Origin of the sequence: Microcoleus sp. FACHB-831, assembly GCF_014695585.1 — a bacterium.
Taxonomy (GTDB): Bacteria; Cyanobacteriota; Cyanobacteriia; order Cyanobacteriales; family FACHB-T130; genus FACHB-831.
The window spans coordinates 1-57,671 of sequence record NZ_JACJON010000040.1; the positions used below are offsets into that span (position 1 = coordinate 1).

Annotated in this window: 58 protein-coding genes (1 of these 58 running past the window's edge); 38 read left to right on the forward strand and 20 right to left on the reverse strand. The window is 46.0% G+C overall.

Going from position 1 to position 57,671, the window contains the following annotated elements:
• Positions 1–325: 325 nt before the first annotated feature.
• Positions 326–526 (forward strand): type II toxin-antitoxin system HicB family antitoxin, encoded by a 201-nt coding sequence (locus H6F77_RS10120; protein WP_190487956.1) that lies wholly within the window; start codon positions 326–328, stop codon positions 524–526.
• The gene (locus H6F77_RS10125) at positions 523–732 is read left to right on the forward strand and encodes a type II toxin-antitoxin system HicA family toxin (RefSeq protein ID WP_190487957.1); all 210 of its coding nucleotides are present in this window, start codon (positions 523–525) and stop codon (positions 730–732) included. The genes H6F77_RS10120 and H6F77_RS10125 overlap by 4 nt, the downstream gene beginning before the upstream one ends.
• A gap of 101 nt (positions 733–833) precedes the next feature.
• Here H6F77_RS10125 and H6F77_RS10130 read toward each other — a convergent pair whose 3' ends face one another.
• Positions 834–980: a hypothetical protein gene (locus tag H6F77_RS10130; RefSeq protein ID WP_190487960.1), complete on the reverse strand. Its 147-nt coding sequence runs from the start codon at positions 978–980 to the stop codon at positions 834–836.
• A 27-nt stretch (positions 981–1,007) separates the two neighbouring features.
• Here H6F77_RS10130 and H6F77_RS10135 point away from each other — a divergent pair, with 27 nt between their 5' ends.
• From H6F77_RS10135 to tsf, 15 genes are all read left to right on the forward strand, one after another.
• Positions 1,008–1,679: a hypothetical protein gene (locus H6F77_RS10135; protein WP_190487962.1), complete on the forward strand. Its 672-nt coding sequence runs from the start codon at positions 1,008–1,010 to the stop codon at positions 1,677–1,679.
• A 1,015-nt stretch (positions 1,680–2,694) separates the two neighbouring features.
• A complete protein-coding gene (locus H6F77_RS10140; protein WP_190487964.1) occupies positions 2,695–3,234 on the forward strand; it encodes a dihydrofolate reductase family protein in 540 nt (179 codons plus the stop codon).
• Between the two features lie 249 nt (positions 3,235–3,483).
• Positions 3,484–4,086: an ankyrin repeat domain-containing protein gene (locus H6F77_RS10145; protein ID WP_242022044.1), complete on the forward strand. Its 603-nt coding sequence runs from the start codon at positions 3,484–3,486 to the stop codon at positions 4,084–4,086.
• 160 nt (positions 4,087–4,246) lie between these two features.
• Complete coding sequence (locus H6F77_RS10150) at positions 4,247–5,032, forward strand: GNAT family N-acetyltransferase (protein WP_190487968.1); 786 nt, start codon at positions 4,247–4,249, stop codon at positions 5,030–5,032.
• Between the two features lie 88 nt (positions 5,033–5,120).
• Positions 5,121–5,603 (forward strand): cupin domain-containing protein, encoded by a 483-nt coding sequence (locus tag H6F77_RS10155; protein WP_190487970.1) that lies wholly within the window; start codon positions 5,121–5,123, stop codon positions 5,601–5,603.
• 34 nt (positions 5,604–5,637) lie between these two features.
• A complete protein-coding gene (locus H6F77_RS10160) occupies positions 5,638–6,342 on the forward strand; it encodes a hypothetical protein (protein ID WP_190487973.1) in 705 nt (234 codons plus the stop codon).
• Positions 6,343–6,904: 562 nt separating this feature from the next.
• Positions 6,905–7,372, forward strand: a complete 468-nt coding sequence (locus H6F77_RS10165; RefSeq protein WP_190487975.1) for a GNAT family N-acetyltransferase — start codon at positions 6,905–6,907, stop codon at positions 7,370–7,372.
• A 214-nt stretch (positions 7,373–7,586) separates the two neighbouring features.
• A complete protein-coding gene (locus H6F77_RS28335; RefSeq protein ID WP_255515717.1) occupies positions 7,587–7,712 on the forward strand; it encodes a hypothetical protein in 126 nt (41 codons plus the stop codon).
• A gap of 181 nt (positions 7,713–7,893) precedes the next feature.
• Positions 7,894–8,853 (forward strand): GNAT family N-acetyltransferase, encoded by a 960-nt coding sequence (locus tag H6F77_RS10170; protein ID WP_190487977.1) that lies wholly within the window; start codon positions 7,894–7,896, stop codon positions 8,851–8,853.
• Between the two features lie 133 nt (positions 8,854–8,986).
• Positions 8,987–9,187: a hypothetical protein gene (locus H6F77_RS10175; RefSeq protein ID WP_190487979.1), complete on the forward strand. Its 201-nt coding sequence runs from the start codon at positions 8,987–8,989 to the stop codon at positions 9,185–9,187.
• A 614-nt stretch (positions 9,188–9,801) separates the two neighbouring features.
• Entirely contained in the window at positions 9,802–10,266 is a 465-nt protein-coding gene (locus H6F77_RS10180; RefSeq protein ID WP_190487982.1) for an NUDIX domain-containing protein, read from the forward strand.
• Positions 10,267–10,425: 159 nt separating this feature from the next.
• Entirely contained in the window at positions 10,426–11,148 is a 723-nt protein-coding gene (locus H6F77_RS10185) for a hypothetical protein (protein WP_190487983.1), read from the forward strand.
• A gap of 193 nt (positions 11,149–11,341) precedes the next feature.
• Positions 11,342–11,725, forward strand: coding sequence for a 50S ribosomal protein L7/L12 (gene rplL, locus H6F77_RS10190; RefSeq protein WP_190487985.1), 384 nt, complete (start codon positions 11,342–11,344; stop codon positions 11,723–11,725).
• Between the two features lie 5 nt (positions 11,726–11,730).
• Positions 11,731–12,156, forward strand: a complete 426-nt coding sequence (locus H6F77_RS10195) for a hypothetical protein (RefSeq protein ID WP_309228827.1) — start codon at positions 11,731–11,733, stop codon at positions 12,154–12,156.
• 112 nt (positions 12,157–12,268) lie between these two features.
• Positions 12,269–12,931 (forward strand): translation elongation factor Ts, encoded by a 663-nt coding sequence (tsf, locus tag H6F77_RS10200; protein WP_190487987.1) that lies wholly within the window; start codon positions 12,269–12,271, stop codon positions 12,929–12,931.
• A 497-nt stretch (positions 12,932–13,428) separates the two neighbouring features.
• Here the strand turns inward: tsf and H6F77_RS10205 are convergent, their stop codons facing one another.
• From H6F77_RS10205 to pgl, 5 genes are all read right to left on the reverse strand, one after another.
• On the reverse strand, positions 13,429–14,577 hold the full coding sequence (locus H6F77_RS10205; RefSeq protein ID WP_190487989.1) for an alanine--glyoxylate aminotransferase family protein: 1,149 nt from the start codon (positions 14,575–14,577) through the stop codon (positions 13,429–13,431).
• 300 nt (positions 14,578–14,877) lie between these two features.
• Positions 14,878–15,663, reverse strand: a complete 786-nt coding sequence (locus H6F77_RS10210) for a PRC-barrel domain-containing protein (protein WP_190487991.1) — start codon at positions 15,661–15,663, stop codon at positions 14,878–14,880.
• A 351-nt stretch (positions 15,664–16,014) separates the two neighbouring features.
• Entirely contained in the window at positions 16,015–16,464 is a 450-nt protein-coding gene (locus tag H6F77_RS10215; protein ID WP_190487993.1) for an FHA domain-containing protein, read from the reverse strand.
• Positions 16,465–16,935: 471 nt separating this feature from the next.
• On the reverse strand, positions 16,936–17,727 hold the full coding sequence (locus tag H6F77_RS10220) for a double zinc ribbon and FHA domain-containing protein (protein WP_190487995.1): 792 nt from the start codon (positions 17,725–17,727) through the stop codon (positions 16,936–16,938).
• An 89-nt stretch (positions 17,728–17,816) separates the two neighbouring features.
• Positions 17,817–18,539, reverse strand: coding sequence for a 6-phosphogluconolactonase (gene pgl / locus H6F77_RS10225; RefSeq protein WP_190487997.1), 723 nt, complete (start codon positions 18,537–18,539; stop codon positions 17,817–17,819).
• 233 nt (positions 18,540–18,772) lie between these two features.
• Between pgl and H6F77_RS10230 the strand changes: the two genes are divergently transcribed.
• From H6F77_RS10230 to argH, 12 genes are all read left to right on the forward strand, one after another.
• Positions 18,773–19,870 carry an adenylate/guanylate cyclase domain-containing protein gene (locus tag H6F77_RS10230; RefSeq protein ID WP_190488000.1) on the forward strand — a complete coding sequence of 366 codons (1,098 nt, stop codon included), beginning with the start codon at positions 18,773–18,775 and terminating at the stop codon, positions 19,868–19,870.
• Positions 19,871–20,304: 434 nt separating this feature from the next.
• Positions 20,305–21,078 (forward strand): HpsJ family protein, encoded by a 774-nt coding sequence (locus H6F77_RS10235; protein WP_190488002.1) that lies wholly within the window; start codon positions 20,305–20,307, stop codon positions 21,076–21,078.
• A 237-nt stretch (positions 21,079–21,315) separates the two neighbouring features.
• Positions 21,316–22,206, forward strand: coding sequence for a glycosyltransferase family 2 protein (locus tag H6F77_RS10240; RefSeq protein ID WP_190488004.1), 891 nt, complete (start codon positions 21,316–21,318; stop codon positions 22,204–22,206).
• Between the two features lie 246 nt (positions 22,207–22,452).
• Positions 22,453–23,175 (forward strand): DUF502 domain-containing protein, encoded by a 723-nt coding sequence (locus H6F77_RS10245; RefSeq protein WP_190488006.1) that lies wholly within the window; start codon positions 22,453–22,455, stop codon positions 23,173–23,175.
• Between the two features lie 88 nt (positions 23,176–23,263).
• Positions 23,264–23,893, forward strand: coding sequence for a transcription antitermination factor NusB (nusB, locus tag H6F77_RS10250; RefSeq protein ID WP_190488008.1), 630 nt, complete (start codon positions 23,264–23,266; stop codon positions 23,891–23,893).
• Positions 23,894–23,952: 59 nt separating this feature from the next.
• Positions 23,953–25,797, forward strand: coding sequence for a signal recognition particle-docking protein FtsY (ftsY, locus tag H6F77_RS10255; protein ID WP_190488011.1), 1,845 nt, complete (start codon positions 23,953–23,955; stop codon positions 25,795–25,797).
• A gap of 76 nt (positions 25,798–25,873) precedes the next feature.
• Complete coding sequence (locus H6F77_RS10260) at positions 25,874–26,662, forward strand: Rpn family recombination-promoting nuclease/putative transposase (protein ID WP_190488013.1); 789 nt, start codon at positions 25,874–25,876, stop codon at positions 26,660–26,662.
• A 107-nt stretch (positions 26,663–26,769) separates the two neighbouring features.
• Positions 26,770–28,194 carry a glycoside hydrolase family 10-like protein gene (locus H6F77_RS10265; RefSeq protein WP_190488015.1) on the forward strand — a complete coding sequence of 475 codons (1,425 nt, stop codon included), beginning with the start codon at positions 26,770–26,772 and terminating at the stop codon, positions 28,192–28,194.
• A gap of 81 nt (positions 28,195–28,275) precedes the next feature.
• Positions 28,276–28,884, forward strand: coding sequence for a hypothetical protein (locus H6F77_RS10270; protein WP_190488017.1), 609 nt, complete (start codon positions 28,276–28,278; stop codon positions 28,882–28,884).
• Between the two features lie 444 nt (positions 28,885–29,328).
• A complete protein-coding gene (locus H6F77_RS10275) occupies positions 29,329–30,762 on the forward strand; it encodes a PP2C family protein-serine/threonine phosphatase (RefSeq protein WP_190488019.1) in 1,434 nt (477 codons plus the stop codon).
• Between the two features lie 33 nt (positions 30,763–30,795).
• Positions 30,796–31,038: a hypothetical protein gene (locus tag H6F77_RS10280; RefSeq protein WP_199321267.1), complete on the forward strand. Its 243-nt coding sequence runs from the start codon at positions 30,796–30,798 to the stop codon at positions 31,036–31,038.
• 111 nt (positions 31,039–31,149) lie between these two features.
• Positions 31,150–32,535: an argininosuccinate lyase gene (gene argH / locus H6F77_RS10285; RefSeq protein WP_190488021.1), complete on the forward strand. Its 1,386-nt coding sequence runs from the start codon at positions 31,150–31,152 to the stop codon at positions 32,533–32,535.
• Between the two features lie 153 nt (positions 32,536–32,688).
• Here the strand turns inward: argH and H6F77_RS10290 are convergent, their stop codons facing one another.
• Positions 32,689–32,922: an Asl3888 family RNA-binding protein gene (locus tag H6F77_RS10290; protein WP_190488367.1), complete on the reverse strand. Its 234-nt coding sequence runs from the start codon at positions 32,920–32,922 to the stop codon at positions 32,689–32,691.
• Between the two features lie 151 nt (positions 32,923–33,073).
• Positions 33,074–33,364: an RNA-binding regulator gene (gene rbp / locus H6F77_RS10295; RefSeq protein ID WP_190488023.1), complete on the reverse strand. Its 291-nt coding sequence runs from the start codon at positions 33,362–33,364 to the stop codon at positions 33,074–33,076.
• A 300-nt stretch (positions 33,365–33,664) separates the two neighbouring features.
• On the opposite strand from rbp, the gene bcp reads away from it, so the two are divergent.
• The 4 genes from bcp (at position 33,665) to H6F77_RS10315 (ending at position 35,832) form a co-directional block, all read left to right on the forward strand.
• Positions 33,665–34,150 (forward strand): thioredoxin-dependent thiol peroxidase, encoded by a 486-nt coding sequence (gene bcp, locus H6F77_RS10300; protein ID WP_190488345.1) that lies wholly within the window; start codon positions 33,665–33,667, stop codon positions 34,148–34,150.
• A 34-nt stretch (positions 34,151–34,184) separates the two neighbouring features.
• A complete protein-coding gene (locus H6F77_RS10305) occupies positions 34,185–34,640 on the forward strand; it encodes an NUDIX hydrolase (protein ID WP_190488025.1) in 456 nt (151 codons plus the stop codon).
• Between the two features lie 69 nt (positions 34,641–34,709).
• Positions 34,710–34,895 carry a hypothetical protein gene (locus H6F77_RS10310; RefSeq protein WP_190488027.1) on the forward strand — a complete coding sequence of 62 codons (186 nt, stop codon included), beginning with the start codon at positions 34,710–34,712 and terminating at the stop codon, positions 34,893–34,895.
• Positions 34,896–35,013: 118 nt separating this feature from the next.
• Positions 35,014–35,832, forward strand: a complete 819-nt coding sequence (locus H6F77_RS10315) for an alpha/beta fold hydrolase (RefSeq protein ID WP_190488029.1) — start codon at positions 35,014–35,016, stop codon at positions 35,830–35,832.
• Between the two features lie 32 nt (positions 35,833–35,864).
• On the opposite strand, the gene H6F77_RS10320 is transcribed toward H6F77_RS10315, so the two are convergent.
• The gene (locus H6F77_RS10320; RefSeq protein ID WP_190488031.1) at positions 35,865–36,590 is read right to left on the reverse strand and encodes a pantothenate kinase; all 726 of its coding nucleotides are present in this window, start codon (positions 36,588–36,590) and stop codon (positions 35,865–35,867) included.
• A gap of 229 nt (positions 36,591–36,819) precedes the next feature.
• On the opposite strand from H6F77_RS10320, the gene H6F77_RS10325 reads away from it, so the two are divergent.
• Both H6F77_RS10325 and H6F77_RS10330 read left to right on the forward strand, forming a co-directional pair.
• The gene (locus H6F77_RS10325; RefSeq protein ID WP_190488035.1) at positions 36,820–38,541 is read left to right on the forward strand and encodes a diflavin flavoprotein; all 1,722 of its coding nucleotides are present in this window, start codon (positions 36,820–36,822) and stop codon (positions 38,539–38,541) included.
• A gap of 231 nt (positions 38,542–38,772) precedes the next feature.
• Positions 38,773–40,500: a diflavin flavoprotein gene (locus H6F77_RS10330; RefSeq protein ID WP_190488036.1), complete on the forward strand. Its 1,728-nt coding sequence runs from the start codon at positions 38,773–38,775 to the stop codon at positions 40,498–40,500.
• A gap of 372 nt (positions 40,501–40,872) precedes the next feature.
• Here the strand turns inward: H6F77_RS10330 and H6F77_RS10335 are convergent, their stop codons facing one another.
• The 4 genes from H6F77_RS10335 to H6F77_RS10350 form a co-directional block, all read right to left on the reverse strand.
• Positions 40,873–41,412 (reverse strand): phycobiliprotein lyase, encoded by a 540-nt coding sequence (locus H6F77_RS10335; RefSeq protein ID WP_190488038.1) that lies wholly within the window; start codon positions 41,410–41,412, stop codon positions 40,873–40,875.
• 208 nt (positions 41,413–41,620) lie between these two features.
• Positions 41,621–42,715, reverse strand: a complete 1,095-nt coding sequence (locus H6F77_RS10340) for a glycosyltransferase family 2 protein (RefSeq protein ID WP_190488040.1) — start codon at positions 42,713–42,715, stop codon at positions 41,621–41,623.
• Between the two features lie 172 nt (positions 42,716–42,887).
• Complete coding sequence (locus H6F77_RS10345) at positions 42,888–44,381, reverse strand: carotenoid oxygenase family protein (protein WP_190488042.1); 1,494 nt, start codon at positions 44,379–44,381, stop codon at positions 42,888–42,890.
• A gap of 123 nt (positions 44,382–44,504) precedes the next feature.
• Entirely contained in the window at positions 44,505–45,977 is a 1,473-nt protein-coding gene (locus H6F77_RS10350) for a folate/biopterin family MFS transporter (protein ID WP_190488044.1), read from the reverse strand.
• A 270-nt stretch (positions 45,978–46,247) separates the two neighbouring features.
• On the opposite strand from H6F77_RS10350, the gene H6F77_RS10355 reads away from it, so the two are divergent.
• Entirely contained in the window at positions 46,248–48,212 is a 1,965-nt protein-coding gene (locus H6F77_RS10355) for a CHASE2 domain-containing protein (protein ID WP_309228828.1), read from the forward strand.
• A gap of 319 nt (positions 48,213–48,531) precedes the next feature.
• Complete coding sequence (locus H6F77_RS10360) at positions 48,532–49,377, forward strand: universal stress protein (RefSeq protein WP_190488046.1); 846 nt, start codon at positions 48,532–48,534, stop codon at positions 49,375–49,377.
• Positions 49,378–49,508: 131 nt separating this feature from the next.
• Here H6F77_RS10360 and psbM read toward each other — a convergent pair whose 3' ends face one another.
• Both psbM and H6F77_RS10370 read right to left on the reverse strand, forming a co-directional pair.
• Complete coding sequence (psbM, locus tag H6F77_RS10365; RefSeq protein WP_190488048.1) at positions 49,509–49,628, reverse strand: photosystem II reaction center protein PsbM; 120 nt, start codon at positions 49,626–49,628, stop codon at positions 49,509–49,511.
• A 153-nt stretch (positions 49,629–49,781) separates the two neighbouring features.
• Positions 49,782–50,078 (reverse strand): 2Fe-2S iron-sulfur cluster-binding protein, encoded by a 297-nt coding sequence (locus tag H6F77_RS10370; protein WP_190488050.1) that lies wholly within the window; start codon positions 50,076–50,078, stop codon positions 49,782–49,784.
• Between the two features lie 497 nt (positions 50,079–50,575).
• Here H6F77_RS10370 and H6F77_RS10375 point away from each other — a divergent pair, with 497 nt between their 5' ends.
• The gene (locus H6F77_RS10375; protein WP_199321268.1) at positions 50,576–51,925 is read left to right on the forward strand and encodes a serine hydrolase; all 1,350 of its coding nucleotides are present in this window, start codon (positions 50,576–50,578) and stop codon (positions 51,923–51,925) included.
• A 25-nt stretch (positions 51,926–51,950) separates the two neighbouring features.
• On the opposite strand, the gene rppB is transcribed toward H6F77_RS10375, so the two are convergent.
• The 5 genes from rppB to H6F77_RS10400 form a co-directional block, all read right to left on the reverse strand.
• Positions 51,951–53,315 (reverse strand): two-component system sensor histidine kinase RppB, encoded by a 1,365-nt coding sequence (gene rppB / locus H6F77_RS10380; RefSeq protein ID WP_190488053.1) that lies wholly within the window; start codon positions 53,313–53,315, stop codon positions 51,951–51,953.
• The gene (gene rppA / locus H6F77_RS10385; RefSeq protein WP_190488055.1) at positions 53,302–54,006 is read right to left on the reverse strand and encodes a two-component system response regulator RppA; all 705 of its coding nucleotides are present in this window, start codon (positions 54,004–54,006) and stop codon (positions 53,302–53,304) included. Before rppA ends, rppB begins: the two co-directional genes overlap by 14 nt.
• An 89-nt stretch (positions 54,007–54,095) precedes the next feature.
• Complete coding sequence (locus H6F77_RS10390; protein ID WP_190488057.1) at positions 54,096–54,737, reverse strand: DUF305 domain-containing protein; 642 nt, start codon at positions 54,735–54,737, stop codon at positions 54,096–54,098.
• Positions 54,738–54,753: 16 nt separating this feature from the next.
• Positions 54,754–55,260: a copper resistance CopC family protein gene (locus tag H6F77_RS10395; protein ID WP_190488059.1), complete on the reverse strand. Its 507-nt coding sequence runs from the start codon at positions 55,258–55,260 to the stop codon at positions 54,754–54,756.
• Positions 55,261–55,322: 62 nt separating this feature from the next.
• A protein-coding gene (locus H6F77_RS10400) for an efflux RND transporter permease subunit (RefSeq protein ID WP_190488061.1) crosses the window boundary here: on the reverse strand, positions 55,323–57,671 show its 3' portion. The gene runs 768 nt beyond the window's last position; only the last 2,349 of its 3,117 coding nucleotides appear in the window; its start codon lies beyond the right edge, outside the window — the gene reads right to left on this strand; its stop codon occupies positions 55,323–55,325.

The window sequence follows — 57,671 nt, forward strand, 5'->3', positions numbered from 1 at the left end:
CTTGAACATAGTTATCGATAATTTTTTGCCGTAAGTCGAGCGAATATGCCTTCATTTCTCTTTAAGGAAAATGTACAACCTATCTATTAATCGTACCTCATTAGATAGGGAAACGCTATAAGAGCGATCGCGCCTACCTTCCATCTCACGCAATGTTATCTGTCGCCGAAGAGGTTAGCTGCTAGCGTTTCAAGGGAAGCGATCGCAAGGGTTGAAAACTCTACTTATCAAGTAAGCAGGATGCGATCGCACTTAGGCCGAAATTATGGATGGGCGATCGCACAGTTACACTAAAATCTAGGCACAATGCTGTGAGAGATCGATTATGAAAATTAAGGCAGTCATCTGGCAGGAAGATGGGGTATGGTGTGGTTCTGTACCTGCTCTACCAGGTTGTCACACTTGGGGAGAAAGCTACGAACAACTGTTGGAGATGCTAGAAGACGCTATTCAGGGTTGGCTGGAAGTTGCTAGTCAGCACCAAGAGCTTGAACCTGAGAAACAATTGATTGAGCTATCTGTATGAAGTCGGTTTCCGGTAAAGCTCTTTGTAAGATTGTTGAGCGACATGGTTGGGAACTAAAACGAGTGACTGGTAGCCACCATATTTATGCAAAGGAAGATATGAGTGTCATTCTCTCCATTCCTGTTCATAGCAATCGGGATCTGCCTACTGGTACTTTGAGAAGCCTCCTGAAGGATGCTGAACTTACTGAAGAAGACCTAGACTAACAGTGCGATCGCCCATACTCCTCGGACTGAAGCTAGGAAACCCCTACATCTAGTTTTGTTCAGAATCTAGCGTTGTGGAGCGATCGCGCCTACCTTCCATCTCACGTAAGACCGTTGAGCTTTGTTTCGAGGTTAGCTGTTAGCGTTCCAAGTATGAGATCTGCTGAAAGCAGTAGCGCTAATGCGATCGCACTTAGGTCGAAATTGTGCATGGGCGATCGCACAGCTACACTAAAATCTAGGCACAATGCTGTGAGAGACCGATTAATAAACGAATGAATTTAGTACCAGTTGTAGAATTTCGTCCCACCGAATATCAAACAAAGCATCATGAAATGCCGGAGAATTCAAAAGCGAATTCCCTCGAGCTGTGGGATGCTTATTGGAGAAATTCTCTTGCCGATTCGGGGATTATTACACTTGAGCCTTATGCAAATGGTTCGTGGTTAGTTGAAACTGAAATCTTACTAAACAATAAAAAAACAATAGAACTAATGCTAATAAAGCATTTAACTAACTTTAAATCTGGCTTAATAAAAAGTATCTCTGAAGAGGTTGGTGCGTTGTATGGAGGTTACATTCTCGAAATTGATGAAAAATTAAAAATTTATCCTGAATGCTGCGGTAGCCTTAAAGATATTCAGGAATGGAAAGATATATCTGAGTGGGAAGATAGTCAAGAAACAACGCTATGGATTGGTCATCCTTGGTTAATGGTAAGTGCAATAGATGAAGAGTACCTTCAGTTTAGAAGAACAGCAGAATATCGTGAACCTCCAAAACCTGTAATTTTTCAAGTGAAGAAGAGTGATTTGAAATTAGCAATTCGGATTGCAGAAGATAACTTGTTTAAGTTTCAAGAGGTTATTTGGCCAATATTGAGAAATATTATCCCGAAAAATGCTGAAGAAGTTCTTAAAATACTGGTATATGGTAGCGAGCCTTAAAAGACCTAATGAATTACTGCAACCGACGGTCTAATAGTGCGATCGCCCATCCTTATAGGATACTTTTGATCGGCATGTATGCGGCTGTGCGATCGCGCCTACCTTTCATCTCATGCAACGTTATCTGTCACTAATGAGTTTAATTATTAGCGTTCCAAGAATGCGATCGCTACCTTAAGGATGAAATAAAACAGGGGATACATTCATGTCAAGGATTTGGAAAGAACCAAGGAAGCTAATAGTTCCCCGTAACAGTAGCGAGGTTTTTAGCCCCATGTCCCGAGGCGGGCCTCCTGCGGACATTTCGCCCGCTCGTACACTAATTCCAGAATGGGTTTACTGTGTTTATGTTTGTGGCTTTACATTCAAATTCTGGTCAATTCCTCAAATTCAAGCCGCTCTTGATTTCTACTCTAAAAAAATTCATCCAAGCTCACGTCTAGAAGACCCTAATGGGACTCTCTGGTGTTATCATAGCGAAGCTCAACGATGGTATGAACGTTTACCTCTTTATTTGCGGAAAGAAGGCAAACGACAGCGAGTAGTCAAAGCTTTAGAGCAAGCATTACAACAGTTCGCTAATGAAATATCGCCAATACAACCAAGCGTAAATGTAAGGGAATTACGTGTGAGTTCTAGTCGCCGATATTCAAAAAAAGATGATTTTAATTATGTAGCTTGGTGCAAAGAATGCAATAAACTACTCGGACAAGGGTTGTGCAGGCAGTGCAAGAGTAGGAAGTCGCACTCACTATATCGAGTAGCTCATTGTAATAACTGTAACGTACCACTTGGGCAAGGTTTGTGTGGAGGATGCGAAAAAACGAGAAAAACATTAATAGAAGTCTAAACTAGCCCTTTGCGTTTTCAAAATGCGCTTTGTGCTAGCTCTGAAAGAAACGCTCCGCTAAAGCTTCACTTGCTTGGCGATCGCTCCACAAGGTTAACTGTAGCGATAATACTTGTTTGTAGAGTCACGGACAACCGTTCAGTTCATTCAAGAATAAGGTTAAAGATGCGAAAACTAAAATATTATGTTGCCGTTTCTGTGGATAACTTTATTGCCCACGAAGACGGATCGTGGGATGGCTTTCTTACGGAAGGCGAAGCTGTCACCGATTATCTCGAATCTTTAAAAACATGGTTTGATGCCGTTTTGATGGGACGCAAAACATACGAGATAGCGCTAAAGGTCGGCGTAACCAATCCTTATTCATATCTAAAGCAGTATGTTTTTTCGCGCACGATGAAAGAAAGCCCGGATGAGAATGTTGAACTGGTCTCGGAAAATATAGTTGAGTTCGTTAGAAAATTGAAGAATGAAACGGGTAAAGACATCTACCTTTGTGGCGGCGCGGATTTAGCCACAATGCTTTTTTCAGAAAACTTGATTGACGAGATAATTCTGAAGTTGAATCCGGTACTACTTGGTTCGGGCATTCCACTTTTTTCCGGACTCATTAAGCAGACTGCGCTGGAACTCACCGACAGCAAGATTTACAAAAACGGTGTCGTGTTGCTTTTTTATCGTGTGAAAAAAATGGAACAAATTTAAGCTAATCGTGAGAGCGTACTTGCCAGGTGTCGGAGGAACGATCGCGCCTACCATCTCACTTCAAGCGTTGGGCTTTGTTTGGGGGTTATCAGTCACTGAGGAGTTTAGCTGTTAGCGTTCCAAGGATGCGATCGCGGTATTGCAGCGCCAAATCGCTTTCATCAGAGTAGCTGATGATATCGTTAGCTAAGTTGCAAGTGATCGCCTGTGTTGGAGAAGATAGGGGATTACCAGAGCCAACAAAGAGCCATGAATATTTTTGAGGTTATACAAGTCGGAAATATAGACAAACTTCAAGAGCTAGTTAAAGCCGGAACAGATGTAAAGGTTCCAGACAAGAGTGGTGTTACAACGTTGATGAAGGCTGCTGCATCTTGCAGTCCAGGCGGCAACATTGTGGAGACTCTCGTCGCACTTGGAGTCGATGTTAATGCCAAGGATGAGAATGGTAAAACGGCTCTGATGTATGCCGCTGAGCGAGGCAGTATTCATGTAGTGCAAGTTTTGCTTGCTGCTGGGGCGGATGTCAATGCCAAAGCGGAAAAAGTAGCAATCGGGTGGAACAGAACAGCCCTAATGTATGCAGCATGGCTGGATCACGCTGATACTGTAAGGACTTTAATTGAAGCTGGGGCAGATGTAAATGTCAAAAACAGTGACGGGGACACAGCTCTTTTAGGGGCTGTAAAGGAAGGCTATATCGAGATTGTGCGTATTTTAATTGATGCCGGAGCAGACATTAGTGCTAGAAACTGTAATGGCGACACAGCTCTCTCATTGGCAGTAAGCGAGGATTTCCCTGTAATCATTGAGATGCTTCGCAAAGAAGCGGGAATGAGTAGAGAGTGTTGAGTGCGATCGCTACATTGGAAGCAACAAGATTTGGATACAGAGGTGAAGCATGAAAGGAAGTTGTGCTTGCGGTGGCATTCAGTACGAACTCTCTGACAATCTATGCCGTTCAAAATTGAAGTTGTCCTGCACATCCACGGCACACACGGCAAATATTTCTATGACTCAATCAAGCTCCCCACTCATAAACTCCCGCATTCAATCATATCTGCGCTTTGCGGCAAGCCAGCAACGTGACACGGAGCGCATCGAACCATTCCTCTCAACATTCAACCCCTACAACGACAACCCCTTTCTTAACTACGCCATCCCCGATGACAACGCTGTGCCATCTTTAGATAACGTGAATGCACTCATTACTGCCTACGAAAAGCGGGGACGACAGCCACGATTGGAATATATTGCAAGTCTGGCACCTGCGGTTGAGGAAGTGCTGATAGCTGCTGGTTTCACTGTTGAGGGACGTTTACCGTTGATGATTTGCGCTCCCGGTTCGGAGCAATTGCTTCCTACACCTCCAGGCATAGAACTCATCGTACCGACTTCGGATGCCGAGATGCTTGCTACGGTTACGGTGCAACATGAAGCCTACGCAGCTCCTACTCCCAGTCTCGAAGACGCTGCCCGTCTACGAGATAGCATAGCGGCAGGCGGAATCGCAGTACTTGCTCATGTCGCAGCAACAGGTGAACCTGTGGGGGCTGGAGTCTGTTCAGTGCCCGGAAATCAGACGACAGAGATTGCTGGCATCGGTGTACGTGTCCCTTTCCGACAGCGGGGCATTGCAGGAGCCTTGACAACTCGGTTAGTGCGAGAGGCTTTTGATGCAGGCGTTACAATAGCTTTTCTCATGGCGGCGCATGAGGAAGAAAAGCGGATTTACACCCGCGCTGGCTTCTCCACAATTGGCGAGATTTTGCACATTTCGCTCCCACCAAAGCTCTAATCTAGATGAGCGATCGGGATTGAGAATTTATTAGCGGCGGTTGAATTTAGCCGTTAAGTATCCAGTAAACCATCAGAGGGTTACAAACATGACAGACAAGAAATCTTTTATTTTGCGGCATCAACAAATTGCGGACAGTATGCAAGCGTTCTCCCACCCCTGGAATCCGAAATCCGAAATCTCAGGGACACAAATGGGGCGCTTGCTCGGACTAAAGCGCACCGGAGTCAACTTCGTAAAAGTCCCTCCAGGAAAGGAATCGTTTGTCTATCATTCCCACTACCGCGAGGAAGAATGGATTTACATCCTATCGGGCTGCGGAATTGCGGAAATTGACGGGGAAGAATTCGAGGTTGGTGCAGGAGACTTCATGGCATTCCCGACTCCTTCGGTAGCTCATCATCTGAGGAATGCAGGCAACGAAGACTTAGTTTACCTGGCAGGAGGAGAAAACCTCGATATAGAAATTGCTGATTTTCCGCACCTTGGAAAACGTATGTTTCGCCGTGAGGATGCTATTGAAATCTTTAACCTGTCAGATGCTAAACTGTTTGGAGCATTAGACACCTAATATTGAGCAAAATTAGCAACTTGCGGAACAAGTTATGCACCACAGCTATAAAACAGAATTTGGTAGACGATATGATGCTTATGAGCAGTCAAAAGAAATGGAAGTATACCGAAACTTGAAGGCGTTGCAATCTAGTTTTCAAGTTTTCAAGATAAATTTCTGTGAATTGATGAAGTGGTTAGAGCCCCTTAAAGATTCTAGAGAGTCTTTAAGTATGTATAACCAGGATAAAATGGAGAATGTAGATGCTCTAATTGCTGAAACTAAGAGGTTGCTCCATAATTTTCTTGCTTCTGCAAAGTCCCTGGTTGACCATACAAGAGTAATTGTTAACAGACTTTACGCAGAGCATGAGTTTAGAAAGGAGTATCAAAGCAAACTTGACCAGGATTTAGCAAACAATCCTGTGCAGAAATTTGTTCAAAATCTTCGGAACTATACCCAGCACTACACTTTACCCATTCTGGCCCTACAAATTACCTTATCAGATGACTTGAACTTCAATATGAAAATGGATGTTAAGGTTCTCAAACAATGGGATGCATGGGGGAGTTCAAAATCTTATCTGGAGAGTATGGGAGATAACTTTTGTATAGTGACCCTGACTAATGAATACTTTGTGCTAATTCAGGGTTTCTATAGCTGGCTTATCGAGCGACAGCAGGAACTCCATCAAGCAGATTTTGAAAACCTTCAGAAAATGGAGGAAGAATTCATGAATCTTAGTGGCGCAGGGTAACACTGTGGTGTAGCGCACGGAAGGACTATCTGCCGCCGCTGACCTTTGCCGTTATACTACACATGCTGATAATAATGAGTTGCGTACTCGAAACAACCAGATTACAGCTTCGACCTTGCGAGATATAGGATATTCAAATCGTCCACACGTTTTGGACAAACGATGGCGTTAGGTATTTGCTATTGGAAAACCGAGTAATCTCGTTAGACGAAGCGCGATCACTAACGTTTATACAAATGAAACATCTTGAACATTGTTTCAAGGCATACAGCGTATTCAAGCTAGGCTCAAATTGCCATGAAGTAGGGATAATCAACAAGTCGTTTCTTAGTTTGAAAGTGCGGTAGCTATGACCGAATTACTTGAAAGAGCGATCGCCCGATTGATACTCTACCTGCTAGCGAACAGGATGCGTTGGCGTAGCCTGCCGGAGGCATCTCGCTGCAATAATTCTCGAAGAACTCGAAGCTGAAATTCAGCGAGATGAAGCATTTGCAGGCTTCCAATATGTCCTAGCTAAACTTGCAGCCGAAGCAATAGTTGAATAACATACGATTAATTAATGAAAGTCAGACCTGCTAATCTTAATGACGTATCGCTAATTTTCTCCTTCATTCAGAAGAACTCAGAATTTAGCCGAAAGGTTGGTGGATTCTCTGGAGTATTGCGAGTATCCGAGGAGAAAATACGCAAAACGCTATTTGGTGCTATTCCTTTTTCTTACGTTTTGTTTGCCGAGACTTCAGGGCGTGAAGTTGGGTTTGCGTTATATGCATTCAGATACTCCTCATTTGCAGGTCAACCGAGCATCTGGCTTGACGATCTGTATGTGGATGAAGACATGAGAAGTAAAGGAGCCGGAGCAGCATTAATGGATTATCTTGCTCAAATTGCGAAGGAGACTGATTGTACTCATCTTGCTTGGAATGCTGATGCTCGAAACACTCGCGGGCTTAATTTTTACGCTCGGTTGGGTGCAGAAATTACAAAGCAGGAGGGTAATCGATGTTTTTTGATCTGGACTCCATAGGCAGTGACATAATAGTGACATAATTTAGTCGTTAGCTCCCTTCTGCGATGTCACCTTCGCGATCGCTTTTTTGATACCGCTTTCATCATAAGCATATACAAAATTTATCGCAGACTATACTCTGACGTTCCATACTACATCAGAGAACTTCTCATCAGGCATTAGTGACAAGTTGCGTTGACCTTAATTTGTAACTAAATGAGATACAAGGAAGATGCTGCTGACAGGAACAGCAACCAGCCTCGAAAACTGGCGTACAGCTAATAACTGTAACGGTAGCTCTTTCCCCCGCCTTGCTAAAAATTGCCTCATCTTCCGTTATCCATCGCAAGCCGAATAGCGAGGCGCACCGTTGACATCGTGTTGTAGAAGGGGCAGTACCTTCATGGTGGATTTAGTTTAGCTTGGCTTAACGTCGGCTTGTCACCCAATCGGGTGAGGTGTTATGTCGGTTGTTGTTTGTAGTATGTCTGTAGTAAGGCGTAACTGCAATAAATGCAGCAGCTTAAGCATTAAACATTATGATTACTCTGACCACGCGCCCCTATGCGGGTGAAAAAGATTTAGAAGCGATCGCTCACCTGATTAATTCCTGCGAAGCGGTCGATAAACTTGACGAAGGCATATCTGTATCTGAACTGCGACAGGAATTTGAAGCACCTTCATTAGACAAAGCACGCGATCTTTCCCTCTGGGAAGACACGGACAATAAGCTGATTGGCTTCGGACGAATGTGGATTCCCCTTGAGGGTGAAATCATCGAAGGCTCCCTTGGGTTCCACGTCCACCCAAGCGATCGCGGCGGTTATCTGGAAAAACAGATCGTCGCCTGGGGTGAAGAACGGATGCGCGAAGTTAGCAAAGAACGCTGCATGAGCGTTAAACTGCGCTCCACCGCTCGCGAAGGCCAAGCCGAACGCATCGCTTTCTTAGAAAGTTGCGGTTTCACTGCCGATCGGTACTTTTTCACGATGACGCGATCTCTGGATGAACCAATACCACAACCGCAGTTCCCAGCAGGTTTCACCCTTCGCCAAGTAGAAGTTGAACAAGACGCAGAAGCGTGGGTGGAGATGTTTAACCAGTCGTTTATCGACCATTGGAATCATCACCCTTTAACTGTGGAGATGCTTAAGTATTATCTAAGCGACCAAGATTACAAGCCGGAATTAAACCTGATTGCGATCGCTCCTGATGGGACTTTTGCTGCGTTTTGCCACAGCCTGATCGATACCGAGGAAAATGCACGCAGCGATCGCAACGAAGGCTGGATTGCTGTACTAGGGACGCGGCGCGGCTTCCGTAAGATTGGGCTGGGACGAGCTATGTTACTAAGCGGGATGCATCTTTTGAAGGCTGCTGGCGTAGAGACAGCCAAACTTGGTGTCGATGCTCAGAATCCTTCAGGTGCGCTGCGACTCTACGAATCTGTTGGGTTTGCCAAACTTCACACCCGCATTTTCTACGTCAAGGATGTGTAGTTGGCTCTTGCTAAAAAATCTTGCTGCCGAACTCTTGACAAATTTGTAGTATTTCTGTAGTATAAATTTAGTGAAGCAAGAGAACCACAAGTTCACACATCATCTTGCTTCCAAGTTAAAGGAGGTGTCGAAAATGGTTCACATTCGATTTGAAGGACGTTCCTACGATATAGCAGAAAGTCAGTTGGGTGTAACAACTGGCATGAACGACACCACTGTTAAGGAACGCATAGCACAGCATTTAGATGTAAAGCGCGATCGCTTGCAATATTACGTTGTCGATCGCCGTCCTAGTGGCGATTTAATTGTAAGACCAGAAGCTGTTTACGGCTAACTCAATATCTCAAGTTAGATATAGGTTTGCCCGTGCGCTCACAAGTTTTTGTTGCTAAAAACGGTAACTCTGCAATAGATTTTTCGACTTGCACGCCACAGCAATAAAAGTTTTCAACCCGCGCCCTAACAGGTGAAGCATACACACAATCCGCCATTTAAGCGGGAGGTTGTGGGTTCGATTCCCACCAGTTCCACTATTAGGAGACAAAAGTAAAAAATAACTTTTTACTTTTGTCTTCATCAAGGGACTGTAGCTCAAAGGTAGAGCGCCAAAAGTGAACTCGCTTTTCTAACTTGCGCGGGGTCAATATTACGATTAGTGCGGAATTGGATACAGGTAAAGCTGGAAATGCTTCCCACACCTGCACATAATTAGACACAAAAAAAGGTTCTACTTCGCGCCCTTATCAAGAAAGCGTACATACATCTAGTGCTAGCTCGTCTGTAGGCTATCGCCCCATAAAAATGGGGTCACGGATTCGCCTATTGTGTATGCAAATGAAAACAAAGATTTCTTAACTGGCGCTGAGCCATCTAAATTCAAAGGATAACTATGCAGTAAAATCTACCACAAAAGCTAAACCATGCTTACTTGTGGAGACATACTATTCTATGGCACGCGATCCAATTCCAACCTGGTATTTTGCCTTAGTGGTAGTTCGTTTAGAACACCGTTTTCTATTAATTCATGAAAGTACACACGGTCAGAATTGGCATTTACCCGCTGGGAGAGTAGAGCCAGGAGAAACTCTTGTAGATGCTGCTAAGCGAGAAACGCTAGAAGAAAGCAGCATTCCGGTAATAATTGAAGGAATTCTGCGAATTGAGCATACAACTTATCCAGAGAATAGGGCGAGGTTAAGAGTTATTTTTGTGGCTCGTCCGCAAGACAATACTCCTCCGAAAAGTATTCCTGATGAACACTCATTAGGTGCTGCTTGGTTTTCTTTAGAAGAATTAGATAAATTGTCACTTCGAGAAGAAAAGGTTCGAGAAATGTTGAAATATATCGCTAGCGGTGGGCAGATTTACCCCCTTGAGTTGATAACTACCGAAACTGCGCTTTATAAAGTTTAGAATTTTCACTCCGCGCCATGAGTTAGAAAGCTTACATACTAACCAAATTGCGTTAGGCGCTTGATTAAAAAGCGGGATAATGCAGGTTCAAATCCTGAGTATGAGTAAATGGCTTTCTTAGCTTGCGCGGAGTATCCAAGCTCAAAAAGAGGTTGAGTAATGAGCGAACACCGTTTAAATGAAATTGTGATTGAACGTCCTCGTAGAGGAATGAGGATAAGTTCAAAAAAAGTTGGAGGCTACAAGAAAGCTCTGCAAAAATTGACTGAAGAAGCGATTGTAGATGGGTTGCTATCTCCTTATTTAATAAAACCCAGACATACCACAAAGCACTTTTCAGATCATCTAGGTCCATTGTATCGCTGGCTGCGTTCTAAAGTGGGGCAGCGTTGGGATGATGCATACAGCGAGCTATGTCGGAGCCTTGATAGTAGCACAATAACTGGGCGACACGTTTTGTCTCATGTATGGCATTTTGTGGAACTAAATGTTGTGCTTATTGACGGCGTTCCTTACCGTAAAGATAGACAAGAATACCCCCTTGATCGTTTTTGTTGGACATGGAAAAATCAACTTTACGTCAATCCGGAAACAGGAATTCTTTCGATAGCTGAGAAAGCGCCAAAGGAACTTCCTAAAAAGCGGGAAGATTTGGTTGTGATAGACAAATACCATCATTATCGAAAGGTGGATGATGTTTTGTTTCGGATCGTCCTTCAAGACTTGCCACCCATGAGCAAAGCTACAGATATTGTACTGAAGGCGACTATCAATGCTTCGATAGCATGGCAAGAATACGGTAGTGAAGTCTATGCTGTTAGCAAACAGCAATGTAGTAAGAAGGAAATTAAGTTCATCATGAAGCAATTGGCTAAAAATTAGGCCGATTGTAAATTTATTACCAGGCTAATAGATAAAGTCAGATTTAATTGACTAATAGCTGGCATCGGTAGTCTATTAAACCACAGTTTCGCTTTTAATCATAAATTCAACTATGGCAGGTTGGAAGTGAAGACGATGTGGTGGGAAGCGTTGGTTTTTAATATTAATTTTTTTATTGGTACTGGAGGTATGTATGTCGGTTAAAACAGATAATATTTTGGAAAAACTGAAATCGCTGACTGTATTAGAAACGGCTGACTTGGTTAAGCAAATTGAAGATGCCTTCGGTGTGAATGCTTCACCTCAGATGCCGATAATTGAATATTTTGATGTTTTTGTCAAGCCCGATGTACCACCTGTACAAACTGATTTTGATGTTGTCCTCGATGAAGTACCTGCTGATAAGAAAATTGCGATTCTTATGGTGGTACGGAGTTTGACGGGTTTGGGATTGAGGGAAGCAAAAGACTTTGTTGAGTCAGTACCGAAGGTAGTTAAGGAAGCGATCGCGTTCGATATCGCTTCTGATATCAAAGCACAACTGGAAGCTGCTGGAGCGAAGGTTTCTATCAAATAACAGTTGTGAAATACCAATCGGTTAGCGAGATAGAAAGTCTGATTGCAGCTTTCGAGAGTTGCACTCTTCCGCGCAGCGAGTGGAACCATTACGCACATTTGATTGTCGCGCTGTGGTACCTCACTCGCTACTCGGATGCAGAAGCGGTAAATAAAGTGCGATCGCGCATCCAGTTTTACAATTCTGCTAACGGTATCAAAACCACCATAGACAGCGGCTATCACGAAACTATAACACTGTTTTGGATTAAACTTGTTCGTCGCTATCTGTCAAGTACGGAGCGAAGTAACTCCATATTAAATATTGCTAATAAGCTTATCGATATTTATGGAGATAAGTGTCTACCAATGCAATATTACAGCCGCGATCGCCTTATGTCTTGGGAAGCTCGAATAAGTTGGCTAGAACCCGATTTACAACATCTCGAATAGACTCTTAAAAAAGGACAAACTGCACTTATCGTAGGGTGGAGATTGCCGACCATTTAAGCGTTATACAGTTTGGACAGAGCAATAAAAATTATTAGTCAAGGAGGAATAAAAGATGGTGGAAATAACTGTACAAACCGTCAAACAACTGCGTCTAAAAACAGGCGCAGGCATGATGAATTGTAAAAAGGCGCTGAATGAAACAAATGGCGATATGGCGAAAGCGATCGCATGGCTGCGCCAACAAGGTATAAATAGCACCAGATGCAAAGGTGGCAATGCAATTGCGGCAGAAGGAATTATTGACAGCTACATTCATACTGGTGGTAAAGTCGGCGTGCTAGTGGAAGTTAACTGCGAAACTGACTTTGTAAGTCGCAGCGAAGTATTTCAAAGCTTGGTACGGAACATCGCCATGCAAATTGCAGCTTGTCCGAATGTGGAATACGTGAAAGTGGCAGACATCCCGGCTGAAATTGTCGAGAAAGAAACACAAATCGAAATGGGACGGGATGACTTGGCTAACAAACCAGCAAACATCAAAGAAAAAATTGTTCAAGGACGAATTGAAAAACGCCTGAAAGAAATGTCTTTGATGGATCAGCCCTACATTCGCGATCAAAATATTGTTGTGGAAGAACTTGTTAAGCAAGCGATCGCCCAACTCCGCGAAAATATCCAAGTGCGTCGCTTCGTCCGCTTTGAGTTAAGCGAAGGTATTGAAAAACCAGAAACTAACTTTGCCCAAGAAGTTGCTGCACAAATCGGCGGCGGGTAAGAAAACTGACAGGTTATAGTGTGTGGGGTAGGTCGAAAAACCTACCCTACTTGCTAGAGAAGGGAATCAAATAGCGATCGCTTAATAATTCAAAACAAGGATGGCGATCGCGCCTATATTTTCTGATGGAAATTCTGAAGCCACAGCTACAATTACTAATTAATAATTAGAGCGGTTAAATGGTTCAATAGTAGGGTGGGCGCTACCCACCCTACTAAAAATGGTTGGGTTCGTTTATCCAACTCTCTAACTTATCGGATGCTATAAATTTCCAGGCTTATCTTCTGCTCAGATCCGCTATTACTAGCAAAACCAGATTTAGCTTATCAGTCTGAAGTACAAGTCGCAAAGAGCATAGGTTTTGAGTAGGATTTGATAGCAAACGAGGTTTTAATTGAAATGCTCAGACATTCCATCCGATTGCTACTGCACTACCTCAAATTCTGGGGCGTACCAGTCCCAGCGTGATTTATCCCTTCATTCAGCAACGCCAGATATTAAAGTGGTAAAATCTGCCGCAGTGTTTCCAATAGCCGATCCACATTTTCGGCGCGACTGTTGAATCCCATTAGACCTACGCGCCAGACTTTACCAGCGAGTTCGCCAAGTCCGCCGCCAATCTCAATGTTGTACTCATTCAACAACTGACGCGCGATCGCCTTACCATCGACACCTTCTGGAATGCAAACAGTTGTAAGCGTTGGCAATCGGAATTCTCGTTCAACATGAAGCTTAAGTCCTAAATCTTCTAATCCCTCCCACAGGTACTCGACGTTCTTTTGATGACGAGTCCAGCAATTTTCTAATCCTTCTTCTGTAATCAAACGCAGCGCTTCCCGCAAGGCATAATACAAGTTAATTGGGGCGGTGTGGTGATAAGTGCGTTCGCTACCCCAATACTTACCCAACAACGTCATATCTAAATACCAATTCGCCACTTTTGTACGACGTTGTTGCATTTTTTCAACCGCACGCGACCCCATCGTAAATGGCGAAGCACCCGGCGGACAACCTAGCCCTTTCTGACTACAACTATAAGCTAGGTCAACTTTCCATTCATCTAAGAACAAGGGAACGCCACCCATACTTGTCACCGTATCCACCAACAGCAAACAGTCGAATTCACGACAGAGATCGCCGACTCCTTCCAACGGTTGACGCGCCCCAGTAGATGTTTCGGCATTAACTAAAGCCAGAATAGCAGGGCGATGAGTTTCCAAGGCTGCGCGAATTTCTTCTAGTGCGAAGACTTGTCCCCAAGGCTTGTTAATGGTTCGCACATCTGCGCCATAACGTCCAGCCATGTCAACGAGGCGGTTGCCGAAGTAACCACTCACGCCAACTAGAACCACATCACCGGGTTCAGTTACATTGGCGAGGGTTGCTTCCATTGCTGCGGTTCCCGTACCGCTGACAGCAATGGTGAGCGGGTTTTCTGTCTGCCAAACATAGCGCAGCAATGCCTGGATTTCGTCCATCAGTGCGAGAAACGTTGGGTCGAGGTGTCCAACAGGAGGGGTATTCATCGCCTGGAGGACGGCGGGATGGATATTCGATGGGCCTGGGCCGAGTAGGAGGCGATTCGGCATTTCCAGGGGATTGAGTTGTAACCGTTGAGTGTTGTTGATGGAGAGTGTTAGCGTCATTATCTGTTTTAGGGTGTAGAGCTTTTCCAGTAGACGATAACTTAAAGTTTAAAGGCTGCGTGCAAGCAACGCTAATGATACTGATGTGCGATCGCCGCTTTGTTGAACGCAGTCATTAGGTCGTCAATACACCTACTTTCATATAACCGCAACAAAACTTGTTCAGATATCCGACTTCTCTAAGAAGTCGGATATCTTGCCAGAAACGCGAATTTTTATCGCGCCGCGCTGCTAACGCCCTCATCTCAATCAAAGTGCGATATTTAAAGCATATCCTTGGGAGAATTGCTCCCCCTTCAATCAGCCTATGTCCTTGTTCTCAGGTAACTCAGCAACGTTCGTTATAGATTCAGCTGTAGTATCAATTGTTTTTAATTCTGGGACAGGTTCAGAAGCTTTTTGTAGTTGATCTTTCACTTCAGAGACTTTTTCTTTGGCTTTCTCTGTTATTTCTTGAGTTTTGTCTTTTACTTGCTCGGCTAGATTTTGAGTTCTGTTCTTTACCGCCTCTAAGTCCCGCTTGGTTTTCTCCAAGTCATCCTTTAGCAACTCTGTCGCTTGATTAACTTTTTGATTCAGTCCCTCTGCATACTGCGTTGGTACTTGAACAATGGCATCATCGACAATTACTCGTTTGCTACCAACGCTGGCGATCGCTACTATCGGTAGCAAATAAACTCCATCCAAGACACCGCGCCAACCACTAGAGACAAATAAATAACTAACTACAGCGCCAGTCTCAGATTCAAATATATAATCCACTAGCTTGCCAACTTTATTGCCAGCGTCCGTCCAAACTTCATGACCAATTAGCGAAACCACCTGTTCTGGCTTTTCTGGTTCGGCTCCGCCTGGGCTGTTATTGACTAAAATACTATCACCGCCAACCCGAGCCACTTGATCCCACGCAAACGAATGTTTTTTGTTGCCTAAAAATCCTGACTTACAGGTAAAACCTACAACTTGATGAGCTACCGAATTTAGCCACACAGAAGAAACCCTACCTACTTCTTCCGCTGTGCTGCGCTCTAGCACCAGCCGATTTAGCAATTCACTCTGCCTAATTATCTGTTGTTCTGTACTCATAATAAAAACCCTATGGACTTTTAATAAAAGTCGCCCTAGCCACGCTTATATATTTGTAGGCTATGGGTCGGCTTTGGACTAGGAGCAAGAATATTGCTACCGCTATCAACCGAGCCAAAACAGGTAGCCCTTATCATATTCGGGCTAATTTGTCTACAGTTGTATAGAATTCGCTGCCTACATAGGTAGTAGATACTAACATCCTCCCATCAGCAGCATAGCAGTTAAGACATATGCGATTTGTGTAAAGCAAGTCAGCAGGATACTCACAGGAGCAAGTAAGCATCTTTTTTTACTGCTTTGTCAGGCTTTTCCTCTGTCATACAAAAACCAGCAACTTCAAGGCTTAGATCAATTCTTAACTTCGGGTTGTGTTATTTCCTCTATATTTGTGTTTCTGGGCGGAGTTATAAAAGTCTGGGTCTCTTTTGATGGGTCTTCACTTTTTGAAGAGCCAGGTCGCTTCCCAGCCACCGTTTTGATCTTAGTGGCCGGATCGGCAGATCCCATGCGAATTTGAATTTTCGGCCCGGAGCTGGCTAGGCGAATAATCAGCCCGTCAACTACCGCCACTTGGTTGATCCGTTTCCCATCTATATAAGTACCATTGGCACCTAGACTCACAACTTCCCAAGCAGAACCATTGCGCCTTAGCTCGACATGGTGACGTGAAACTACGGCGCTATAGAGAATTACATCATTATCAGTTGATCGACCAATACGAACAACTGATTCCGGTTCAAAAGTCCAACTCTGAACCGGGATAGACTGGATAGGATGCAGCAGGCTGAGGGTAATCACCGATCTTACATACTTGAAAGATTTCCACCTTTCGGCCTGTAACTCGCAAATTGGGAAACAGAGCGAAAACAATTTAAATAGCTTTGTCCGACAGCATAAGCGGGCTTGCTGCGATCGCTCCCACTATTTCCTTTTTCTGCGAGCCTGACTTGCTCTGAAGTAGTTTCCCAAACCAGAGTATAAGTGATACTTTGTTTAGGCCGTACCTTCATCGCTTGCCCTGGCTAATTAGTTGTGGGCTTGGGGGAGCTTTACAGGACTGAATACTCCCAAAGCTCAGTTAATAGCTTTGGATATAACAGACCTTTATGTGTTCTGGCACTTAGTACCGCTTAGTTCCAAGAGCCAGCATCACGATACGATGCTCAATTATCAACTCAAGACTATCACTTAAAACCCGTGTAGGCAATTGCAATAATCACCCAGCGTGTTTGTTGTGACGTGCCTTCTTGCCACATATTCGCCAAAGTCTTACGAAGAGAGTTGAAACAAAAACGTCATCATATCGCCTTTACCCAAGCCAATGCGATCGCCCGGTCGCAGTCGGTGTCGATTGCCGCTGGCTAGTGGATTGTGGTTAATGTAAGTGCCATTAGAACTGCCCACATCCTCAATGTAGTATGCACCTCCCTCCACTCGAATATCGGCATGAATCCGAGAAACGATCTCCGAAGAAGGAAACCCGGAAACATCAACATCAGGTGGTATCTGATCGTTCGGCTTGCCCATATGAATTACCGATAGATTTTGCGGCAATTCGATCAGAGTATTCGTTTGGATATGCAGTAGTTGAGCTGTTTGCTGCTGCAACTGAGTTTTGGCACTGCCAGCCGGAGGTCTTGCCGGGGGTGGCGCGGCGCTGACTTCAGGGGCTGGTAGTGGTGGTGGAACAACACTTGCTTCAGGTGCGCTTGGTGGTTGACTCACTACGGTAGCAGGAAGCTCAGGAGCTTCTATACCTGCACCCGTAGTTATCGGTTCAGGTATGTCGAACTCAGAGCCGAAGGGTTGGGGTTGAACGAGCGGATCTGGGCTTACTAAATCCGGCATATCCGGGAGCGAGACTGTCGCTGGTATCTGTCCTGGAGATTGCGGGGATGATGGAAGCAGGTTAGAACCACACTGACCGCAGAAGCTGGCGTCTGTCTGAACTGGTGCGCCACAGTTAGGACAAGCAGTGGTCGCGGGTAAGGGTGTTAAGCACGCCTCGCACTGGGTAGCGCCATCAGGATTTTGGTGAGTGCAATTTGGGCAAACGATCATAAAATCTCCTTGCAGGCGGTATCCATCCCTTCATGGGGGAGCGGATGGTCAGATTTTAATATATTGTGAATTGCGAGACATCTTACATTTTAAGTTTTCAGATCTCCACCCGCAGATTCGTCTAGAAGCCACCAAAGCTGGCCTCTGGGCTGGATAAGTCTAGCTGGATAGGTGAAGTCATCTGCTGTAGGAGCAAATATTTGAGCCAGAGCCGCTCGTTTGCTATCACCAACTACCATAAACATGACTTCTCTGGCGTGGTTAATTAGCGGTACTGTGAAGGTGATGCGGGGTTGGCCATCTTTGTTGCCAACTGCGATCATGCGATCGCGCACTTGCAAGGCTTCTGTGTGAGGAAACAGCGACGCTGTGTGTGCATCGTCTCCTATCCCCAACAAAATTACGTCAAATTTAGGGAACTTACCCACCTGAGCTTGGAAAAACGCCTGTAGCTCGGCTTCATGTTTATCGGCGTCTGCACTAGGGTTGCTTCCACCTGTGGGCATCGGGTGGATATTGCCCTCTGGTATGGTGACTCGATCTAGCATTGCTTGCCTCGCCATGCGTTGATTGCTATCGGGATGATCCGGCGGCACGTAGCGTTCGTCGCCCCAAAAAACATGAATTTTATCCCAAGGTAGGTTTTGCGTTGCCATTGCTTCATAAAGCGGCTTGGGTGTGCTACCACCAGCAAGGGCAATGGTAAACTGTCCTCGTTCCTCAATGGCTTTGGTAATTTTGGAAATTACAATTTCGAGCGATCGCTGAATCAGCGCCGCCTTATCCGGTAACACTTCAACGATTTTGTTCATCAAATTTTACTAAACTTGTTCCTAACAAGAGGATATAGGCAATCTTACCTTGAGTATTTGTATCCCAAGCAACGCAAAATTTAAATTTTATCAAGCTTAAGTCAACTGTGAAATCGAGCCATATTCGTCCGCGTAGCAACAATTGCCTAAATCGCAGTTAATATAAAAACTCAGGTGGTACATCAATTCCAATAACTCCGAGTCTGTAGAGAAAAATAGGAGAGGGGGGTGTAGTGCTGAACTTTTTTAGACGACATAAAGACGCGATCGCTTCTTCAGTCCTAGCCCTAGAAGCTTATGCCGTTCCAAGTGCGGAGCGGCAGCGTCTGACTATATTTTTACAAAACAGTGACAGCCGAGAGTTGTACCGCGCCAACCCCCGCCGGATCGCAGAACACTTGCAGCTTTCCGAGCGAGAAACCCTGCGTTTGTTAGTTATTGCGGTAAAACAGGGACTGATGACGCTCAACTGGGAAGTCCAATGTCCTTGTTGTAAAGGCATAGACTTCAGCCCGAAAGGGCTGTATGACCTGCGGACATCCCATACCTGCGCCTCCCCAGACTGCAAGCACGTCCACGCTACAGATGCCGACGAACAGGTGCGCGTTACGTTTAGCGTTGACACTCGCCTGCGCCCCCTGGATGCTAAAGCTAACGATCCCGGTTTCCGCGCCAGCATTGATGCTCGCTATGGCGTTGTTTCCGGGCATCGCCTGCTCACCCTACAAATTTTCCGCGATTTATTTCCCCGCGAAACTATACCCCCAAATGAAAGCCTTGTAGTTCAGCGCGTAGCAATTTTGTTTACCGATCTCGCTGGCTCAACGGCACTCTACGCGCGACGCGGCGATTCGCGAGCCTATAATTTGGTGCGCCAACACTTTGCTCTGCTTTTTAGCATCGTAGACGAACACAATGGTGTTGTTGTTAAAACGATTGGCGATGCTGTCATGGCAGCCTTTACAGACCCCGCTGATGCTGTAAGCGCGGCGATCGCCATGCACCAACAACTCGCGCTTCTCAATCAGCAGTTAGAACTCTCCGAAGACGATCTGCTTATCCTCAAGATTGGCATTGATGTTGGCCCTTGCATCAGCGTCACTCTCAACGACCGCCCTGACTATTTCGGCACAACTGTCAATACAGCCGCACGAGTACAGGGTACAAGCAAAGGCAACGATATCGCCATGACCGATCCCGTGCTAAAAGACCCAAGGGCAGCAACCTTGGTACAGGCTTACAAATCTGTGGGTAATGAGTTGTTATTAAAGGGGTTGGATGCCCCAACACTGGTTCATCATCTTGCTTTAACAACTGAAGCCCTTATCTAAACATAAGGACGATGAGCAAAAAGTAAATAATTCTGGCTTTCCAACCCAATCGGTTTGGCAAACTAATCTGGCTCTAGTGTGTCTTCCTTGATCCCTAAATTTTTCGCTCGTAAGCAAACGCTGCAACAAATTTATTTTTTTGTAAATAAAAATCTAGTTGAATTCATGTAGAATTATTTCTTTTTCGTCCTATAATCTGTGTTTGAGATTTTTTGAGATAAGCAGACATTAGCAGTAAACAGCTTTTTAGAACCCATAAGTGCAAGGAAGGAGCTGTGAAGGTCATAAGTTAATATGGGCTAGTATTGCGCGATCGCATCCACCCAAAGCCAAGTTTGAGCCTTTGGTTGGTAATTTACATCACTCTTATCGCAGGTTAGGGATGCGATCGCGGTTAAGTTTATAAAGGACAATTAGTAACTCACGGCAAACCAATGAAAGCCCATAGCCCTGCATTCCCGGCGTTCACCGCTCTCTCGCTGAAGGTGGTGGGCGTCATATTGATCGTTTCTTCTGTGATTGACTATATAACCCTGTTAGTTCCCTTCAACGTGCAGGACAGGGCGTGGCAACTCACTTTTGCCACCCAGATAGTTGACCGGGGAGTTATTCCTCTAGTCGGTATATCCTTTCTGTTAGTTGGGTACTGGATTGGCAGCAGCTATAGTGACTCTCAAGGAGACGACAATTTATTCCTAGACTTAAAATTCTGGGCATTTGTGCTAGCCAGTATTTTAGGGCTGTTGTTCTTGGTGCTACCGATCGTACACATGAACAATATCAATCAGCAAAGCCAAGAATATCTCAAACAAATTAGTGCCGGAGCAACTCAAGCGCAGCAGCAACTCACAGCCCAATCGCAACTGGTAGACTCGCTTCGCAAAGATCCAAAGAAACTGGCGGAGCTAGATGAGGCAATTAAGAGTGGTAAAGTCCAAGGAGCGCAACTACAGCAATTACAGGAACTGCAAAAGTTGACCCAAGACCCCAAAATTCTTAATGAAAGACTTACCGCAGCTCAAACCCAACTCGGAAGCCGCAAGCTAGATGCCGAGAAAAGAACCCAAACCGAAGCTTGGAAGTTGGGTTTGCGGACTAGCCTTAGCAGTTTGCTTCTGGCTCTAGGCTATATTGCCATTGGCTGGACAGGATTGAGAGGCATGGGCGGCGGTTCCCCAGCAAGTCGTCGCAAAGCTCAGGCAAGGTAAAGGTAAAAGTAAAAAGGCAAAAGGCAAAAGAAAGAATTGGGAATTTCTATTGTTTTTTACTTTTTACTCAACTAGCCTAGTGAAAAGTAAAAAGGAAAAGTAAAAAGGCAAAAGAAAGAATGGGTAATTTCTATTGTTTTTTACTTTTTACCTTCCTGGGCTTGGCAAAAAATATCAGAGTTTGGCGTAATGGTGGATTGAAATCGGCTTTTTGTTTCTCAATTCTGGCGCTAGGATATGTTCTCGATTTACATCCTGACCTACAACGAAGAAATTGATATTGCAGCTTGCATTGAGTCGGCGATGTTATCGGACGACATCATTGTAGTGGACTCATACAGCAGCGATCGCACCATCGAAATTGCCCAACGCTATCCCGTTCGTATCGTCCAGCACGAGTTTGAAAGTCACGGGCGTCAGCGCACTTGGATGCTTAAGGAACTACCCACCAAGCACGAGTGGGTATATATCCTAGAAGCCGATGAACGGATGACACCCCAATTGTTTAACGAATGTCTCCAAGCCATTGAGAGCCAAGAATTCATAGCTTACTACGTCGCAGAGCGAGTCATATTCTTGGGCAGTTGGATTCGCCGCAGCACCCAATATCCCCGTTACCAAATGCGTCTGTTCCGCAAAGACAAAGTTTGGTTTACAGACTACGGTCATACCGAACGCGAAGTCTGCGACGATCCGGCTGGATTTTTGCAAGAAACCTATCCTCACTACACCTGTAGCAAGGGATTGAGCCGATGGATAGACAAGCACAACCGCTACTCGACCGACGAAGCGGCAGAAACATTGCACCAGTTGCACAAGGGAAGCGTCAACTTGCGTGACTTATTCTTTGGTAATACGGAAGTAGACAGACGCCGCGCCCTCAAAGATTTGTCCCTGCGCTTGCCTTTCAGGCCCCTGTTGCGCTTCATATATATGTATTTTCTGCTTGGTGGTATTCTGGATGGGCCTTCTGGCTTTGCTTGGTGTACTTTGCAGGCGTTCTACGAATATCTAATTTTGCTCAAGGTTTGGGAGTTACAGAATATACCCCCAACCGACGGCACGAATCAACCTAAACCTCCAACAAACGCTAGCGTCGAGGAAGCAACGGTCAGTTCTTCCCCTTAGAGGAAGGCAGTTTGGGGATAAATGATAAAATTGTAAAGACTGATACAAGAGGTTTTAAGATATTCATTGTTGGGGAGAAAACACCTTTGTGCAAACGCCAGTGTATCTCTCAAGGGAAAAATCGACCCCGGCGGTCGAAACAAACCTTAAGCCCGAGTCGGGACTTGCAACAATTCTTTACGAGTCTTACAAATAAGATATAGAACGCTATATCCCCAGCCAGTTCTAAGGAGAGTCGGCAAACTCGTGCTCCAACGCTTTAAGCAGGACTTAAAAAATGACCTCATAGCAGGTCTTTTGGTAGTAATCCCCCTCGCTACCACGATCTGGCTGACAATTAATATTGCCAGTTGGGTGATAAATTTTCTCACCCGCGTTCCCAAGCAGGTGAATCCATTTGATGGCCTAAACCCCATATTGGTTAATCTGCTGAACTTGTTTGTGGGGTTAGCCGTACCCCTTCTGTGCATTCTGGTAATTGGCTTAATGGCTCGGAATATTGCCGGAAAATGGCTGCTAGATTTTGGCGAGAGGCTGTTACAGGCGATTCCGTTTGCGGGTTCGGTGTATAAAACGCTCAAACAGTTGCTAGAGACGCTGCTGAAGGATACAAACGGTAAGTTTCGCCGCGTGGTTCTGGTGGAGTATCCCCGCCGGGGAGTGTGGGCGATCGCATTCGTTACTGGCAGCATCAGCAACGATATCCAGTCTCACATAGCCCGCCCCATGCTCAGTGTATTCATCCCCACAACACCCAACCCCACAACGGGTTGGTATGCCGTAGTACCCGAAGATGAGGTTTTGAATTTATCAATGTCGATTGAAGATGCCTTCAAGGTGGTAATCTCAGGTGGCATCGTTAGCCCAAATGCCTCAGTCCTCATGCCCGTTGCCACAGCCAAAGATCGGCAGGTTAAACAATTGGTGTCTGAAGGAAATTGGCAGGTTGTACCCACAGAAGAAGATTAAGCTGAGATAAGGAAAAAGCAAAAATAAATAGAAAAGTCTTGTTTGTTGCTTCTTCCTTGTTCCTTTTGCATTTTGCCTTTTTATTTTTATGCAACCCCGCCAAACTGCCCGTGAATTAGCTGTTTTAGCTGCCAGCCAGATGCCTACTTCTCCAGAGAAGCTGGCAAAAGAGCAGCTATCTGGAATGTTACTAGCAGTGATCCGCACCCTTACAGGAGAAGTTCAAGAGGGGCTAGAAAATGCCGCCGCTGAACTAAAACGGGGGAGCGATCGCCTGCTTTCGAGCGAAACCCGCGCTGCTGACGTTCAAAGTGCCAGAGCGATGGTGAACGAAGCTATAGAGCTAACGCAGACAGCCATCAACCGCGTAGGAACCACAATCTCGCTCCCAGAATCACTTTATTTGGCAAATCAGCAGGAAGTCCGCTCCTACGCCCTAGAAATTCTCACTACTGTCAGCAAGAGAAGTAGTGAAATTGATGAAATGCTAGAGTCCGCGTTAGAAGACTGGCACTTAAACCGTCTGGCTCGGATTGACCGCGATATTCTGCGCGTTGCAGTCGCAGAAATTGAATTTTTAGGTCTAGCAGAACGGATAGCGATTAACGAAGCCGTAGAGCTTGCCAAAAAGTACAGCGATGAAGAGGGACACAGATTCATCAACGGAGTTCTGCGCCGCGTGAGCGATCGCCGCAAAGCAAGATCCCACAAAAGTTAAAATTTTTTATAGTCAAAAGCAGCTAGTCGGCGTTAAGTGCCGCCAAAGTAATAAATACAATGGTTTTTAATTGGTTCCGCCGCCAGTTCAGCGTTAACGAATCGTCTCCCACACAGGAGACTCCCCCCCAAGATCCGCCCCAGGTTGAAGAAACACCAACAGATCTAGCACAGTCCGAAGTTAAATCAGGTGGAGCTGAACCAACTATTGAGCCATCTCAACAGGTGGCGGCAGATTATCTTACCTGGGCTAAAACTGCTTACAAAAACATTCAGCAACAGCAAAAATCCGAAGACCCCGAAACAGCTTCTCCGGATTCCGCTGACGTAACCGATGCCGCAACGGTGCATTCTCCAGAACTGTTAGAAACGGCAGACACAGCCACAGAGTCGGAACCTATCGACGATGCCCAAACCTCTACAGAGGTCGAATCGGCAACCAAGGCGGTAGACGTAGCACAAACAGAAGGATCTGTAACCGACGAAGCAGATACAGCCCAGACAACAGCGCCAGAAACTGTACAAACGGCAGAAACAAACGCAGATATTGCAGGCGATGCGGAAGTTCTGGATGCTCAAACTGTCACGGAGGTGGAATCGACATCAACCCAGGCGACAGCAGCAGAAACCATAGAAACTGCTACAGAGCCAGAACTTGCCGACGCGCAGACTGCAACTGAGGTGGAAGCGGCAGCAGCCACATCTCCGGAACCAGAAACCTCCCCAGTAGCAGCAGAAGCAGCAACGCCAGAGAATGCAGCCCCGTTGCCTTTCTGGGCACGCGAGTCTGGTACGGCACGACTGGAACGCCTGAAAGAAACGGCGCTTGAGGAGCCAGAACCCGCAGCAGCAAATATGCAGGCGGCAGAGCCAGCCCTCTTAGAAATCCCCAATCTGCCTTTTGATGAAGGGTTTTTGTGGTCAGCCCAAGTGCTAGCAGCTCAGGGCAGGCGTGCCGATGATGTTTCTCTTGAGGAAATTAGCTGGCTGAAACGACTGCGCCAAGGGCTAGACAAAACCCGTCGCAGCTTGGTTAACCAGCTTAAGGCCATTGTCGGTCAAGGGCCGTTGAATCAAGACGCCGTAATGGAGATTGAGGCGCTGCTATTGCAGGCTGATGTCGGCGTGGAAGCGACAGACTATATCATAAATACGCTGCAAAAAAGACTGCTTGAGGAAGTTTTGCCACCAGAGCAAGCGATCGCCTACCTCAAGCAAATTTTGCGCGACTTGCTCGACTCACCAATTCGCGACAACTACAACCCGACTTTTGTCCCAGAAAAGGACACGCTGAATATCTGGCTGATGACGGGGGTGAATGGTGCAGGTAAAACTACAACAATTGGTAAACTTGCCCATTTATCCCAAAAATCTGGCTATAGTTGCTTAATTGGGGCAGCAGATACGTTTCGGGCGGCTGCTGTGGAACAGGTGAAGATTTGGGGTTCTCGCAGCGGAACGGAAGTAATTGCCAATACTGGCAAGAATACAGATCCGGCGGCTGTAGTATTTGACGCGATCGCTGCTGCACAGGCACGCCGTACAGAGTTGCTGCTGATAGACACGGCTGGACGTCTTCAGAACAAGAAAAATCTGATGGACGAACTCAGCAAAATTCGCCGAATTGTCGATAAAAAAGCCCCTGACGCCAAAGTAGAAGCACTTTTGGTATTAGATGCCACTCTGGGGCAAAATGGGTTGCGTCAGGCGCAAGTGTTCTCCGAGGCGGCAAAATTAAGCGGTGTGGTATTAACTAAGCTCGATGGTACTGCTAAGGGCGGTGTTGCTCTAGCTGTAGTGCAACAGTTGGGTTTACCGATTCGCTTCATTGGTGCGGGAGAAGGGATTGAAGATTTGCGGCCATTTTCTAGTTACGAATTTGTGGAAGCTTTGCTAAATGGCTAGTAATCTGCAAGCCTAATTGTGAAAAACCCGTTTTATTGAAGAAAAGGGGTTTACTAGCTGTTAAAAACACCCGTGCATGAAAACCGACAGCATCTTCTATCAACTCTTTCAGACTTTTCCTGGTGTCTTTTTTGAACTTATCGGTCAGCCTGCTATTGAGGGCGAGGCTTATAAATTTCAGTCAGTTGAAGTTAAAGAAACAACCAAACGTATTGATGGGGTTTTTGTTCCTACCAGCCGCAACCTTAAACCCATCTACTTTGTGGAAGTCCAGTTTCAAACTGACGCTGACTTTTATTACCGATTATTTACTGAAATTTTTGTTTACTTGGGTCAAAACAAACCTAGAAGAGATTGGCGTGCTGTCGCGGTGTTTTCCCAACACATTATCGATCCAGGAGTGCCAATAGAATATCAGGGATTACTAGCAGGTAAGCAAGTAGAGTGGGTGTATTTAGACGAGTTAGGCGAACTAGCCGAGCGCTCGGTAGGATTAGGAATGGTGAAGTTGGTAGTTGAGGATGAAGAAACAGCGGCATCGATTGCCAGACAGTTAATCCAGAAGGCACAGCAGGAGCTGGAGGATGAAGTAGTCCGGCGAAAAGTTATAGAATTGATTGAGACAATATTGGTCTATAAATTTACCCAGTTAAGCCGTCAGGAGATAGAAGCGATGTTTGGCTTAAGCGAGTTAAAACAAACGAGATACTTTCAAGAAGTAAAAGAAGAAGGCAAGCAAGAGGGAAAGTTAGAAACAGTACCTCGGTTGTTGCAGTTGGGGTTGAGTTGGGAACAGATAGCTACGGCGTTAGATTTGCCAATTGAGGTCGTTCAGCAGGTAGCCGAAGAGCAATCAGAAAGTTGATATTATCAGCGCGATTTGGTTACGCGATCGCCCCGCTATTTTATAAAGCAATGACGTTTTTGAAACTATTGAGCGATCGCCCGCTCCAAAAACACTATTAAAGCAGAATGAACAGGAAACTCCAGACCTCGTTCATCTACTTACTATGCCTAGTAATTACACTTGCCATCTCAATTTTTCCTCCCCAGATTATAGTTAATTCCCAACCTAAACCAGCCTCCGCTGAGTTACGAGGCGTTTGGCTGACTAATGTTGCAAGTGGAGTGTTATTTGTGCCTTGGGGGGTCAACAGAGCGCTGCACCAATTATCTCAACTGAACTTTAACACCGTTTACCCCGTAGTCTGGAACCGGGGCCACACCTTCTACCCCAGTCCTGTAGCAAAACAGGTTATGGGTAGTTCTCAAGACTCCTTGCTGTGGTTGATGCGGCTGGGGGGCGATGTGCTGGCTGAGATAGTCAAGCAGGGGAAGCGACAGGGGCTTAGGGTAATTCCTTGGTTTGAGTATGGCTTCATGGCTCCTGCGGGTTCAGAACTAGCAAAGAGCCACCCGCAATGGATTACCGGGAGTAGGGAAAGAAGCATCAAATTACAGCCAGACACTCTTGAAGAAGAATTGCTCAACTCAACTGAGCCAAATGTTCAGCCTTACTCTGAACAAGTGCAAAAATTTATCCGCAATCGAGCTGTCAGTAAAACGGTTTGGCTCAACCCTCTCCACCCAGAAGTTCAAGAGTTCATTCTCGATCTGATTGTGGAAGTTCTTACTAATTATGATGTAGCTGGAATTCAGCTAGACGACCATTTTGGTTTACCTGTAGATTTTGGTTATGACCCTTTCACAGTCAGGCTTTATCAACAAGAACACCAAGGCAAAAATCCCCCCGTTAATCCCGAAGATCCTGAATGGATGCGCTGGAGAGCTGATAAGATTACTGAGTTTATGCAGCGGGTTTTCCAAGCTGTTAAAATCGTCAAACCTGACGCCATAGTGTCTTTATCTCCAAACCCGCAGGATTTTTCTTACAAAGCTTATCTACAAGATTGGCAGACTTGGGTAAAGCTTGGTTTAGTGGATGAGTTGATATTGCAGGTGTATCGAGATGATATGAAAACTTTTCTGGCTCAATTGTCACATCCAGCAGTTGAAATTGCTCGTCAAAAAATTCCAGTGGGGGTGGGAATATTATCTGGATTATGGACTCATCCTGTTGAGATTGAGCAGATTAAGCAGCAGGTGAAGGCGGTGCGCGATCGCGGTTTTAATGGTGTATCTTTCTTCTACTGGGAAAGCTTGTGGGGCTATATCGCGCCTGAGTCGCCCAGAAAACGCCGCGCTGCTTTTCGGGCACTTTTTCCATCAAGGGCTACACAACCCAAGGTTTTGCCAAAGCCAGTTAATAACAAGCCACTTTTTCCCTCCAACGCTACACAACCCAAGGTTTTGCCAAAGCCAGTTAATAGCAAGCCACTTTTTCCCTCCAACGCTACACAACCCAAGGTTTTGCCAAAGCCAGTTAATAGCAAATAGCTAAATTTATGAGTTTGTACAGACGCGATAAATCGTCGTTTTGAGTTATGAGTTATTAAGTCAAAACTCAAACTATTACCAATGAAGATCTATCGCTCGATAATTACTAAATACTGGGGTTTATGGTTGCAGTGGGTGTTAGTCACTTGTGGGGGTTTTTTTGTCAGTTTGCTGTTTGTTGAAGTCGGCGAAAGATCTGATATCGGCGTTTTGGAGGGGGCGGTAGGAGGAGGCGCGATCGCCTTAGCACAAGCTTTGGTTCTCAGGCGGCATCTGCCTTTGGCTCGCCTATGGATATTAGCCACTATAGTGAGTTGGGTAGTAATCGGGGGCAGTGGCATCGGTGCTATAGGCTGGGTTGCACCCACCACTAAGCTTTTTGCACTCAGGGTAAAGTTCGGGTTCTTTGATGGCGCAATGGTGGGTGCTTTGCTAGGGCTGATGCAATGGTTTGTTCTCAGACAGCAGCTTGCCAGAGCCAGCGTGTGGATCTTAACAAATGCAGCTAGTTGGGCGATAGGGCTGGCTACAGGCTGGGTTGCAGGTGGTATTTTGCGCGTAAGTGCGGGTATATTTTTGGGCGAGATAGTAGGTTTGGCGTTGACATGGGTTGTAGTCGCGGCAATTACAGGAGTTGCCTTGATTTGTTTACTGCGGTTTTCTGCCACAAAAAGTCTGCCTGGTTATTAAAAACCCTCGCGATCTAGGCACTGCGACTCGTCCATCTCTGCTGTAGTGCGACTCTTTTATTAAGTGTATTTAGCCTAAAGATACTGCTAAATTTTGCTTTTGCTCGGTGCGTAGGGTTGGTAGCGATCGCTATAGTAGTCAATGATGCGATTCACCCAAAAAAGCACCTTATATCGTTGGCAAAATGCCAGATTAGCGCTATCATTGACACCTTTAGTAGCACTTATAGCGCTCCTTGCGTCTAACACAGCGCTCAAACAGCTACAACCGCCATTTCTTTGGGACGGTAAAACGCCATACCGTTATTATCAAAGCCTTAGCTAAAATTGAACCCCAATAGGGCGGTTCCCACTAAGGTCGCCAAAATAGTTCTTAGCTTCATTTGTTATTTTGAATTTCTTTTTACTGCCAACTCCCGATCCCTGAACCTTGACCCCCCAAACCATGACAGCTGTGCCCTTTCCACGCCAGCCCTCTCACTCGGGTGACATTACCAGTGGTGGTGCTGCTAAACCTGAACCGACACCCGTTTTTGCCCTCAAAGAACTGGTGGCGCGTTTGCATCGAGAACAAAATAAAATTCAAGACTTACTAAGCTCTTTAGGTTTTGCTCTACGCAGTTTCAACAACTTAAATCAATTTTTAGAGCTAATTCCCCTTATGGTATCTCGCGTCACCGATGCCGATGGCGGCGCACTCATACTGTTCAAGCCGAACGGTCAGGTGCGGCTTGAAAGGCTACACTGCCAAGAGGGTTTGGTGTTTCAGGATATTCGTAAAGCGCTAGAGATGGCTACTCGTCAAGTTAGTACATCCTCGACAACGGGGACGGACGCGCTCGATCGCGTCTCTACAACTACATCGCCATCGCTTGACGAGCGGGTAAGCGAGTACCTGGGGCGAGATATTCATCTGTTTGGCACGCCCATTCTGGTTAAAAATAGCGAGCGGGGGCGCCTTTATGTGTTCAGCCGCGATCCGCAATACACTTGGACAGATACCCGACAGAAGTTAGTCCGCTTAGTGGCAGATCAAACAGCAGTCGCGATCGCCAACGATGAACTAACGGTCGAACTCCGCGCCAAAGAACGCCTCGACCAAGAATTAGAAATCGCCGCTGACATCCAACGTCGTCTGCTACCCCCCCAATGCCCCGAAATCAAAGGTGTCGAAATGGCGGCGCGCTGCCAAACAGCTAGCCGAGTCGGAGGCGATTACTACGATTTCATCCCTGCTAACTACGATCAACTGCGCCCCAAAAAGATACTCGACAACGAATCAGCGGCTTGGAGTGTTGTTATTGGCGATGTCATGGGCAAAGGCGTCCCAGCAGGCTTGATTATGACCATGACGCGGGGAATGCTACGAGCCGAAGTGCTAAACGGTCACTCACCCGCCCGAATTTTGCAACACTTAAATCGGGTGATGTACGCGGATTTGGAGAATTCCAATCGATTTGTCACTCTTTTTTATTCAGAGTATGACCCGCAAAGTCGTATCCTTTCTTATAGCAATGCTGCCCACAATCCACCTTTGTTGTGGCAAGCATCAACCCGTGCCATCCAGCGTCTTGATACCTTTGGGATGCTAATTGGCTTGGATGCTGACTCACGCTATGAGGATGCCAGCGTGCAGCTGGCAACTGGAGACACGCTCCTTTATTACACTGACGGCTTTACCGATGGCGCTAACCAAAATGGCGATCGCTTTGATGAAGAAAACCTGAGCCGCTGTTTTCAGTGGGCTTGCCAGCATGGCACAAGTCCGCAGGCCATTCTCGAATATCTGTTCGACCAGGTTCAGCAGTTTATTGGCCCAGGCAATCGCAACGCCGATGATATGACTCTGGTCGTTATGCAGGTAAAATCTTTTGATTGATAAACACCAGTTTGATGTGAGGAGAAAATGGTAGTGGATAATAGCATATTTCATGTAATAACTGATTTGTTGCCCTCAGCGCATGCATCCAATAGCTTCCATTTAGCGGTTTGGCATCCATCGCTCAATTGGCCGCTTTTGGCTCAAGAAATTAAAGATCCAAAGGTTTTGGATCAGATGCAAAATGCCTTTAATAACTTCATTAAGTCAGGCCAAGTTTGGGCGCTGATGATTGGCCTATTTTTTGGCTACCTGATTCGAGGGATAACGCGCTAGTGAGTTTTGAGCGGAGCCGGAGTTGCTCCGCTTCCGGTTTTGTCGTGAAGCGATGACTCGCATCTGAGTTTTGAAACAAAGTTAAATACTCAACCAACACAACCAACTGCTGTGAAAGAACAAAAAACATGGAGCCAGCGGTTTGAATCGGCGTTGCATCCCGCGATCGCACGCTTTAATGCCAGTATTAGTTTTGATATTGAGCTGATTGAATACGATATCACCGGATCTATCGCTCATGCCAAAATGCTTGCCAAAACTGGCATCATTTCACCCGAAGAAGGCGAGCAACTTGTTGCTGGCTTGGAGCAAATTCGCGGTGAATATAGGCGAGGTGAATTCACTCCTGGTATAGATGCTGAAGATGTCCATTTCGCAGTAGAAAAACGGCTGACAGAATTAGTCGGTGATGCAGGCAAAAAGCTGCACACGGCGCGCTCGCGCAACGACCAAGTTGGTACCGATACCCGCCTCTACCTACGCGACCAAATTCAACAAATTCGCCATCAGCTCCGGGAATTTCAGGGCGTTTTGGTCGATATCGCCGAACAGAACGTGGAAACCCTGATTCCCGGCTACACGCACCTGCAACGCGCCCAACCCGTGAGTCTAGCTCACCACCTCTTAGCCTATTTTCAAATGTCTCAACGCGATTGGGAACGCTTGGGCGAAATCTACCAGCGCGTCAATATCTCGCCGTTGGGGAGTGGCGCTCTAGCTGGCACGACTTTCCCTATCGATCGGCATTACACGGCAGAACTATTGAATTTTGGCGGAGTTTATGCTAATAGCCTCGATGGAGTGAGCGATCGCGACTTTGCTATAGAATTCCTCTGTGCCGCCAGCCTGATTATGGTTCACCTTAGCCGCCTCGCAGAGGAAGTCATCCTCTGGTCTAGCCAAGAATTCGGCTTCGTCACCCTCAAAGATAGCTGCGCCACGGGATCGAGTATCATGCCTCAAAAGAAAAACCCCGACGTGCCAGAACTGGTGCGAGGCAAAACCGGGCGCGTCTTTGGACATCTCCAAGGAATGCTGGTGCTGATGAAGGGGTTGCCCTTGGCTTATAACAAAGACTTGCAAGACGACAAAGAAGCTTTGTTTGACAGCGTGAAGACAGTAAAAGCTTGTCTGGAGGCGATGACCATCCTCCTGCAAGAAGGTCTGGAATTTCGGATAGATCGCCTAAGAGAAGCCGTAGAGTCCGATTTTTCTAACGCGACCGATGTCGCTGACTATTTGGCTGCGCGCGGCGTGCCGTTCCGGGAAGCTTATAACTTAGTAGGTAAAGTTGTTAAAACCAGCTTGGCCGCCGGGAAACTGCTCAAAGAGCTTAGTTTGGAGGAGTGGAAGCAATTGCACCCAGCCTTTGAGGAAGATATTTATCAAGCGATCGCCCCCCGACAAGTTGTAGCTGCCCGCAATAGCTACGGCGGTACGGGTTTCGACCAGGTTAGACAACAATTACTTGCCGCCCAATCTCAACTTAGCGGGTAAAACAAAAATTGGCCTGCGCTTCGTCTTTACAGGCGATCGCGCTATTGACAATAAATTAGCCATAAATGACGAATGCTGAATTACAAACAATGAATTCAGCATCCATCATTTATAATTCAGCAATTCGTGTTTTACGCCGCGTTCAAAGCCTGGTTATGGTCGGGGTCCAAAACTCTTGCCACCACCACCACCGCCACCGCCACCGCCACCATAAGAAGCAGCTCCTTCATCTGACTGTGCTGCTCCCTCATCTTCCTCATTTCTCGGTGGTCTTCCAGACCGCCGGAACTTAGAAAACCTACCCGTAGTTAAGCGTTTGCGAAACTTGCGAGCATAGGCTTGGTTACGCTGCGCCTTTTCTTTCTTGGGGTTACGGCGCTTCGCCATGTTCACCTCATTAAATAAACAACAAAAACTGTACTTGCGGAGCCTGATTTAGCAATATTTTTGCTTTTGCGCTGGAAATGCTGTTGCTGCTTTCTTAGAAGTCTGTGTCTGACTAATAAATAACAACAAACACCCAACAGCAAACAACTACTTAGAACCTGCCGCGATCGCGCGGCCCTCCCCCTCGCGTGTTAGTGCTTTCTTTGGGTCGAGCTTTGCTGACGCGGAGCGATCGCCCCATCCATTCTGCACCGTCGAGTGCAGTTATGGCTGCATCTTCATGCGTCCCTTCCTGCATTTCCACGAAGGCAAAACCCCGCGCTTTACTGGTTTCCCGATCTATGGGTATCACCACACTTTTGACCGAACCATGTTCTTCAAAAACTTGCTTCAAGTCATCTTGGGAAACCTCGTAAGACAGGTTGCCAATGTAAATAGTCATCCAAAAACATCCATCTGAGCAGTTGATTCAGATAAAAGTCCAGTGAGAGGGTCTTGAAAAACTAGGTCTTCTAAAGACTTCTCGAACGTGCGATCGCTAAGCGAATTCAGACAAGGCTCCCACCACCAAACTGGTTCTGGCGTTGGCAGCCTCTACCCTTAGGCTTGTGCAACAGATGCTACACCTTACCAGTATAAGGCCAGCAGGCTGCTACCTGACGTTACCGAACTTGCATCCGTACCGTCTATGATAGAGCATTGCGGGTCTTTAACCCTAATTCGCTTCTGGAAAACACTGCAAATGACGCTCAACATCGGTGATATTGCGCCTCCTTTCAGCCTACCTGATGCCCAAGGAAACATCCATAGTCTTGAGGAATTGCAAGGGTGTCGTGTCGTGCTGTATTTTTATCCGCGCGATAATACTCCCGGCTGCACGAAGGAAGCTTGCGCCTTTCGAGATGCTTATGCCGACTACCAAGCAAATAATATTGTAGTTTTCGGCATTAGTACAGATGACCCTAAAGCTCATAACAAATTTACCACCAAGTATCAGTTGCCCTTTACCCTGCTATGCGATGTAGATGCCAAAGTCTCTACAGCTTATGGTAGTTACGGGCTAAAAAAATTTATGGGCAAAGAATTTATGGGCGTTTACCGCTACACCTTCGTAATTGCCCCAGATGGTAGGATTGAGAAAATTTACACGAAAGTAAAACCAGAATCCCACGCGACGGAAATTCTGGCAGATCTGAGCGATCGCGATTCCAGCAAGCAAGTCTCCTAATTCCAACTCCCACTAAGCACTAATAACTCACCAAATGCTTCGCTCATGGCAATTTGTAAAAACTGTAATAGGGATTATATTCCGCCATCCCGTTACAGGCGCGACCATCATCCCCATTCTCCCTGATGGTCAGATTGTTTTCATTCGCCGCCGCGATACGGGTGAATGGGGCTTACCTGGGGGTATGGTCAATTGGGGTGACGATATTCCCACAACAGTGCGGCGGGAATTGGCTGAAGAAACTGGACTGGAAGTAGTGAACATTCGCCGCTTAGTAGGAGTTTACTCTTCCTTCGAGCGCGACCCCAGAATACATTCTATTTCCGTCTTAGTCGAAGCCGACGTGCAGGGGTCGTTTCAGATTCAGGATACCCTTGAGATCTCTGATGTCAAAGCGTTTTCTAGGGAAGAGCTGCCCTTGGGCAAACTCTGCCACGACCACGACCGACAGTTACAGGACTACTTGAACGGCGTGACAACACTTGCGTAGGCTTGGACGTTATCAATACTTAAAAAATCGTAAAATTAGCGATACGCGCGATCGCCAGTCTCTTATTGCATGGGCTATGAGCGCGATCGCTCGGGGGCAAAACATTATCAGGTGGGAAAGTTGGAAACTTTGCGGGTGGGAATGTTGAGAGGTTGGAAACTTGAACAGTTGGGTAGGGGTTCTCCTTTTAACCTCACCTACCTTTACTGGCTTAGATCGGGCGGTTGTACCGCAACTCTAGCGCCTGCGGGGTAGGGAAAGCCTCCCTTCTACAAACCTTTAAACAAATAAACCTTCAATCCTCTCAACAGCTAGCTGCAAGCATGCTTTTGAAAAAGGCTTGGACTGCTGGTGTAAACAACTGTGAAACCGGATGGATCTACTCCTACGCAATTCTCGAATTAAACTATCTCAAGGGCAAGTTTTCTGGCGTGAAATCGGTTCTGGGCCGATTCTCGTTTTTTTGCATGGGTTCTTTACCGATAGCAGCCAATGGCTACCTGTTATAGAGCAATTAAATCGGGAACACCATTGCTTCGCGCCGGATTTGCTGGGGTTTGGTGAATCGGAACGCCCCAATATGCACTACTCGATCCAGTTAGAAGTGGAATGTCTGGCTGAGTTCTTGGAGGCGTTGAAGCTGCGCGAAGTATATTTAATCGGTCACTCGCTGGGTGGCTGGATTGCTGCTAGCTATGCGCTGAAATATCTAGAGCAGGTTCGCGGTATCGTACTGGTGGCACCGACAGGAGTGCAAGCGGAAAAAATTAGAGGAAACAAGAGGTGGAATCGATGGTTGCTGGGGCGTCCGCCAATATTATCTTGGTTGTTGCGTAGTCTCCGCTTCCCGGCACAATTACTGGGTTTCTCCAAGAAAATCTCGGCGGCGCTAGAAATGCGACAACAGCTATTACAGTCTCCCACCGCCTGCCAGTTGTTATTCCAACGCCGCCCATCGGAAATTCAAGCTGAGTTATTAGAGGAACGACTGGAATGGCTGAAAGTGCCAGTTTTGGTTTTGCAAGGGGGACAGGATACTCACGCAGCGATCGCCGAAAGTAAAGCTTATGCTGCATTGTCTCCCAGAGCCGCCCTGCAAATCATAAACTTGGGTGGAAACGACTTACCCCAACAACTCCCCGATGTTGTGGCTGGGCATATTCGCGACTTTGTGAGTGGTGTTGACTTCTAAGTTACAAAGTCAAGACGCGATGAATCGCGTCTCTACAAAACAATTTTCCGCATTCCCCAGAAAATTAGATGGCGATCGCCAATTACCCCAGCAGCTATATCGGGATACTGGGATTGTAGATAATTTAGGAGAATAGCGCGATCGCCCCCTGTCAGTACAACCCGACTTTCTGGAAACGAGTGCCACCAAGCCTCGATAAAATCCCGCATACCTGACAAAACCGTGTAGACAACACCACTTTCAATTGCCTCTGGCGTACTTTTAGCCCATCGTGTTGGTAATTGGCTGGGTAATTCAACTTGCGGCAGGGCAGCAGTCCTTTTACCCAGAGACTCTAGCTGCAACTTTAATCCTGGTAAAATCGCCCCACCCACCAGACAACGATTTTCATCAACACCTGTGAAAGTTAGCGCAGTCCCAGCATCAATTACCAAACACGGATAACCGTAAGTTTCCCCAGCACCCAAAACAGCCAAAGCCCGGTCTATTCCCAGCGTCGGATATAACTTTCTTAGCGGGATTTGTTCTAAAGTAATGACGCGCACATCTGGATAGTCTTGCCAAAGGGCGGTCTGAGTCGGAACAACAGAAGCCAGATAAAGAGGCACAGACTGTTCATCTTGTAGAGATGGCGTCTCGCGTCTGCGTTCTACAAACTCAGTATCCCAAGCTTCTTGAAGGGTTTCTCCGATAAACCGCGCCCAATGCAGCCGCGAGTTGCCAATCATCAACCCCAGCCAAATCTTATCTATACTCATAGTTCATGGTTCATAGTTCATGGTTCATGCTCCCAGGCGGGGCATGAAATTTAACCAAAAACTCCAGGTTCGAGCTATCTAGACTCCTGACTCCGGACTCCGGACTCCTTAACACTGACTTTTAAAACTTTTAACTCACTCATAGGTTATTAATAAACCGTTACAAGTCTTATCATGTAAGAATAAAAGTAGAAAAAATACCTATGGGTTGCCAAGAAGGAGACCAGTTATGGTAGCGCTCACCGAAAGAACCCAACAAAAGCGTTTGACAATACAGACCGGAGAGATTGCCCCAGATACGATCGCCATTCGTTCGTTGGACTGGGATCGCGATCGCTTCGATATAGAATTTGGACTGCAAAACGGCACTACATACAATTCCTTCCTAATCCGGGGCGAACAGACTGCCTTAGTTGACACCTCCCATGCCAAGTTTAGCCAGCTGTATTTAGACACCCTAAAAGGTCTGATCGACCCGACTGAAATAGATTATCTGATTATCAGCCATACCGAGCCAGACCACAGCGGCTTGGTCAAAGATGTCCTTGAACTGGCTCCTAATTTAACTGTTGTAGGAAACAAAGTAGCAATCCAGTTCCTCGAAGGTTTTGTGCATCAGCCATTTAAGAAAAAAATTGTCAAAAATGGCGACAAACTCGATTTAGGCAACGGTCACGAATTGGAATTTGTCATCGCGCCTAATTTACACTGGCCCGATACAAGTTTTACCTTCGACCACAAAACCCAAACCCTGTACACCTGCGATGCTTTTGGGATGCACTATTGCTCTGATAGCACCTTTGATGAAGATTTAGGCGCTATTGAGGCAGATTACAGATTTTACTACGAGTGCCTGATGGCTCCCAATGCCCGTTCCGTCCTGTCTGCCCTCAAGCGGATGGGCGAACTGCCAGAAGTTGCCACCATTGCGACGGGACACGGCCCCTTGCTGCATCATAACGTTACGGAATTGGTGGGACGTTATCGCCAGTGGAGCAGTGAAAAAGCAAAGGCAGAAACGACCGTAGCTGTATTTTACGTTTCCGATTACGGGTACAGCGATCGCCTGTCGCAAACCATCGCCAAAGGCATCACAAAAACAAATGTTGCCGTTGAAATGATGGATCTCAAATCAGCAGATCCCCAAGAAGTTCAAGAACTCGTCAGCCGTTCTGCTGGAATTGTTATCAGCACTCCCCCAGCAGCTAATCCAGCGGCTCAAGCTGCTGTGAGTATCGTATTAGCAGCTGCCAAGGACAAGCAAACTGTCGGCATTTTTGAGGCTTACGGGGGGGATGATGAACCCGTCGATCCGATGGTTAGCAAATTTAGAGACTTGGGTTTGGCGGTAGCATTCCCAGCAATTCGGATTAAAGACACGCCTACAGAAGCAACTTACCAGTTGTGCGAAGAAGCGGGGACAGACTTAGGACAATGGCTAACCCGCGATCGCACTATCAAGCAGATCAAGTCCCTCGATGCGGAACTTGAAAAAGCATTGGGGCGGATCAGCGGTGGACTGTATATTATCACTGCTCACAAAGGCGACGTTAACGGTGCGATGTTGGCATCTTGGGTGGCTCAAGCCAGCTTCCAACCTTTGGGCTTTACAATCGCTGTAGCCAAAGACCGTGCTATTGAGTCTTTGATGCAAGTAGGCGATCGCTTCGTCCTCAACGTGCTAGAAGAAGGCAATTACCAAAGCTTAATGAAACACTTCCTCAAGCGTTTCGCCCCCGGTGCGGATCGTTTTGCAGGAGTAAAAACCCAGCCAGCTGAAAATGGTTCGCTGATTTTGACGGATTCCCTCGCCTACCTAGAGTGCCAAGTAGCCAGCCGTATGGAATGTAGCGATCACTGGATTGTCTACAGCACCGTCGATACTGGTCGCGTTTCTAAGCCGGAGTCTCTCACAGCAGTTCACCACAGAAAAGTCGGCAATTATTATTAGAAACCGCAGATATAGCAGTCCTCCAAAGATTTGTGAAAGATTTTTTTAATGAACCGCGAAGACGCACCAGCGGAGCGAAGCGCGTCAGCGCGTTAGAGCGCGAAGGAAAGAGCGGAAGAGAGATTTCACAACTGATTTAGGATTGCTATAAACGCAGATGAACGCCGATAAGCTCTGATTCATCTGCGTAGTTCGTCGCTACCGTTTCTCCTCACTTTTAAATACTCATCCATGACAGCCTTAAAACCTCGTGACGTTCAGGTTCTACCGATTGGTGTAGATACAACGGTGCTGCGATCGCGCACTTGGGACAGACTCAAATTTGAAATAGAATATGCCCTTGCTAAGGGGACAACTGCCAATTCTTATTTAATTCAAGCTGAAAAAACTGCTTTAATCGACCCGCCCGGAGAATCATTTACTGAAAGTTTTCTGGCAGAATTACGGCATCGCTACGACGTAAAAAACCTCGATTATATAATTTTGGGGCACGTCAATCCTAACCGGGGAGCGACGATCAAACAACTGCTAGAGTTAGTCCCAAATCCTACATTTATTGTCTCCAATCCGGGAGCGATCGCTCTGCGTTCTGCTTTCCCAGAGCGCGAATTAAACATTGTCGTCGTCCGGGGAGAAGAAACTCTAGATTTAGGTAAAGGTCATTGTCTGCAATTTATCGCCACTCCCACTCCCCGATGGCCAGACAGACTTTGTACCTACGATCCGCAGACTCAAATCTTATATACAGATAAGCTATTTGGAGCGCACGTCTGCGGAGATCAAGTTTTTGATGAAGGGTGGCAAACCTTCGTTGAAGATCGCCGCTACTACTACGATTGTCTCATGGCTCCCGCTGCCCGTCAGGTGGACGCAGCGCTTGATAAATTGGCTCAGTTTGAAGTTAAATTATATGCGACTGGTCACGGCCCTTTGGTACGCTATGGTTTGACAGAAATTACCCACGCCTACCGTCAGTGGAGCCAGTCGCAAAGAGCGAATGAGACGAGCGTAGCGTTGATTTATGCTTCGGCTTATGGGAATACAGCGACAGTAGCACAAGCGATCGCTGCTGGAATTACTAAAGCTGGTGTTGCTGTTGAATCTATTAACTGCGAATTTGCAGAACCCAGCGAAATTAGCGCCGCCTTAGAAAAATCAGATGGATTTATCATGGGTTCTCCCACCCTTGGCGGTCATGCTCCCACACCAGTACAAACCGCGCTGGGAATTGTTTTATCCACTGCTAGCAAAACTAAACTAGCAGGTGTATTTGGTTCCTACGGCTGGAGTGGAGAAGCAATTGATTTACTTGAAGGAAAGCTAAAAGACGCAGGTTATCGGTTTGGATTTGAAACAATACGAGTTAAGTTTAAACCGACCGATGTAACCCTCAAATATTGCGAAGAAGCGGGTACAGATTTTGCCCAAGCTCTTAAGAAAGCTAAAAAAGCCAGAATACCCAGACAGCAAACTAGCGAGTCGCAAACTGGCAGGATAGAACAAGCTGTGGGGCGTATTGTTGGCTCTCTTTCTGTAGTGACAACTAAACAAGGCGACCTGACTGGTGCAATGTTAGCTTCTTGGGTTTCTCAGGCTACTTTCAATCCTCCCGGTCTTACTATTGCTGTAGCTAAAGAACGAGCAATTGAATCTCTAATGCATTCTGGCGGCAAATTTGTTTTAAATATTTTGCCAGAAGGCGATCGCGTAGGTTTAATGAAGCAATTCCTCAAACCTTTTGCTCCTGGTGAAGACCGCTTTGCTGGTGTGGCGACGGCTGAGAGCAACACTGGTTGCCCGATCCTCAGCGATGCTCTAGCTTACCTTGAATGCTCTGTGCAAAACCGTATGGAATGCGGCGATCACTGGCTAGTCTACGCTGTAGTTGAAAATGGCAAACTTCTACAATCCGAAGGCGTTACTGCTGTGCATCACCGCAAATCTGGCAGCCACTATTAATTTTGGATTTTAGATTTTGGATTTTTGATTATTAATCCAAAATCTAAAATTACAAATTTATATGGCTAACCTTTATACCCGACCCTGTTCATCTGAACAGCATTAAGCGCTGGAAAACTACTGGTAAATATAGTTTGACTCTAGGTTAAGTAAAACTTTAAGTTGAAATGTTAGTGACGAATTTCTGCTCAACTATGGATGGTTGATGGATGAGCGAAATATCATCAACAGCAAGGGCTATTCGAGGTGTCAGAACTCTTGATAATCCCTAAAAAAATAACCTTAGTTGTGGTTAGCAGTAGACTTTTTAATTAGTACCTACAAACCAGACAAAAATATAGGGTGGGCATTGCCCACCCTACAAATGATATTTTATTGGATGCGCTTTTCTAGATACTGCCCGATCATCTGTTGTTCGCCTAAACGAGAGATGATGGTTTGGCGCGTGCGGTAGTTGCTACCAACTAACTTTAATTCTTCTTCAAATACAGAGCCTTGATACTCTGTCCGCAAGCATAAGGTTTTGGGATTTGGGAAGTAATATTGGGCGGTTACTGGCTTAGAAGTGGCAAAACCGCGATCGCGATACAAAGTTTTTCCCAATGCCCCAAATATAGTCGAACCCTTCGACTCTTTGCGCTGCGTCACTGAATTTGTACTGTTCCACTCGACGTAGGAACCGCACGTCATCGCATTGAGGTCTTCCAGTTCGTGCAACTGTGCCAGGTGAATTAACTCCGGGCTTCCCTGCTCCAAAAACCGGACGTTTATCATACTCACCATTTCCTTGGTTTCTCCGTCCGGTAGCGTGTAGTAGCGTCGCTCAGAACGCCAGCTACCACCGGACTCCCGGAAAAAGGCTGCAATTAGTGATTCTTCAGTAGTTTGGGTAAGTTGTAGCCCTGTTGTCACGTGTAACACTCCTCGTGCGATGACATATAACAGATCGACGACGCTTTACCGTCTTTGTTACCATTCTTAACATATTAAAACATATTTATCTCCAGCCCAGCTCTGCCATCCGGAAGAAACTCATAATAAATCTGACTTTGGGTTTATATCCTCCCCAAGGTTGGTAAGTAGTAATGGATAGCTGGTAGTTTTTATTACCCACTATCGATTAGGCTTCGATTAGTACCAGTCGCCGAATCAAGGATCGGTCAAGAGAAGATGTTTTGTCAGTATATTTTGCTACAGTAGGGTCTGTCTTCCCAAGAGGGGTTCCACTGTTGTTTGTGCTAACACTCAGAGGCAAAACATTTCTTTCGGGCTGCTTTTGGCTAGAAAAAGATTGATGGTGAGGCGCTAATTTAGCTTTCGTCAATAGATGCCATGCAATGGGTGAAAGCGCTGCGGGAAAAGCCATTTTGACAGCACAAAAAACTTTTGCTTGCTTGAGAGCAACTAGACTCCAATGCAGTTGCAAATAAGCTTTAATATTCTCAAGGGCTGGAATGTGGGGTCGGTGCTGTTCGCTGACTAAAGCATAAATTTTCTGCTTGATCGAGATATTAGTAGAAAGTCGCTTTTGAAGGGATAACTGATAATTTAAAGCACCAGGCCAAATTGTGCGGTAGGCGAGGCACTGATTAATAAAAACTGCATCTCCAAACTGGGCAATTTTGATCCAAGAATCAATATCATCGTAGTTGGTATCCAAGCTGGAATCCCAGCCGCCAGATGTGAGGAAAGCGCTACGCTTGAAGGCGACTTGAACAGGAGTACCGAAAGGAACTAGATCTAGCAGCATTCCATAATGAATATCTTCCTGGGGGATATAAAAAGCTTTGCCGGGGCCAGTTTGCCTAGTTCTACTAATTTCAGCTTGGTTAGTATCGACCTGCATGGCTTGGCAGGAGCAGATTACAGCGCCGGGACACAGCGCGATCGCTCGACTCATCTCTTCCAAGCAGTTAGCAGCTAGATAGTCATCATCATCAAGCGGCTTAATCCACTCACCCCGCGCCAGTTGCACCCCAGCATTCATCGTCGCAGAATGACCCAAGTTAGCTGAATTGCGTTGATAAACTAAGCGTTCATCGCCCTTAGCCCGAAGTTCTTCACATAGATTCCGCACATAAACTTCAGTACCATCCGACGAACAATCGTCAGCAACAACTACTTCACAAGGCACAGTTTGGGCAAGAGCTGTCTCAATTGCCCTCCGCAGCAAGGCGAGACGGTTATAAGTTGTAATAACAATGCTAAATTTCATCCAAATCACCCACTAGATGCCAATACAAATGCACCCTGGTCTGGAAGAAACGTCAAGGCTGGGATTAAGATCTGCCCAGCTTTCCTCTTACTGTAACTTAGAGACGTTGAATATTAGCGGTTAGGTTTAAATTCGGCGAACCTGCTAACCGCTAACCAACTATTTAGCAGCCTTATACTGGTGCAAAGTTCTGGGGAGTCCAAGTACCATGCAACCCGTAAGGGACGTGATGCTTCAAGTGCAACCGTGCTACTGGCCCTTTGTCAAAGTTGCGGGCATCTAAAATAACGACATCAGAACGGTGGCGGGATGAGTCATAAACCAAAGCGATCGCCCAGCCATCATCTTCGCTGTTTCCACCAGGACGAGGAACAAATACAGGTTCGCTCGCAAAGCCATGCGGTGCAGCACTCCAAAGCTGGCGATCGCCAGTCTCTAAATCCACTTTCAGAATAGCTTGCAACGGAGCGTTCCCACTAGCCGCATGGGCAGCACCCATATAAAGATAGCGATACGGGCGTCCCACCAAAGCCGGATGAACGCTGGGAAACTCACAGCAACGACTTTCAATCAATTGCCTTTCCACCGTCTGAGTCTTCAAATTCACACCAAACCGCCACAGTTGTCCTGGTGTCAGCGCATCAAACTTAACTTCTCGATAGTCAGACCCAGGCTCAACAGCGGGTAAAGACTCATAACAAATCGAGTCAATGTAAATTTCCTCACCCTGCTCAAAAGCATTAGCGTGGTGGAAGACGAAACCCGACTGAGTTTCAAACATCTGCACCGACTTACCCGCTTTGGGGTCGCGCGGAATCACCACAATGCGAGTGGGTTGAGTTGGTTGAAACTCCACGGACTCACCAGCACCGCGCAATCCAAACACGAAAGGCAGCGGATTAAACGAAACTGGATTTTGGAAGAATATGCAGTAGTTTGGCGTAATCGCAAAATCGTGGATGAAGGCGAAACCAGGAACGCTGTGGGAGTGACGGCTCACCAGTTTGCCGCTTGAGTCTAACTCGTATATTGTGATGGTGCTAGAAAGGCCAGGTTTAATAGAAAAGTTCACCAACCTTTCCCCCCCATCTTTCCCCGCGTCGATGCGCGGATGGGCGGCGAAAGCGTCACCAGGCTTCAAGATGCCATCGAGATAATCTATCCCAAAGGTTTCCAGCGTGCGGGGGTTTAAGCCATGAGGTTCAGCAGCTTCCCATAGAGCTAATAGCTTCCCTCCCCAGTAAATTACCTGGGTATTGGCAATATTTTTTAATTTCAAATCAAAGGCATTTGCAAACCAGCCACCAAGCTTTTGAGTGCCAAAGACCCCGCGATAGAGAATTCGGCCAGCCTGCTGTTCTTCTACATAACCTTTAGTGCGGACGAAGCGGTTGCGGAAGTGGGCGCGACCGTTGGTAAAGGCAATTCTTGCAATCATGCCATCGCCATCAAACGGGTGATGGAGGCGTTGACCGTTGACATCGAGCAAGCCAGGGCCATTGCGAAACAGAGTTCCACTTAGCCCTTCTGGAATTTCTCCTTCTATGTCATCAATCCAATAGTCGTATTCGTTGGGCTGAGATTCATAACCTTTTTGCCAATCTTTGAGTTCGTATGGCAAATCTGTGGCGACAGGAAACCGTTCTTGAGTTGGGATGGCTTGCATAGTTCGCAATCTGGGGTTGAAAAAGTAAACAGTAAAAACTAAAAAGGCAAAAGTAAATATTTTTTTCTTTTGCCTTTTTGCCTTTGGTTGTGGGCTGCTGGTGGGGAATGCTATTGCTTTATGTCACTCGGCTGGCTCTTCTACCCGTTTTCTTGCTATGGAAGTGCTTATGAATTCTGGAAGTAGATGGGGTAGAAAAGGTTGTTCCGGTGCCTGCGCCCCCGTCGAATGATGTTCCAAAACTGAAGCGGGGGGCAAAGATTGGGCGGTGCGCTCTGTTTGAGCGTCGGCTTGCGGGTCAGCTACCGGAAGCCAACCCACCAATGGCAGTGGCAGTAGGGTACTGAGATTGGTAATTACAACTAGCTGCCAGAGGTTATCAAAGTTGGTATCGGTTACTCCCAGCCAATGGGTGAGTAAGGCTCCTGTTTCATGAGACAACAGTCCTGCTAGATTGTTGACAGACATAAGGAGGGCAAACAAGCTTGCTTCAACACCCGGCGGGCAAAGTCTTGCGGCTAGTACTAAGACGGGCATGAAGGTAATCTGCCCCATGACGGTGAGGATGAGGCTATCTCCCATGCTGAACCAGTGGTCGTCGATGCCTAACGTGCGGTTGGCGTGGGTGACTAACAGCAGCGTGGTCATGCCGAGTGCTGCTGATAAAATTGTCGTCCAGGCGAATATGGTGCGAAATGGGACGCTTTTGAGAAAGCGTTGGAATAGCCAGATGCCTACAAGGGAGGCGATGCTTGTGACTAGACGGACTCGCCCTAAGAACTCTGGCTGGAATCCCAGTTCGTTGGTGGTGAAGTAGAAGAATGCTGCGTCACCTGATGGGGTGGCTTGCCAGAGGAAGATAAAGGCTGTGGGCAGCAAGATGGATTTTTGGCTAATGGCTTGCCGCAACGCTTGTAGCTGGTTCTTGACTGTAGCGGTGTCGGGGCGATCGCTCACTCTTTCTTCTGCGATTAACCACGCAACCGCTGACACTATCAAGGGGAAAGTAGCGGTAATGCCAAACACTGTCTGCGTACTGAAGTGTTGCAGCAAAACGCCGCTAAAGTAGGCGGTCATCAAACCTCCCACCGATGAAGCGCCCCAAGAGATCGATTGAAGTGAGCCAGCTTGACTCATCGATTCTCCCCTGGCTCTCTCGACTACGAGGGAGTCTACTATTACGTCGCTGACTGCAACTGAGAGAGAACTGAGGCTGATTGCCAAGGTAGCTGCGATCGCTGTATGAACGACTGTGGCTAGACTGACCCACGCGATCGCTCCCAAAAGTCCCGATAAAATCAGGTAAGGACGCCGCCGATAGCCAAAAATCGGCAACCCATCAGACACAAATCCAAATAACGGCTTCACTACCCAAGGCAGTGCTGCAATTCCCATCAAAGCTGCAACTTGAGCCGGACTTAAGCCTAATTCGTCTTTGAGAAAAAAGCTGACCGCCAAACGCGCCAGCCCCAGTATTCCCTGAACAAAATAGACCAATAAAATCGCGATTAACTCAGGTGTGGGTTCGTTACCCAGTAATAGCTTTTTTGTCAATGAGTTTTTAGTCTCGGACAAGCCAGAGGAAGAAACTAGCATTGATTAAGTTATTTAAAGAAATATCACCGCTTATTATGATAACGTTCCTAGCCCTTTATATTTCGCAACATTTGGCAAAAGTATAGTTATCGAATAGAACAAAGCGACAATATCTGCCTTTAGTTAGGGGTTACAGCCTCTATGGTGAAAATGGCATAATGTGCTGAATGACGATCGCCTCCCCATAAGGACAGATCGCAATGGAAAAGTGCCAAAGCCTAGTTAACTGCTAGCGTCCGATGTTCTTGAATATTAGAGATACAAGCATTTGTGAAAAGCTTTTTTAAAGCATCGGCATCGGCGATCGCGAAGCTTTCTGACCAGATTGTTAGTCTGTCGTCGGAATTGACAGGAGTTAAAGTAGTAGCGATCGCAACTTTAACACTCAGCGGTCTAGTCCTGGGAATGCGACATCTAGGGGGGCTAGAACCACTCGAAATACTGGCTTTTGACCAAATGATGCGCCTTCGCCCTGATTTAGGACAAGATCCGCGCCTGCTTGTTGTTGCCATAACAGAGCAAGACATCCGGCGTCAGAAGCGACCGATTCAATCCGACCTAGTTGTGGCACAGTTGTTGAAAAAATTACAACAATATCAGCCCAGAGTAATAGGCTTAGATTTGTATCGCGATATCCCCTTCGAGCCTGGTCGTAGGGAACTGATAGCTGAACTACAGCAACCTAATGTAATTGCGATTAGAAACATCGACGACATTTATGGAACGCCAGCGCCCCCTGAAATAACAGCAGAAAGGGTTGGTTTTAACGATTTTCCGATCGATCCAGATAGCATACTGCGTCGCAATACCTTGTTTGCTGAAACTGGCAATAATAGTGTGCTTTTTTCTTTTTCCCTACAACTGGCTCTAGCTTATTTGCAGGGTGAGGGGATATCACCCCAAGCATCTGAAATTAATAATTATCTTCAACTGAACAAGGCGGTGTTTGTACCCTTAAAAGACAATCCCGGCCCGTATAAAACAAACTATGGCGGCTATGAGGTAATGCTAAATTACCGAGGAGTCGATGTAGCGCGGCAAGTAACCCTCTCGCAAGTTTTGGATGGCAAGATCGAGCCGCAATGGGTGAAAGACAAAATAGTGCTAATTGGCAGCACCGCGCCTAGCCTCAAAGACAATTTCACCACCCCCTACAGTCCAAGATTGAAGCAAAACTACAAGATGGCTGGGGTAATTGTTCACGCCCAGATGGTGAGCCAATTATTAGATGCAGCTAAAGGCGATCGCCCTCTGTTCTGGTTCTGGCCAGAATGGGCACAAAAGTTGTGGATTGTAGGATGGGTGTTTGTTGCAGGCATTCTAGCTTGGTGGCTCCGTCATCCCTTAGTGTTGAGTCTGGGTATTGGCGTAAGCGTAGTTATTTTGTTTGGAACCTGTTTCTATTTGTTTAGCCAACAAGGATGGATACCGCTGTCGGCTCCAGCGCTGGGATTTCTCCTGACTACCGGACTTGTTATCACCTACCGATCCTATGAAGCACAGCAACAGCAACAGATGGTGATGAAGTTGTTGGGTCAAAACACTTCACCAGAAATCGCGATCGCTCTGTGGAAAGGACGCTCTAGCCTGCTCAAGTCGGGCAAGCTCCCAGGGGTAAAGCTGACTGCTACTATGATGTTCACCGACCTCAGAAACTTCAGCACCATCTCTGAACAAATGCCGCCGGAAGCTTTGCTGGAGTTTTTGAATGAATTGCTGGATGTCATCACCCATGAAGTGCTGATTCGTCAGGGCGTTATCAACAAGTTTACTGGTGATGGAGTAATGGCCGCCTTTGGCGTTCCCATAGATATCGCCCACAAGCCAGATGAAATATCAAAGGACGCCCAGAGAGCTGTGGATTGTGCCTTGGCTATGAGCGAGGCTCTTAAAAAACTCAACGTCATGTGGCAGAGTCGCGGGTTGCAGCCGATCCAAATGCGGGTGGGGATTTATACTGGCCAAGTTGTCGTTGGCAGTTTGGGAGGCAAAGACCGCTTGGAATATGGCATCATCGGCGACAGCGTTAACATTGCCTCGCGCCTGGAAAGTTCCGCGAAAGAGCGCCAACCCAGCCATTGTCGCATACTCATCGGCCACGAAACTTTAGTTCACCTTGAGGATCAATTTGTTGTTGAATCTTGGGGGGCGATGGAACTTAAAGGTAAAAACCAAATGGTCGATGTCTATCTTGTAATGGATAGAAAGCCACAAGGGGAGAAAGGAGAGTATTGAGTTTTGTAGAGACGCGATGAATCGCGTCTGAGTTGGAAATTCATAACAAGTAACTATAGGCTTTATATCCACTTAGTAACTCTTGTCAATACTAAGTTACTAAAATTTATTAACTAACCTTACGTTATTAACAGATAAGTCACAAATCGTTAAGTTTATCGCTCCATGTCAGCAGTAAGCTTAACAATAGAAAGCTCAGTTTATAGCTTTTTGGGTTGCCATAAGTTGTAATTCTGGAATCGTCAATATTAATAGCAGGATTTAACGATTCTTATGGCTACAAAGCCGAGCTTTTACTTTGCGATAGGGAGGTAATTAGATGATTGAAAAAATTTTGATAGCGGTTGCTGGACTGGGAAAGTGTGAAGAGATGCTCAAGCAGTTGATGGAAATTCCTTCCATTCAACGGGCAAAAGTAACTGTTTTGCATGTTGTGCCAAACCAAGTCACCGCCGATGCTATGTCCGCCAAGCTGGAAGAGGGTGGCAAAATTTTAGCAAACGCGATCCAGTATTTAAACTTAGATCCTGCGAAAGTAGAAGCCAGACTAAAACAGGGCGATCCTAAAGCTACTGTCTGCCAAGTTGCTGATGAAGAACAATCTGACTTGATTATTATGGGTTCGCGGGGGCTGAAGCGCCTGGAATCGATTTTAGAGAACTCAGTTAGCCAGTACGTTTTCCAGCTTACGTCTCGTCCGATGTTGTTGGTTAAAGATGATATTTACGTCAAAAAAATCAACCGCGTTATGGTGGCGATTGATGGTTCAGAGTCGTCGAAACAGTGTTTAAATTTGGCTTTGTTCTTGCTGCGAGATATTAAAGGCTCGCAGTTGGTTCTGGCTCACGTCAACAAGGCTAGGACAAGCTTTGAGTCAACAACCAACCCCGAACAAGATCCAGTACTCGCACCAGCGCTCGCAGATGCAAAAAAACTGGGCATTTCTTACAAGTGCGTTACGGGTAGCGGTAAGGCAGGGCCAGAAATATGCCGCTTGGCAGAAGACTTGAATGTTGACCTGTTAATGTTGGGTTCCCCAGAGCGTCGTCCCTCTATTGCTAGAGCTTTGCCCGATTTGGATCGCTTGCTGGGAAATTCTCTATCAGACTACGTGCGGGTTTACTCTAAGTGTCCCGTGCTGTTAGGACGCACGATAAGTGCTTAATTTTGAATTTTGGATTATAAATCTAAAATTTTCCATTAAGCTTGTTGAGTGTTGACGGCTGAGTGCTGAAAGTAAAAAATACCCCCTGCGATCTCCCCAAGGGGAGATCGCAGGGGTTTGTTTGATGCAGATTATTCAGACTTTTTGCCACTTTCGCGGCTAGCAGTTTGGATGTACAGAATCAATAGAAAAACAGTGGGAACCAGCACAAAGAGAATGCTGGCAATAAAACCTAGATCATTAACTTGCATTGCTAAGTGCCTTCATCTCATTTCAAGTCAACAAACATTAGAATATCACTTACTTATGACACAATAGCGGTTCCCCAGCGAGGAGCGATTCGCCCATACTATTACGACAGCGAGGCGCAAAGCCTTGGGCTTCGCGAGGAGACCGAGGGTGGACTAAGGCTTGGTCTTAACGCTGATTGGCCCATTGACTAAAGTTTGACAGGCTAAACGGTAATTTTCCGGCTTTTTCTTGAGCTTTCGCTGTTCAAAGTCAGTTTTAGGCGATAAATTGTCGATCCCTTCAACAATCTCGACTATGCAGGTGGCGCATTGACCGTAGCCGCCACAGTTCATCATCTTTCCCCTGAAGGTGTAGATATCGATGCCGTTCTGGACGGCTTTCTCTCTTAAGTTTGCTCCATCAGCGGCAATAACTTCGCTTTTTTCTTTGATAAATGTAATGTTAGCCATCGCCTGCTTTCCTCAAACGGGTATATTAAGAATTATTAATTAAAGTGTAACGTTTGCAAACATAAATTTAAGGTGGGAAGTTCGTTGGCTAGCAAAGAGGGCGATCGTGGGTGGCGATCGCTGATTGAACTTCTAGGGATATGAGATAGCGATTATTAGCAAAAGTGGCTTAAAGCGCGATCGCGCCCCAATGCTCTGAGATTTTGCATTTACTCTCGCCAGAGCAACCAGGTCTAAATCAAGTCGGGTATCTGATTTTATCCAGAGGGGTTCGCAGGTTCGCACGAGATATCTAGCATCAGAGTCAGAAGGCTTCTGCTCTTAAAAGGCAATGGCAACGCTTTAACAACTTCACAGCGATCGCCCATTCCTCTATTTTATGGGAAACTTTTCCCAAAGCAACTCATTCTGATAAGCAATCTTTCATCGGTTAAGGAAAACATTTATACCCATAAATGTTTTCCTTAACCGTAATACAAAAATACAAACTCAAAGATATGACAGTGAAAGTACGCTGGCTTTTACCCAGTTTAATTAGTGTTTTACTGCTTTCCTCTCCTGCTAAGGCAGCTAATTTAGCATATTGGCACTTTAATGCCAATCAGAATCAGCTTGACTTGACAACAGATGAGGGAGTTCAACCCAGCGTTCAAATGATCGTTAACCCTACTCGTTTAGTTATAGATCTGCCGGGAATTACCCTACAGCAGGCTAAAACCATTCATCAAAAAATAGGGCCAGTTATTCAGGAGATCCGGGTAGGACAGGTTGACGATGGAACCACGCGGATGGTGATAGAATTAGCCCCCAATTACACCTTAGATCCGGCAAAAATCTTAGTAAAGGGGCAATCTCCCAATCGCTGGACTGTCAATTTACCAAACCCCGAAAGAATTCCACCTGATTACCGACAGCAACCAGGGGGGACGAGTGAAGAAATAGCTTCTACCCCAGTAATGGTTCCAAAACCCACAGCAGCAGCCAATACATTTGCTGGTGTGGTTCCTAAAGGTAGAGAAATGCTTGAAATCAAGCCTCAAATTCAAGCGTTAAGAGACAAGTACAAATCGCTGACTTCTGGAATGTTTTTCCTGGATTTAGATACAGGAAACTATCTGGATATTAGCGGCGATCGCGTATTTCCGGCAGCCAGTACCATCAAATTACCAATCCTCGTCGCCTTTTTTCAGGATGTAGACGCGGGAAAAGTCAGTTTGAATGAAACATTAGTGATGCGCCGCAGTTTGATGACTGGAGGTTCCGGAAGCATGCAGTATAAAACGGCGGGAACTAAATTTGGCATCAGCGAAACAGTCGCCAAGATGATTACCATCAGCGACAACACAGCAACCAACATGATTATTGACCGTTTAGGGGGAATCTCTAAACTAAATCAACGTTTTCGCAGTTGGGGGCTAAAGGATACAGTAATTAACAATATGCTCGCCGATCTAAGCGGCACTAATAAGACAAGTTCTAAAGACTTGGTGCGCTTGTTAGCATTGCTAGCTAATAAGCAGCTAGTTTCTCAAAATAGCAACGATCGGATAATAGATTTACTACACCGCACGACCATTAAAACTCTGCTTCCATCGGGTTTAGGACCAGGAGCAGATATTGCAGATAAAACGGGGGATATTGGTTTTTTAGTTGGGGATGCGGGGATTATTACTATGCCGAGTGGCAAGCGTTATTTGGCAGGTATTTTTGTCCGACGCCCTTACAGATCTCCACAAGCTAGGGAGTTTGTTCGTCAGGTTTCCGGGCTAGTTTACAATTACCTGAATCAACCGAACCAACAATCAACTGTGAATTCTTCAAAGTTGCCTTCAGGTGCGGGTTTGTAAGTCAAGTAGTTATCGCTCGATAAAATTAGCGCAACGGTAAGCGGAGGGTAAAAGTGCTGCCGTTGCCTAATTGGCTTTGTACTTGCAGGCTACCGCCGTGAGCCAAAGCGATCGCTTGGGCAATAGGCAAGCCTAATCCAGAGCCTCCCGTATGGCGAGAGCGATCGCTATTTACTCGATAGAAACGATCGAATATCCGCGTCTGCTCCTCAACAGCAATACCAACGCCAGTATCGACAATTTGGATCAAAGCTTGGTGACTGCTGCTATCTAAAATAACCTTTACTTTACCGCCAGCAGGCGTGTAGTGAATGGCGTTAACAATTAAGTTAGAAACTAGACGATAAAGCTGTTCCTCGTTACCAGTGACATACACTGGTTTTGCCACTCGGATATCAGTTGTCAGCATCACATTACCTGCGATCGCTAGAGCCGCAAATTCTTCAACTAAGTCGCTGACGATATCATTTAAGCAACAAGAAAGCCGCGTTAATGGCAGAGTTTGCCGATCCATGCGAGCTAGTAGCAGTAAATCTTGGACAAGTTGAGACAAGCGGCGAGTTTGACGCTCCATAACTGCCAGTATTTCCTTACCTTCATGCTCTGGCAAGCGATCGCTTCTTCGTGCCGATTCTACAGTTGCTTGAATTGCGGCTAAGGGAGTACGCAATTCGTGAGCAGCATCAGCAGTGAATTGCTGCATTTGTGCATAAGCTCCATAAACTGGTTGCATTGCTCTAGCAGCTAACCACCAACTAGCACCACCTACTAATAGCATTGCTATCGGCAATCCTAATAACAGAATTAATCTGAGGGCAGCCATATAGTCGTCGAAATCTTGCAGACTTCGCCCGACTTGGATGTATCCCCATTCTTGATTATCCCTGGTATGCAGCGATAGGGAAATTTGTTGATAGCGAGCGCCTTTAAAAAGGCAAAAGCGTTCCCAGGCAGAGCCTGGAAACGAGGGCAAAAGGCAAAAATTAGCACTTTTTTCCCGCTCGGCTTTTTCAGGTTGTAAACCTGCTTTGGCTATTATTTTCCCTGAACGATTTAACAAACGAACATAATAATCGCCTTGATGAATTGCGCCTAAAACGTGGCGCGGCTGCGTGATTGTTGTTACACAGTTTGTGTCAACTAAACAGAGATCGGGTAATAGTTGCTGGGTAGCTGGTTCGAGTCGCGAGGGGTACTTGAGAGTGGGTTCAATGCTGTCGTGGAGAGTTCCGGCGACAGATTCCAATTCTCGGTTAAGAGCAACCCAATGGGCATGAGCGATCGCCTCATACAAACCAATTGCACATAGGCTGAGAATCAGGCTCATAACGCCAGTGTACCAGCCTGCTAATCGCCACTGAGTTAGGTTAAAAAGTTTATTTTGATTCACGATTCGGCTGGAGACGATATCCAATACCGTAGACAGTTTCTATCAAGCGATCGCACCCTTTTTCTTCCAGTTTGCGCCGCAACAAACGCATTTGAGCAGCTACCACATTACTTAAAGGTTCTGCCCCCAATTCCCAGAGTTGATCGATAAGTTGGTCGCGAGTAATAATTTGATTGGGACGCTTTAGGAAATATTCTAATAGTTGAAATTCCTTATTGGTCAGCGAAATAAATTGGCGATCGTCAGTGGAATTTTCACAATAAAGTGTTCTCGTGCCGTAATCTAAACTAAGGTTTCCTACTTGGAGTTGCTGGGGTTGGAGTTGGGGCGATCGCCGCTGCAATGCCCGCAACCTTGCTAACAATTCTTCCATGCCAAACGGCTTCACTAAATAATCATCCGCGCCAGCATCCAACCCAGCAATTTTATCTTCCATGCTGTCTTTTGCAGTTAGCATCAAGACTGGCAAAGGATTCTTCTTAGTTCGCAGCCGCTTACACAATTCTAAACCTGACAATCCTGGCAGCAACCAGTCGAAGATAGCCAGAGTGTATTGCGTTGGCGGGTTTTCTAAATAGTCCCACGCTAGAGAACCATCTACAACCCAGTCAACTACATAAGCTTCTTGATTCAGAGTCCGCTTAATAGCAGCACCCAAATCTGGCTCATCTTCAACTAACAGGATTCTCATTTCTTTTTGTCGTTTTTATCGTTACTAGGCTCCAGCCTGTTAACGCCTAACTAGAGGCTCTACCTCTATTAGCTTAGAGCCTAAGAAGGTTATTTATACCAAGCTTGCTGCCATTGCTGCATTTGCTTAATTTCAGCATTTTGGCTATCAATAATTAACTTTGCCAAGTTGCGAATTTCAGGTTTATCGGCAGAGTCAACCACCTTTTCAGCCATCGTTACAGCACTTTGGTGATGAGGAATCATTTGCTTAATAAATTCCCGATCAAAATCAGCCGCATTTTTCAGCGCTTGCATATCCATCCCCATCATTTCCATACTCATACTGTCTTGGTGGTGCATCGAATGATCCATGCCCATACCACCAGATGAAGCAGAAATATCTTTGCCGTACCACTGTTTGTACCAAGTTTGCATCTGCTGAATTTCTTTATTTTGGTCTTTTTTGATGGCTTCAGCCAGTTTTTTGATTTCAGGCCGTTTAGCCTTTTGAAAGGCCATATCAGCCATTTCCACTGCCCCTTGATGGTGGGGAATCATCATTTCGATAAATTGGCGATCGCTCTGCGTAGTTGTGTTTGCTTTAGTAGAGGTTGCAGGAGTGGTTTCCGCTGGAGTAATCTGCTTCAGATTTTGCTCGGCGGATGATGTGCCGCAGCTTATTAGACCCCCGGCGATCGCGCCGAAAGCAACTAAACGGACAACCTTGTAAACTATGTGCTTTTTGTCCATGATATTCTTTCCTTATTTATCGTTTGAAAGTAAAACGACCGTTCACCTTTTCACCTTTGATATCAGACAAAACAGCTACTTTATACTCACCCGCTGTTTTATCCGGTAGTACAGCAGCGTAGTGTTTACCCGGCGCATCATAGGTAAGGTTCAACGTCTTTTGCTCTCCCGTAGGCGACTGAACTTGAGCAGTTACCTTAGCATCAGGTATTGCTTCGTGGTTGTCACCTTTTTGAAGATAAAAATCTATGTGAGTTCCGTTATCTTCCTTAAGAGTGACTAACTCTAAATGATAATTCCCTGACTCAATAACCTGACCACCTTGATTTTTGTTTGAGTGTCCTGTTTTAGTAGCTTGAGTCTCTCCGTTATTGGTGGTTTGGGCAGGTTTATTCGCTGCTACTTCTGGCGAAGCAGCAGGGCTGTTGCTGGGATTAGTTGCTTGATTTTCATTGCTACAAGCTCCCCAAATAATTAATCCCACACTACTGAGAATTAACAATCCAGACTTTAGTAGTTTCATAATTTTCCTATTTTTACTTTCCTCTGTGTTCTTTCTTCTTCCTAGCCCGGCATTACCCACCATTAGGGAGTTTGGTAGGCATTGTCCACCCTACTTTCATGGGTAGTATTTTTAGGGATCAAAATCTTCCCAAACTGAGCATATAAAGCCGGAAGAACTAACAGCGTTAGCCCCGTAGAAGTAAATAATCCTCCTAACACTACAACTGCCAAGGGTTGTAGAATTTCCTTACCCGCTCCACCTCCTATAACCAGTGGTGCTAAACCCAAAGCCGAGGTGAAAGCTGTCATCAAAATTGCGTTAAGTCGTTCCATAGATCCTTGAATTATCACTTCTTGGAAAGGCATTCCAGCCGCAAATTTAGTATTGTAATTGTCAACCAATAACAAACCGTTGCGAGTAGCTACTCCAAATAAAGTAATAAAGCCAACCAGAGAAGCGACCGAAATAATGCCGCCAGTAAGAGCAACTGCTATCACTCCTCCTACCAACGACAAGGGCAAATTAACCATAATCATCGCGGTTGAGGCGATAGATTTTACAGAAAAATACATCAAAACCGTAATAACAACAAATGATATAGCAGTGAATATTATGATGTTCTGAGTGGCTCGTTGTTCCGATTCAAATTGCCCGCCGTATTGGATAAAGTAACCAGGGGGTAATTGCACCTGTTGCTTAACTTTTGCGCTAATTTCATCAACTACGGAGCGCAAATCTCGTCCGTTAGCATTCGAGGAAACAACTATCAAGCGGGAAACATTCTCGCGGTTGATGGTATTTGGCCCCGTACCATAGTCGATTTTAGCAACTTGAGCTAAGGGAATCTTTTGATTAGTTGGAGTATCGACTAATAAATTGCTGATAGTATCTAAGTTGCGGCGGGCATCTTCTTGTAACCACACAACTAGATCGAATGTTTGTTGTTGTTCCAATACTTGAGATACCACTCGTCCATTTAAAGCAATTTCAATTGTTTCGGCAAGTGAGTCTACAGTTAAGCCATAACGAGCAGCTTGTTGGCGGTCGAATTTAATTTGTATTTGTTTGATTGGCAGTTGTGGTTCTAGTTGTAAATCTACGACACCTCCAACAGTTTTCATAATGTCTTCGACTTGTCTGCCAATAGTGCGGAGTTGTTCTAAATCAGGGCCGAATATTTTGACAGCGATCGCGCTTCTCACTCCCGACAAAACTTCATCCATTCTGTGAGAAATAAATCCCCCAATATTAGGCGCAACTCCTGGTAATTTTGCAAATTCCTCTCGCAGTTTTTCAATACTTCCAGAACGGTCTTTTATCCCTTTTTCACTTAGTTCTACATCTAAGTGTGCCAAGTTGACACCCGCCGCATCAGCATCGCCAGGGGCGCGTCCCGATCGTAACTGGATAAAATCAAATCGGGGGTCATCTTTAAGCGCATCTTGCATAGCAAAACCAGCGCGATTAGTAGCTTCTAGAGATACACCAGGATAGAGAGTTAGAGTATTGACGAGCGATCGCTCTTGAAACTCCGGGAGAAAAACTCTTCCCAACGAAGGTAAAATCACAATTGCCGCTACTAAACTCGCAGCAGCTATCAGCACAATCAGCTTAGAACCACGCATCGAAAATATTAAAAATGGCCGATAAAGCCCCTTAAAAAATCTCGCTACAAAAGGTTCTTTTTCTGGCAACCGACCGTGAGGCAATAAAATAGCACACAAAGCCGGAGTTACTGTCAGTGCTGTGACGCTAGAAGCCAAAACTGCTACTAAATAAGCAACGCCCATCGGTGTAAAAATTCTACCTTCCACACCAGCTAGAGCAAAAATTGGCGAGAAGACTACAACTGTAATTAAAGTAGCTCCAAACAGAGAATCGCGCACCTCCTGACAGCCTTCAAAGACAACTTCTAACGCTGGCTTTGGGTTGCCAGAAACTTTATTTTCCCGCAGGGAACGATAGACATTTTCGGCATCAACAATAGCATCATCGACCGCTGAACCAATTGCTACTGCTAAACCTCCCAAAGTCATAGTATTTAGTCCCTGTCCCAGCCAATTTAGCGCCAGCAATCCTAACAGCAAAGATAGGGGAAGTGCCGTGAGACTAACTACAAGGGTGCGCCAGTCCATCAAAAACGGAATAAGTATTATGGCAACAATAATGCTGCCTTCTACTAGCGCTTCTCTAACATTTTCAATCGAAGCATCGATAAAATCTTCCTGGCGGAAAGTAACCTGTACTTTTACATCTTTTGGCAAGCCAAGTTTAACCTCTTGCATTGCCGCTTCAATGGCACGGGTGACAGTTGGAGTATCGGCAAGAGGCTGTTTATTTAGCATTAAAACAATTGCTTGTTTACCATTCAAACTGGCATCACCGCGCTTGAGCGCAGCACCAATTTTGACATCAGCAATATCACCTAG

Excerpts from the sequence above, each read along its gene's own strand:
- H6F77_RS10120 (WP_190487956.1), top strand. The coding sequence starts at position 326 with ATGAAAATTAAGGCAGTCATCTGGCAGGAAGATGGGGTATGGTGTGGT.
- H6F77_RS10125 (WP_190487957.1), top strand. The coding sequence starts at position 523 with ATGAAGTCGGTTTCCGGTAAAGCTCTTTGTAAGATTGTTGAGCGACAT.
- H6F77_RS10135 (WP_190487962.1), top strand. The coding sequence starts at position 1,008 with ATGAATTTAGTACCAGTTGTAGAATTTCGTCCCACCGAATATCAAACA.
- H6F77_RS10140 (WP_190487964.1), top strand. The coding sequence starts at position 2,695 with ATGCGAAAACTAAAATATTATGTTGCCGTTTCTGTGGATAACTTTATT.
- H6F77_RS10145 (WP_242022044.1), top strand. The coding sequence starts at position 3,484 with ATGAATATTTTTGAGGTTATACAAGTCGGAAATATAGACAAACTTCAA.
- H6F77_RS10150 (WP_190487968.1), top strand. The coding sequence starts at position 4,247 with ATGACTCAATCAAGCTCCCCACTCATAAACTCCCGCATTCAATCATAT.
- H6F77_RS10155 (WP_190487970.1), top strand. The coding sequence starts at position 5,121 with ATGACAGACAAGAAATCTTTTATTTTGCGGCATCAACAAATTGCGGAC.
- H6F77_RS10160 (WP_190487973.1), top strand. The coding sequence starts at position 5,638 with ATGCACCACAGCTATAAAACAGAATTTGGTAGACGATATGATGCTTAT.
- H6F77_RS10165 (WP_190487975.1), top strand. The coding sequence starts at position 6,905 with ATGAAAGTCAGACCTGCTAATCTTAATGACGTATCGCTAATTTTCTCC.
- H6F77_RS28335 (WP_255515717.1), top strand. The coding sequence starts at position 7,587 with ATGCTGCTGACAGGAACAGCAACCAGCCTCGAAAACTGGCGTACAGCT.
- H6F77_RS10170 (WP_190487977.1), top strand. The coding sequence starts at position 7,894 with ATGATTACTCTGACCACGCGCCCCTATGCGGGTGAAAAAGATTTAGAA.
- H6F77_RS10175 (WP_190487979.1), top strand. The coding sequence starts at position 8,987 with ATGGTTCACATTCGATTTGAAGGACGTTCCTACGATATAGCAGAAAGT.
- H6F77_RS10180 (WP_190487982.1), top strand. The coding sequence starts at position 9,802 with ATGGCACGCGATCCAATTCCAACCTGGTATTTTGCCTTAGTGGTAGTT.
- H6F77_RS10185 (WP_190487983.1), top strand. The coding sequence starts at position 10,426 with ATGAGCGAACACCGTTTAAATGAAATTGTGATTGAACGTCCTCGTAGA.
- rplL (WP_190487985.1), top strand. The coding sequence starts at position 11,342 with ATGTCGGTTAAAACAGATAATATTTTGGAAAAACTGAAATCGCTGACT.
- tsf (WP_190487987.1), top strand. The coding sequence starts at position 12,269 with ATGGTGGAAATAACTGTACAAACCGTCAAACAACTGCGTCTAAAAACA.
- H6F77_RS10205 (WP_190487989.1), bottom strand. The coding sequence starts at position 14,577 with ATGACGCTAACACTCTCCATCAACAACACTCAACGGTTACAACTCAAT.
- H6F77_RS10210 (WP_190487991.1), bottom strand. The coding sequence starts at position 15,663 with ATGAGTACAGAACAACAGATAATTAGGCAGAGTGAATTGCTAAATCGG.
- H6F77_RS10220 (WP_190487995.1), bottom strand. The coding sequence starts at position 17,727 with ATGATCGTTTGCCCAAATTGCACTCACCAAAATCCTGATGGCGCTACC.
- pgl (WP_190487997.1), bottom strand. The coding sequence starts at position 18,539 with ATGAACAAAATCGTTGAAGTGTTACCGGATAAGGCGGCGCTGATTCAG.
- H6F77_RS10235 (WP_190488002.1), top strand. The coding sequence starts at position 20,305 with ATGAAAGCCCATAGCCCTGCATTCCCGGCGTTCACCGCTCTCTCGCTG.
- H6F77_RS10240 (WP_190488004.1), top strand. The coding sequence starts at position 21,316 with ATGTTCTCGATTTACATCCTGACCTACAACGAAGAAATTGATATTGCA.
- nusB (WP_190488008.1), top strand. The coding sequence starts at position 23,264 with ATGCAACCCCGCCAAACTGCCCGTGAATTAGCTGTTTTAGCTGCCAGC.
- ftsY (WP_190488011.1), top strand. The coding sequence starts at position 23,953 with ATGGTTTTTAATTGGTTCCGCCGCCAGTTCAGCGTTAACGAATCGTCT.
- H6F77_RS10260 (WP_190488013.1), top strand. The coding sequence starts at position 25,874 with ATGAAAACCGACAGCATCTTCTATCAACTCTTTCAGACTTTTCCTGGT.
- H6F77_RS10265 (WP_190488015.1), top strand. The coding sequence starts at position 26,770 with ATGAACAGGAAACTCCAGACCTCGTTCATCTACTTACTATGCCTAGTA.
- H6F77_RS10270 (WP_190488017.1), top strand. The coding sequence starts at position 28,276 with ATGAAGATCTATCGCTCGATAATTACTAAATACTGGGGTTTATGGTTG.
- H6F77_RS10275 (WP_190488019.1), top strand. The coding sequence starts at position 29,329 with ATGACAGCTGTGCCCTTTCCACGCCAGCCCTCTCACTCGGGTGACATT.
- H6F77_RS10290 (WP_190488367.1), bottom strand. The coding sequence starts at position 32,922 with ATGGCGAAGCGCCGTAACCCCAAGAAAGAAAAGGCGCAGCGTAACCAA.
- rbp (WP_190488023.1), bottom strand. The coding sequence starts at position 33,364 with ATGACTATTTACATTGGCAACCTGTCTTACGAGGTTTCCCAAGATGAC.
- bcp (WP_190488345.1), top strand. The coding sequence starts at position 33,665 with ATGACGCTCAACATCGGTGATATTGCGCCTCCTTTCAGCCTACCTGAT.
- H6F77_RS10305 (WP_190488025.1), top strand. The coding sequence starts at position 34,185 with ATGCTTCGCTCATGGCAATTTGTAAAAACTGTAATAGGGATTATATTC.
- H6F77_RS10310 (WP_190488027.1), top strand. The coding sequence starts at position 34,710 with ATGGGCTATGAGCGCGATCGCTCGGGGGCAAAACATTATCAGGTGGGA.
- H6F77_RS10315 (WP_190488029.1), top strand. The coding sequence starts at position 35,014 with ATGGATCTACTCCTACGCAATTCTCGAATTAAACTATCTCAAGGGCAA.
- H6F77_RS10320 (WP_190488031.1), bottom strand. The coding sequence starts at position 36,590 with ATGAGTATAGATAAGATTTGGCTGGGGTTGATGATTGGCAACTCGCGG.
- H6F77_RS10325 (WP_190488035.1), top strand. The coding sequence starts at position 36,820 with ATGGTAGCGCTCACCGAAAGAACCCAACAAAAGCGTTTGACAATACAG.
- H6F77_RS10330 (WP_190488036.1), top strand. The coding sequence starts at position 38,773 with ATGACAGCCTTAAAACCTCGTGACGTTCAGGTTCTACCGATTGGTGTA.
- H6F77_RS10340 (WP_190488040.1), bottom strand. The coding sequence starts at position 42,715 with ATGAAATTTAGCATTGTTATTACAACTTATAACCGTCTCGCCTTGCTG.
- H6F77_RS10345 (WP_190488042.1), bottom strand. The coding sequence starts at position 44,381 with ATGCAAGCCATCCCAACTCAAGAACGGTTTCCTGTCGCCACAGATTTG.
- H6F77_RS10350 (WP_190488044.1), bottom strand. The coding sequence starts at position 45,977 with ATGCTAGTTTCTTCCTCTGGCTTGTCCGAGACTAAAAACTCATTGACA.
- H6F77_RS10360 (WP_190488046.1), top strand. The coding sequence starts at position 48,532 with ATGATTGAAAAAATTTTGATAGCGGTTGCTGGACTGGGAAAGTGTGAA.
- psbM (WP_190488048.1), bottom strand. The coding sequence starts at position 49,628 with ATGCAAGTTAATGATCTAGGTTTTATTGCCAGCATTCTCTTTGTGCTG.
- H6F77_RS10370 (WP_190488050.1), bottom strand. The coding sequence starts at position 50,078 with ATGGCTAACATTACATTTATCAAAGAAAAAAGCGAAGTTATTGCCGCT.
- H6F77_RS10375 (WP_199321268.1), top strand. The coding sequence starts at position 50,576 with ATGACAGTGAAAGTACGCTGGCTTTTACCCAGTTTAATTAGTGTTTTA.
- rppA (WP_190488055.1), bottom strand. The coding sequence starts at position 54,006 with ATGAGAATCCTGTTAGTTGAAGATGAGCCAGATTTGGGTGCTGCTATT.
- H6F77_RS10390 (WP_190488057.1), bottom strand. The coding sequence starts at position 54,737 with ATGGACAAAAAGCACATAGTTTACAAGGTTGTCCGTTTAGTTGCTTTC.
- H6F77_RS10395 (WP_190488059.1), bottom strand. The coding sequence starts at position 55,260 with ATGAAACTACTAAAGTCTGGATTGTTAATTCTCAGTAGTGTGGGATTA.